The organism is Mesobacillus sp., from assembly GCF_057785455.1.
On the sequence record NZ_JBYNSB010000001.1, the window covers coordinates 57,672 to 115,342 of the forward strand.

At 43.0% G+C, this 57,671-nt stretch carries 54 protein-coding genes and 1 pseudogene (2 of these 55 cut by a window edge); 1 reads left to right on the forward strand and 54 read right to left on the reverse strand.

The features are described 5' to 3' along the window. From AC3EBE_RS00290 to AC3EBE_RS00340, 11 genes and pseudogenes are all read right to left on the reverse strand, one after another. On the reverse strand, positions 1–40 hold the 5' end (the start) of the coding sequence (locus AC3EBE_RS00290; RefSeq protein WP_488593038.1) for a hypothetical protein. The gene continues 548 nt to the left of window position 1, outside the view; only the first 40 of its 588 coding nucleotides appear in the window; the start codon lies at positions 38–40; its stop codon lies off the left edge, out of view. A gap of 17 nt (positions 41–57) precedes the next feature. After that, on the reverse strand, positions 58–600 hold the full coding sequence (locus tag AC3EBE_RS00295) for a DinB family protein (protein ID WP_488593039.1): 543 nt from the start codon (positions 598–600) through the stop codon (positions 58–60). A 111-nt stretch (positions 601–711) separates the two neighbouring features. Then, positions 712–1,158 (reverse strand): hypothetical protein, encoded by a 447-nt coding sequence (locus AC3EBE_RS00300; protein WP_488593040.1) that lies wholly within the window; start codon positions 1,156–1,158, stop codon positions 712–714. A gap of 151 nt (positions 1,159–1,309) precedes the next feature. Continuing rightward, the gene (mutL, locus tag AC3EBE_RS00305) at positions 1,310–3,253 is read right to left on the reverse strand and encodes a DNA mismatch repair endonuclease MutL (protein WP_488593041.1); all 1,944 of its coding nucleotides are present in this window, start codon (positions 3,251–3,253) and stop codon (positions 1,310–1,312) included. 27 nt (positions 3,254–3,280) lie between these two features. After that, positions 3,281–5,950, reverse strand: a complete 2,670-nt coding sequence (gene mutS / locus AC3EBE_RS00310; protein ID WP_488593042.1) for a DNA mismatch repair protein MutS — start codon at positions 5,948–5,950, stop codon at positions 3,281–3,283. A gap of 227 nt (positions 5,951–6,177) precedes the next feature. Next, positions 6,178–6,804 carry a response regulator gene (locus AC3EBE_RS00315; protein WP_488593043.1) on the reverse strand — a complete coding sequence of 209 codons (627 nt, stop codon included), beginning with the start codon at positions 6,802–6,804 and terminating at the stop codon, positions 6,178–6,180. A gap of 463 nt (positions 6,805–7,267) precedes the next feature. Further along, a pseudogene (locus AC3EBE_RS00320) lies at positions 7,268–7,770 on the reverse strand (GNAT family N-acetyltransferase). Positions 7,771–7,862: 92 nt separating this feature from the next. After that, entirely contained in the window at positions 7,863–8,189 is a 327-nt protein-coding gene (locus AC3EBE_RS00325; protein ID WP_488593044.1) for a hypothetical protein, read from the reverse strand. A 28-nt stretch (positions 8,190–8,217) separates the two neighbouring features. Then, positions 8,218–8,361, reverse strand: coding sequence for a hypothetical protein (locus AC3EBE_RS00330; protein WP_488593045.1), 144 nt, complete (start codon positions 8,359–8,361; stop codon positions 8,218–8,220). Positions 8,362–8,547: 186 nt separating this feature from the next. After that, positions 8,548–8,976: an NUDIX hydrolase gene (locus AC3EBE_RS00335; RefSeq protein WP_488593046.1), complete on the reverse strand. Its 429-nt coding sequence runs from the start codon at positions 8,974–8,976 to the stop codon at positions 8,548–8,550. A gap of 18 nt (positions 8,977–8,994) precedes the next feature. Beyond that, entirely contained in the window at positions 8,995–9,171 is a 177-nt protein-coding gene (locus AC3EBE_RS00340; protein ID WP_488593047.1) for an amino acid transporter, read from the reverse strand. A 398-nt stretch (positions 9,172–9,569) separates the two neighbouring features. Here AC3EBE_RS00340 and AC3EBE_RS00345 point away from each other — a divergent pair, with 398 nt between their 5' ends. Next, positions 9,570–9,782 (forward strand): hypothetical protein, encoded by a 213-nt coding sequence (locus AC3EBE_RS00345; RefSeq protein ID WP_488593048.1) that lies wholly within the window; start codon positions 9,570–9,572, stop codon positions 9,780–9,782. Positions 9,783–9,879: 97 nt separating this feature from the next. Here the strand turns inward: AC3EBE_RS00345 and AC3EBE_RS00350 are convergent, their stop codons facing one another. The 43 genes from AC3EBE_RS00350 to infB all read right to left on the reverse strand — a co-directional run. Further along, positions 9,880–10,422, reverse strand: a complete 543-nt coding sequence (locus AC3EBE_RS00350) for an outer spore coat protein CotE (RefSeq protein ID WP_488593049.1) — start codon at positions 10,420–10,422, stop codon at positions 9,880–9,882. A gap of 272 nt (positions 10,423–10,694) precedes the next feature. Next, entirely contained in the window at positions 10,695–11,132 is a 438-nt protein-coding gene (locus AC3EBE_RS00355) for a YlbF/YmcA family competence regulator (RefSeq protein ID WP_488593050.1), read from the reverse strand. A gap of 1 nt (position 11,133) precedes the next feature. After that, a complete protein-coding gene (gene miaB, locus AC3EBE_RS00360) occupies positions 11,134–12,678 on the reverse strand; it encodes a tRNA (N6-isopentenyl adenosine(37)-C2)-methylthiotransferase MiaB (RefSeq protein ID WP_488593051.1) in 1,545 nt (514 codons plus the stop codon). Between the two features lie 261 nt (positions 12,679–12,939). After that, complete coding sequence (locus AC3EBE_RS00365; protein WP_488593052.1) at positions 12,940–13,806, reverse strand: 2-oxoacid:ferredoxin oxidoreductase subunit beta; 867 nt, start codon at positions 13,804–13,806, stop codon at positions 12,940–12,942. Between the two features lies 1 nt (position 13,807). After that, positions 13,808–15,541, reverse strand: coding sequence for a 2-oxoacid:acceptor oxidoreductase subunit alpha (locus AC3EBE_RS00370; RefSeq protein ID WP_488593053.1), 1,734 nt, complete (start codon positions 15,539–15,541; stop codon positions 13,808–13,810). A 306-nt stretch (positions 15,542–15,847) separates the two neighbouring features. Continuing rightward, positions 15,848–16,771 carry a dipeptidase gene (locus AC3EBE_RS00375; RefSeq protein ID WP_488593054.1) on the reverse strand — a complete coding sequence of 308 codons (924 nt, stop codon included), beginning with the start codon at positions 16,769–16,771 and terminating at the stop codon, positions 15,848–15,850. Positions 16,772–16,897: 126 nt separating this feature from the next. Continuing rightward, the gene (spoVS, locus tag AC3EBE_RS00380) at positions 16,898–17,158 is read right to left on the reverse strand and encodes a stage V sporulation protein SpoVS (RefSeq protein ID WP_010193268.1); all 261 of its coding nucleotides are present in this window, start codon (positions 17,156–17,158) and stop codon (positions 16,898–16,900) included. Between the two features lie 168 nt (positions 17,159–17,326). Then, positions 17,327–18,124 (reverse strand): TIGR00282 family metallophosphoesterase, encoded by a 798-nt coding sequence (locus tag AC3EBE_RS00385; protein WP_488593055.1) that lies wholly within the window; start codon positions 18,122–18,124, stop codon positions 17,327–17,329. Between the two features lie 171 nt (positions 18,125–18,295). Then, positions 18,296–19,858, reverse strand: a complete 1,563-nt coding sequence (gene rny, locus AC3EBE_RS00390; RefSeq protein ID WP_488593170.1) for a ribonuclease Y — start codon at positions 19,856–19,858, stop codon at positions 18,296–18,298. Between the two features lie 294 nt (positions 19,859–20,152). Continuing rightward, the gene (gene recA / locus AC3EBE_RS00395) at positions 20,153–21,193 is read right to left on the reverse strand and encodes a recombinase RecA (protein WP_488593056.1); all 1,041 of its coding nucleotides are present in this window, start codon (positions 21,191–21,193) and stop codon (positions 20,153–20,155) included. A 511-nt stretch (positions 21,194–21,704) separates the two neighbouring features. After that, complete coding sequence (locus AC3EBE_RS00400; RefSeq protein WP_488593057.1) at positions 21,705–22,955, reverse strand: competence/damage-inducible protein A; 1,251 nt, start codon at positions 22,953–22,955, stop codon at positions 21,705–21,707. A 24-nt stretch (positions 22,956–22,979) separates the two neighbouring features. Continuing rightward, entirely contained in the window at positions 22,980–23,558 is a 579-nt protein-coding gene (pgsA, locus tag AC3EBE_RS00405; RefSeq protein WP_488593058.1) for a CDP-diacylglycerol--glycerol-3-phosphate 3-phosphatidyltransferase, read from the reverse strand. Positions 23,559–23,804: 246 nt separating this feature from the next. After that, the gene (locus AC3EBE_RS00410) at positions 23,805–24,671 is read right to left on the reverse strand and encodes a RodZ domain-containing protein (protein WP_488593059.1); all 867 of its coding nucleotides are present in this window, start codon (positions 24,669–24,671) and stop codon (positions 23,805–23,807) included. A 20-nt stretch (positions 24,672–24,691) separates the two neighbouring features. Beyond that, positions 24,692–25,483 (reverse strand): DUF3388 domain-containing protein, encoded by a 792-nt coding sequence (locus AC3EBE_RS00415; RefSeq protein ID WP_488593060.1) that lies wholly within the window; start codon positions 25,481–25,483, stop codon positions 24,692–24,694. Positions 25,484–25,718: 235 nt separating this feature from the next. Continuing rightward, complete coding sequence (locus tag AC3EBE_RS00420; protein WP_488593061.1) at positions 25,719–25,979, reverse strand: DUF3243 family protein; 261 nt, start codon at positions 25,977–25,979, stop codon at positions 25,719–25,721. A 101-nt stretch (positions 25,980–26,080) separates the two neighbouring features. Then, positions 26,081–26,803, reverse strand: a complete 723-nt coding sequence (ymfI, locus tag AC3EBE_RS00425; protein ID WP_488593171.1) for an elongation factor P 5-aminopentanone reductase — start codon at positions 26,801–26,803, stop codon at positions 26,081–26,083. A 74-nt stretch (positions 26,804–26,877) separates the two neighbouring features. Further along, the gene (yfmH, locus tag AC3EBE_RS00430) at positions 26,878–28,170 is read right to left on the reverse strand and encodes an EF-P 5-aminopentanol modification-associated protein YfmH (RefSeq protein WP_488593062.1); all 1,293 of its coding nucleotides are present in this window, start codon (positions 28,168–28,170) and stop codon (positions 26,878–26,880) included. Next, entirely contained in the window at positions 28,170–29,447 is a 1,278-nt protein-coding gene (gene yfmF, locus AC3EBE_RS00435; protein WP_488593063.1) for an EF-P 5-aminopentanol modification-associated protein YfmF, read from the reverse strand. Before yfmF ends, yfmH begins: the two co-directional genes overlap by 1 nt. 524 nt (positions 29,448–29,971) lie before the next feature. Continuing rightward, positions 29,972–31,060, reverse strand: a complete 1,089-nt coding sequence (locus AC3EBE_RS00440; protein WP_488593064.1) for a GGDEF domain-containing protein — start codon at positions 31,058–31,060, stop codon at positions 29,972–29,974. A gap of 189 nt (positions 31,061–31,249) precedes the next feature. Beyond that, positions 31,250–32,203 carry an ABC transporter permease gene (locus AC3EBE_RS00445; RefSeq protein ID WP_488593065.1) on the reverse strand — a complete coding sequence of 318 codons (954 nt, stop codon included), beginning with the start codon at positions 32,201–32,203 and terminating at the stop codon, positions 31,250–31,252. 1 nt (position 32,204) lies between these two features. After that, a complete protein-coding gene (locus AC3EBE_RS00450; protein ID WP_488593066.1) occupies positions 32,205–33,284 on the reverse strand; it encodes an ABC transporter permease in 1,080 nt (359 codons plus the stop codon). After that, positions 33,281–34,804 (reverse strand): ABC transporter ATP-binding protein, encoded by a 1,524-nt coding sequence (locus AC3EBE_RS00455; protein WP_488593067.1) that lies wholly within the window; start codon positions 34,802–34,804, stop codon positions 33,281–33,283. Before AC3EBE_RS00455 ends, AC3EBE_RS00450 begins: the two co-directional genes overlap by 4 nt. A 192-nt stretch (positions 34,805–34,996) precedes the next feature. Continuing rightward, positions 34,997–36,091 carry a BMP family lipoprotein gene (locus AC3EBE_RS00460; RefSeq protein ID WP_488593068.1) on the reverse strand — a complete coding sequence of 365 codons (1,095 nt, stop codon included), beginning with the start codon at positions 36,089–36,091 and terminating at the stop codon, positions 34,997–34,999. 87 nt (positions 36,092–36,178) lie between these two features. Continuing rightward, positions 36,179–36,904 carry a GntR family transcriptional regulator gene (locus AC3EBE_RS00465; protein ID WP_488593069.1) on the reverse strand — a complete coding sequence of 242 codons (726 nt, stop codon included), beginning with the start codon at positions 36,902–36,904 and terminating at the stop codon, positions 36,179–36,181. A 310-nt stretch (positions 36,905–37,214) separates the two neighbouring features. Then, entirely contained in the window at positions 37,215–39,548 is a 2,334-nt protein-coding gene (locus AC3EBE_RS00470) for a DNA translocase FtsK (RefSeq protein WP_488593070.1), read from the reverse strand. A gap of 154 nt (positions 39,549–39,702) precedes the next feature. After that, positions 39,703–39,918, reverse strand: coding sequence for a YlzJ-like family protein (locus AC3EBE_RS00475; protein WP_488593071.1), 216 nt, complete (start codon positions 39,916–39,918; stop codon positions 39,703–39,705). Beyond that, positions 39,915–40,667 (reverse strand): ClpP family protease, encoded by a 753-nt coding sequence (locus AC3EBE_RS00480; RefSeq protein WP_488593072.1) that lies wholly within the window; start codon positions 40,665–40,667, stop codon positions 39,915–39,917. The genes AC3EBE_RS00475 and AC3EBE_RS00480 overlap by 4 nt, the downstream gene beginning before the upstream one ends. Before the next feature lie 705 nt (positions 40,668–41,372). Beyond that, positions 41,373–43,055, reverse strand: a complete 1,683-nt coding sequence (locus AC3EBE_RS00485; protein ID WP_488593073.1) for a ribonuclease J — start codon at positions 43,053–43,055, stop codon at positions 41,373–41,375. A 161-nt stretch (positions 43,056–43,216) separates the two neighbouring features. After that, positions 43,217–44,083 (reverse strand): 4-hydroxy-tetrahydrodipicolinate synthase, encoded by an 867-nt coding sequence (gene dapA, locus AC3EBE_RS00490; RefSeq protein WP_488593074.1) that lies wholly within the window; start codon positions 44,081–44,083, stop codon positions 43,217–43,219. Positions 44,084–44,144: 61 nt separating this feature from the next. Further along, a complete protein-coding gene (dapG, locus tag AC3EBE_RS00495; protein WP_488593075.1) occupies positions 44,145–45,389 on the reverse strand; it encodes an aspartate kinase in 1,245 nt (414 codons plus the stop codon). Positions 45,390–45,430: 41 nt separating this feature from the next. Further along, positions 45,431–46,480, reverse strand: coding sequence for an aspartate-semialdehyde dehydrogenase (asd, locus tag AC3EBE_RS00500; RefSeq protein ID WP_488593076.1), 1,050 nt, complete (start codon positions 46,478–46,480; stop codon positions 45,431–45,433). A 186-nt stretch (positions 46,481–46,666) separates the two neighbouring features. Beyond that, complete coding sequence (gene dpaB / locus AC3EBE_RS00505) at positions 46,667–47,263, reverse strand: dipicolinate synthase subunit B (protein WP_488593077.1); 597 nt, start codon at positions 47,261–47,263, stop codon at positions 46,667–46,669. Further along, a complete protein-coding gene (gene dpaA, locus AC3EBE_RS00510) occupies positions 47,260–48,162 on the reverse strand; it encodes a dipicolinic acid synthetase subunit A (RefSeq protein WP_488593078.1) in 903 nt (300 codons plus the stop codon). The genes dpaB and dpaA overlap by 4 nt, the downstream gene beginning before the upstream one ends. Before the next feature lie 247 nt (positions 48,163–48,409). Next, positions 48,410–48,655 (reverse strand): YlmC/YmxH family sporulation protein, encoded by a 246-nt coding sequence (locus AC3EBE_RS00515; protein WP_488593079.1) that lies wholly within the window; start codon positions 48,653–48,655, stop codon positions 48,410–48,412. Positions 48,656–48,807: 152 nt separating this feature from the next. Beyond that, positions 48,808–50,037: a M16 family metallopeptidase gene (locus tag AC3EBE_RS00520; protein WP_488593080.1), complete on the reverse strand. Its 1,230-nt coding sequence runs from the start codon at positions 50,035–50,037 to the stop codon at positions 48,808–48,810. Between the two features lie 85 nt (positions 50,038–50,122). Then, entirely contained in the window at positions 50,123–51,085 is a 963-nt protein-coding gene (locus tag AC3EBE_RS00525; protein ID WP_488593081.1) for a polysaccharide deacetylase family protein, read from the reverse strand. Between the two features lie 504 nt (positions 51,086–51,589). Next, positions 51,590–53,704 (reverse strand): polyribonucleotide nucleotidyltransferase, encoded by a 2,115-nt coding sequence (gene pnp / locus AC3EBE_RS00530; protein ID WP_488593082.1) that lies wholly within the window; start codon positions 53,702–53,704, stop codon positions 51,590–51,592. Positions 53,705–54,028: 324 nt separating this feature from the next. Continuing rightward, positions 54,029–54,298: a 30S ribosomal protein S15 gene (gene rpsO / locus AC3EBE_RS00535; RefSeq protein WP_488593083.1), complete on the reverse strand. Its 270-nt coding sequence runs from the start codon at positions 54,296–54,298 to the stop codon at positions 54,029–54,031. Positions 54,299–54,422: 124 nt separating this feature from the next. Then, a complete protein-coding gene (gene ribF, locus AC3EBE_RS00540) occupies positions 54,423–55,376 on the reverse strand; it encodes a bifunctional riboflavin kinase/FAD synthetase (protein ID WP_488593084.1) in 954 nt (317 codons plus the stop codon). Positions 55,377–55,516: 140 nt separating this feature from the next. Then, the gene (truB, locus tag AC3EBE_RS00545; protein ID WP_488593085.1) at positions 55,517–56,434 is read right to left on the reverse strand and encodes a tRNA pseudouridine(55) synthase TruB; all 918 of its coding nucleotides are present in this window, start codon (positions 56,432–56,434) and stop codon (positions 55,517–55,519) included. 555 nt (positions 56,435–56,989) lie between these two features. Next, positions 56,990–57,367 (reverse strand): 30S ribosome-binding factor RbfA, encoded by a 378-nt coding sequence (gene rbfA, locus AC3EBE_RS00550; RefSeq protein ID WP_488593086.1) that lies wholly within the window; start codon positions 57,365–57,367, stop codon positions 56,990–56,992. An 18-nt stretch (positions 57,368–57,385) separates the two neighbouring features. Then, positions 57,386–57,667: a DUF503 domain-containing protein gene (locus AC3EBE_RS00555; RefSeq protein ID WP_488593087.1), complete on the reverse strand. Its 282-nt coding sequence runs from the start codon at positions 57,665–57,667 to the stop codon at positions 57,386–57,388. Beyond that, positions 57,667–57,671: the end of a translation initiation factor IF-2 gene (gene infB / locus AC3EBE_RS00560; RefSeq protein WP_488593088.1), read on the reverse strand. 2,311 nt of this gene lie beyond the right edge of the window; only the last 5 of its 2,316 coding nucleotides appear in the window; its start codon lies off the right edge, out of view; the stop codon is at positions 57,667–57,669. Before infB ends, AC3EBE_RS00555 begins: the two co-directional genes overlap by 1 nt.

The following is a 57,671-nucleotide window of genomic DNA, read 5'->3' on the forward strand; positions in this document are numbered from 1 at the left end:
AGGAAAGCAGCATAGCCAAGGTAATACCAACAATCCTCATATTTTCATATTCTCCCTTCAGTGCGAATTCTGTCCACGGTCGAATTGAGTCAAATATCTTTCCTTCACTATTTTCAAATGATGAAGTTCATGGCCTGCGATCATATATGGAATTGCCCTGGCGGTTATGTTATAGCCATTTGCAATCCCTTCCCTCTTCCAGGAGGTGAATGGAATCCCATTGATCATAGAGATCGTAGAAGACCTGACTAGCTGGTAATCTTCCAAAAGGCTTGAAATTGTCCTTGACTGGAACCCGGCCTCCCTGACATAATCGTCCTCGCTATATCCAGCCAGTGGCGTACTGTCGCCTCTTGAAATACGCAGCAGCCTGTATGCCATAATCCGCTCCGTATCCGTGATATGGCCAAGCACTTCCTTAGGGCTCCATTTTCCCTGTGCGTAGCGGAAATCGGCCTGCTCATCAGTCATCGCAGAGAATAATTTATGTATCATTTTATCTTGCATACTAAGAATATCTGTAATAATTCCCTCAGGTATCATTTCAATATAGGTTCGGCAGTATTCTGGGTACTCACTAATTGATGGACGAATTAACAATGCGCTTCTCTCCTTTGAATGAACTTATATTAGTTATTCGTTTTTTATGTGAAAATTTCCTGTCTGCATGGGAAAAGCACTGTATCTGCGCATGATACAGTGCTCCACTTTTTACTCAGACTGCTGCTTTCTAAGCTTATTAAAATACAAAAAGACTGGAAGCGGAATGACAATGAAGCCAAGACTTTTGATAATCTGGTTGATCGCACGGTCCTTTTGCCGGTTCTTTTCCTCCTGCAAATAAAGATTATATGCCGAACGGAGCTCTTCCTCGCTCATTTCCTTCTTCTGTCCTTCGACTTTATCGTATAAATTCATTTGTTTATATTCCGTAAAGCTCTGGTAATATCCAGATGGGCTGACGAGGTCAGCTGTTCCCATAAAAATCGAGACACCGCCGCCAATGACCATCATAAGGGTTGCAAATAAAACCAAATAAATATATAAATGCCTCACTACGGTTTCTCCCCCTTTTTCCTTGTTTTTTATTGCATACGCAGCAAAGAATATTAAAATAATGACCGGCAAAACAGTAAATAATAATGAGAATACAACCAATGGAACACCTCCATTCCTTCTACCTTAAATATACTCCGGGAAATGCCAACGTACTATATAAATTTGTGAATGGACCTTAAACTATGATTTTCCTATTTGATATAAAAAATAGTGTTCCCACGGCTGTGGAAACACTATTTTTCTTCTATTATTACATGACTCTTTTGAACATTTTTTCCATTTCATATGTTGAATAGTGTATGATAATCGGGCGGCCGTGCGGGCATGTGAACGGGTCGGATGAGCAACGCAGTTCATCGAGCAATGCCTGGATTTCATCATTGCGCAAGTGGTGGTTTGCCTTTATGGAAGCTTTGCAGCTCATCATGATGGCTGCTTCCTCCCGTAATTTTTTGATATCCACCCTCTTCATAGCCAGCAGCTGCTCAATCATATCCTCAATAAGTTCCTTTTCTTCTCCGCGCGGAAACCATTGCGGGTGTGAACGGACAATGAAACTGTTGTATCCGAACGGTTCAAGGAATACGCCGACATTTTCCAGTTCATGCTGATATTCATTGATCTTGATGCATTCATCGGCTGAATATTCGAGTGTGATTGGTACAAGCATCTCCTGAAGTTCCGTTGCTACCTCTCCAACCTTGTCACGAAAATACTCATACTTTATTCTCTCCTGGGCAGCATGCTGATCAATGATGTAAAGGCCGCGTTCATTTTGGGCCAGTATATAGGTTCCATGCATTTGGCCGATCGGGTAAAGCGGCGGTACCCGGGATGGGATATTTCCCTGATCAAGTCTAGCAGGCTTTTCAATCGCTTCAGCTGCTTCCTGCTGCACCTGGCTGAACGCTTCAGCCTTTGATTCTATCTCAGGCGGAGCAACCTGATTGAAGCGCGGTGTTTCAGCAGCAATGGCCGCATTCCTCCAGTCAGGAGCTTGAGAATAAGGGATATCCATATGTTCAGCTGCAGTATACCGCTGTGTCAGTTCTTCAGCTTTTTCTTCAACAGGAGAAGGAACAGAGAACATTGAGGCAGGCTGAGTTGCGGTTTTCGCTGTCTCAGTTTCCTGCAAATGGTCAAGGTCCATAAAAGTCTGCTCAGATTTTGGCTTTTCCGGCTTTGGTGCCGCTATACCTGAAGGAATCAATTCCTTAGCTTTGAATGCATTTTTAATCACCGAGGATACTAGCTCATTCAATTCCTGCTCCTTGCTTAATCTAACTTCCATTTTAGACGGGTGGACATTCACGTCTATCAAAAGCGGGTCCATCTCAATATTCAAAAGGACCACTGGATATCTTCCAATTGGCAGCAGCGTATGATAGCCTTCCTGTATCGCCTTTACGAGTGCATAGTTCTTAATGAAACGGCCATTGATCATTGTGGATATATAATTCCTGGAAGCCCGCGTGACTTCAGGCATGGAAATATATCCGGTTATTTTGTAATCCAGGGATTGTCCTGAAATAGGCACCATCATTTTTACCATATTAATGCCGTAAATGGCGGCAAGGACTTGCCTGACGTCCCCGTTTCCTGCAGTTTTCAAAAGCTGTCGGCCATTGTGGACAAGGCGGAAGGATACATCAGGATTGGCAAGCGAAAGGCGATTCACAACATCTGTGACATTCCCAAGCTCGGTATGGATCGTTTTCATGTATTTAAGGCGAGCCGGTGTGTTGAAAAATAAGTCTGTTATTATGATGTCTGTGCCTTTGCGGGCATCAGCTTTTTCAAAAGCTTCGACTCTTCCGCCTTCGATGGTAATTTTGTTTCCTTCCGCTCCGGTCGAGGTTTTCAATTCCAATCTGGACACAGACGCAATACTCGGAAGTGCTTCTCCGCGGAAACCAAGTGTCCTGATCCTGAATAGGTCATTTTCATTTTTGATTTTGCTGGTCGCATGGCGCTGGAATGCAGTCAGAACATCGTCCTCCTCGATTCCTTCGCCATTATCGGTAATCCTGATCCTTGCAAGTCCTGCTTCCTCAAGGTCGACTTCAATGACTGTGCTGCCGGCATCGATTGAGTTCTCAAGCAATTCTTTTACAACAGAAGCCGGACGTTCTACAACCTCGCCGGCAGCGATTTTATTCGATAGAGCATCATCAAGCTGTATGATTTTTCCCATGTCCTCACCTCCGGCAATGGCTTCATTCTAGTTTCGCAGCTTCTTTTGCAGCTCGTATAGTGTATTGATCGCCTGGAGAGGCGTCATATCCAATATTTCAATTCCGCTAAGTTTATCCAGTACCTGTTTTTCTTTTTTACTTAGAGCGCTGCCTTTTTTATCAATTGGCTCTTCATCAAAGAAGGAAAGCTGGGCGGCTGCAGCTGTTTCGGCAATTTGCAGTCTCTTTTGCTCCTGCTGTTCTTTATGCTCAGCGACAGGATTCTGATGCTCACTTATACTGGATTTTTGTCCATGGAGTTCATTCGAAACCTGTGCATCTGTCTGCTCAAGGATTTCCAGAATTTCCGCGGCACGTTCAATTAAGTCTGCAGGCAGTTCCGCGAGCTGTGCAACATGGATGCCATAACTCTTATCGGCTGCACCTTCCTTGATTTTATGAAGGAAAACAACCTTTCCGTTTTGTTCAACTGCGCTTACATGGACATTGTTCAGCTTCAACAGCTCGTTTTCTAGAGCCGTAAGTTCATGATAGTGAGTTGAGAACAATGTTTTTGCGCCAATTTTATCATGGATATATTCAATCATCGCCTGCGCAAGAGCCATTCCATCATACGTGGATGTTCCACGGCCGATTTCATCAAATAAAATCAAACTGTCCTGGGTGGCATTTGTAATTGCATTCTTGGCTTCCAGCATCTCGACCATAAACGTACTTTGGCCAGACACTAGGTCGTCAGCGGCGCCGATGCGCGTGAATACCTGGTCAAAAATCGGCAGCTCCGCCTCAGATGCCGGAACGAAACAGCCAATTTGCGCCATGATCGACGTCAATGCAATCTGGCGCATATAGGTACTTTTACCGGACATATTCGGACCAGTAATCAGCAGCATTTCGCGCTTTTCATCCATAATGCAGTCATTCGGCACATATTCCTGGGCATTCATTACCTTTTCGACAACCGGATGCCGGCCATCCTTAAGGATGATTTTCCGTTCTGGAGAGAAAAATGGCCTTACATACCTGCGCTGTTCACTTAATTCAGCAAAACCAAGAAGGACATCGAGCTCGCTAAGCGCCTTTGCAAGTGCCTGCAAACGAGGAATGTATTCTTTGATTGCTTCCCTGATGCCAACGAAAAGCTGATACTCAAGCTCGACGCTTTTTTCCTCAGCTGCAAGGATGAGCTCCTCTTTTTCCTTCAGTTCAGGTGTGATGAATCGCTCGGCGTTTGATAGTGTCTGCTTCCTTTCGTATTGGCCTTCCTTTAATAAATGAAGGTTCGCTCGTGTAACCTCAATATAATAGCCAAAGATTCTGTTGTAGCCAACCTTCAAAGATTTAATACCCGTCTTCTCACGTTCCTCGCGCTCGAGCATCGCAATCCAGGTCTTGCCGTTCCTGCTTGCATCACGATATTGGTCAAGCTGAGCATTATAGCCGTCGCGGATTATATTGCCTTCCTTCACTGACATCGGCGGGTTATCAACAATTGCCTGCTCCAGTAGATCAGCAGCTTCCTCGCAAGAATCAAGGCGCTCGGCCAAGGCGGCAGCTTCTTTATGCGGAAGATTCTTTAAAGTCTGCTTCAACGATGGGACCTGCAAAAGGGATCGTTTAAGCTGCATAAGATCTCTTGGGTTTAAATTTCCAAACGCAACTCTCCCGGCAAGTCTTTCAAGGTCATAAACTTCCTTAAGCTTTTCTCTTAATTCCTGTCTCTCAAAGAATTGTCCGACGAAAAGCTGGACCAGTTCCTGCCTGCTGCTGATTTCTTTTTTATCAATCAGCGGCCTGTTAATCCAGTGCTTCAGCATCCTTCCGCCCATTGCGGTCATTGTTTCATCAAGCAGCCAGAGCAATGTTCCCTTTTTTTCTGTCGAACGGATTGTTTCTGTCAGCTCTAGGTTTCTCTTCGAAAAATAATCGATTTTCATAAATTGCTTGACTTGATACACGGAAACCTTTTGAAGATGGTCCAGGCTGCGTTTTTGAGTCCTGTATAAGTAGTTGAATAATCTTGAAGCTGTTATCTTGAGGTGATCGTTTTCCAGCTCTTTGAACAGGTCCTGGAATTCTACCTTTATTTCAGTATTATCTTCAATTGATAAAGCAAGGATTGAACGTTCCTTCAGCTTCTTTTGAATCTCTTCTGGCAAATTGCTTTCAATGACGACTTCCTTTGCACCGGACATTGAAAGCTCATTTAGTACCTCATCAAGATTTCCGGGTATTATTGTCGCCCTGCTCTCACCGGTCGTCAGGTCGCTGCAGGCAAAGCCATACCTATGGTCAGGAAACACCGAAACAGCAGCGATGAAATTATTTTCTTTATCTGCAAGTCCCCGGCCTTCCATCACCGTTCCTGGTGTGATCAGCTGGACCACTTCACGTTTCACCACACCCTTTGCAGTCTTCGGGTCTTCTGTCTGCTCGCAAATTGCTACCTTATAGCCTTTATTGATCAGCTGTTCAATATAAGCTGGAGCAGAATGATAAGGCACTCCGCACATCGGAATCCGTTCCTCGCCGCCGCCTTCCCTGCTTGTTAATGTTATTTCAAGCTCCTGTGATGCCTTTAGCGCATCCTCAAAGAACATTTCGTAAAAATCCCCCAGGCGGAAAAATAAAAAGGCATCCTGGTAATCTGCCTTCACCTGCAGGTATTGCTTTATCATAGGGGTATATGTAGCCATATTATCCTCCAAAATCCACTGTAATTCGATCTCTCATACTCTAAATACCTATTATAACTCGACAAAAGTTAAAATTCGATAGAATGACCCTAAAAAGAATTACCAATCCACATCACCGCATCACCGTGCCGGGGGTCAGACCCCCGGCACGGTGATGCGGTGAAGCGGTGGGGGCCTGGTTCCTGCCGCTTTAAAGTGAAAAAGCAGGACAGCGGCTGTCCTGCTTTCTAGAGTTGGAACAGGTTGGAATTCCGGGCCTTTTCTACCCATTCGAAGCGTTTGTGGGTTCCTAGTTTTTCACCTATATTCTGGCGATGGTTTTCTACCGTCTTGACGGAGATGGAGAGCCGCTCCGCTATTTCCTTCTGCGAATATCCCATGACTGTCAATATAAAAACTTCTTCTTCTCGCTTAGTGATGGGCAAATTGATTCGGTTGAAATGGTCTCCGCCGGTATCTCGATCCATTATCTTGCCATCAAATACTTTCTGGTTGGCTAGGATGAGATCCAGCGACTCAATCAGGTCGTCGCGCTTCAGATGCTTGACCAAATACCCATCTGCCCCCGATTCATAGGCCTTTTTCTGGCAGGCGATCTCGCCTCGCATAGAGAAGATAACGATTTTCGAATCTGGGAGGAGATTTCTTAGCCTCGTCAGCACTGTAAGGCCGTCAAGACAGCCGGGCATCGATAAGTCGAGGAGGACCAAATCAGCCGGAAACTTTTCTGCTGCCTTTAAGGCTTCATAGCCATCACATGCACATATCTTTCCATCAATGCAATATGATTGCTGAAGCAGCATCATTAAGCCATCACGCACGATTTCATGGTCATCGACTATCATTAAATTCATTTTTTCCTTCTCCTTCAATCCTTATTAAAAACACAAACCCTCCCACCTTCATTAGCCTTCCCTCTTTGCTATTCTTTCTTATATCTCCTTCGAGCATTTTGCACCTCTCATACATATGCTTCAAGCCAAGACCCTTTAAATTGGCATCCATCAGTCCTGAATATAATGATAAAAATCCCCCGCAACAATTAGCCAGCAGACTTAAGCTGATCTTTCCCTTTCATTTTAACGCAGCTTTTCACGAAAATTGAGAATGGTTTATTAACATTAAGTGAATGTTTGTAGCAGCTTCCAATCTATATTCTGCGTTTACTCGAAATCATATATATATCCCCTGCAACATTAGGGGAGGCAGGAATAGCAGGCCGTTTTTTCATCTCATTAAACTTAACCATCCACCTCAGCCCTGTGCTCCCCCCACAACCAAAAAAAGACCTCTTTCAAGGTCCAAATCATCACTTGTTCACTTTATTTTTTTCTGATATTTGCAATGGGAATCAGTTTCCCCTAGATATTCAAAGTCATTGTTCACATAAAACTGATTCAGTTTTTTGTTTTTGGCAACACAGTCAAGTCTCAGAAATTTCTTCTGTGTGTCTGCCTGTCTGGAAATCCATTGGAGAATATCCGCCCCTAAACCATTCCCTATATAATCAGGCAGGATTGCAAGTCTATGGAGGTATAGAAAATCACCAGTTTCTTCAACACCAAAAATATGCTGATCCCATTCACTTTGACTGGAAGATAAAGTGAAGGTTGCAATAATCTCCTGGTCTTTTAATACAATAAAGGTTTTATTGTCACGGATGGCATTTTCAATTTCTTCATCGTCCCCCCCCCCGCCAAGAGATATTGCCATTGATCGATATCATTTTCCTTGAGCCATTGAGCAGTTTGTTTCAACAAAAATATGACTGTATCGGTTTCAGATTTATTTCCTTTTCTAAATTGAAGAGTGTCCTGCATCTTCTCCCCCCTTATGATTTATACTTTTCAACTTTGGCTGTTGAATTTCCTGCAAAAAAAAACAGGACTTTCGTCAGCCTGTTTTTTAAAATTCATTTTAAGGTATTCAGTACTTGATTAATATCTTCCTCAGTCATTTCGATCGCCTGGGACATCGTACGCACTTCTTTAGATGCCCAATAGTCGTAAAGCCTTGCCAGATCATTGCGGTTATATACCTGATTACCAAACGAAAGGTAAAAATATGCCAAAAGGACATTCACAACATTCTGAGGCAGCTTTTTGCGTGTTGAAATCGAGCGAAGTGCGATGTTCTCGAGTCCCCTGATATTGTTTTGTGTTAACTTCTCCACTACCTCAATAGGCAAGGCAGTTTCACAGAATTGAAGAAATTCTGGGTCTTTAAATAAATTTTTCATATAAAGAATCTCCTGCGATATTTACTGTTTATATTGTCTTGATTGCTTCCTCTAATAGTTCGATGTCCTTTGATATCTCCTGCTTGATGCGGACATCCCTACAACGCCGGTATTCATTGTGCAGCCGTCTGAGTTCCTCGTGAAAGATTAGATATTCAAAGTTGTTATCCATAATCGCCCTCATTGTCATTGACTATTTCTAGAAAATATTTTCCCATATTTCCTTAAAGTCAAACAAAATTATCATGAGGGAATTGTTATGCCTACCTTACCATTAAGGAACAGATTAAAGAAAGAGGTAATTTGGTTTATTTAATTTTCCCAACCTCGGATGATGATGCAAGATCTGCCAATTCCCCTATAAAAGCAATCCTACAGCCCATCTTTGGTGGGCATGCCACAATACTTCTGCCGCAGATTGAGGCTCAATCCATTTAAGAATATGATTTTCTTCGCCCGGATTATCTGTATAGCCTACAAGTTCGCAGAGATAAAAATGACCCTCGCCAAGGTAAAAGGTTTTATCATTACTCGAATAAAAATAGCTTTGGGCACTCCCAATATACTTGACGGGTTTAATGCACATCCCCATTTCCTCGATCGCTTCCCGCAGCAGACACTCCTCGTGTGTTTCGCCTGATTCCAGGCCCCCGCCAGGAAGAAAATAATGCTTGTCCTCAGTTTGGATTATCGCTAATTTATTCTTTTCTTTGTTAAAAATAAGCGCATATGCCCCAGGACGGAATACGTAATTTTTATTGGCCTTTTTCTGTCCGAAAGTAATCATTTACTTACCTTTCTTCTATTAATTAAATAGATTCATGATGATGATAAATAGGATCGAGATGGCAAAGAATCCAAACACGAAATAACCAAAATACCTTAATGGCTTTGGGAGCTTCTTCATTTCCACATTAACAGGGTAGCCTTCAATTTTTGTCAGATGGTCCGTGGCATCATTGAAAGGTTTCTTTTCAGACAATCCAATTCCCCCTTTTTTTGAGACTATTATCTTCTATACGTTTCAATTGCCTTTTTGGATTCAAGTATAAGTTAAAACAGGACTTTATTCCCTCTCATTTACTTTTCGTGTTTTTTCGTAGATTTCCTACTGACTTTGCATTTTTATTTTTGGCTCTTTTCTAATACTTTGTTGCTATTCTATAAACTTTTGTGAAAAACACCCATTTTCACAAAGGTAAACATATGTTTTCCAAAAGGGTTTGTAATAAAAGGCTATTGATTTCCGTTTAGCGACGCTTTACCCAGACTTGTCATTTTACGAGGTATCATTGAACATCGAAATATCCATACTTTACAGTGGCTGCTTTACTATTACCGGGTCCATTTTTTCGCTGGAGCATGAGCAGTTGATTATTTATGAGTGAAAATCCTCAGGATGTCGCCTCTGTGAAGATATACGCCAAACAGCAGAAATCTTGGTCACGGATCACCTGCAAAGCGGAAGATACTAAAGTTGTGCCGGTTATTAAAAGATACTGCCCACAATACGGCAGTTCTTTCCATGCATGGGAGGAATCGATTGAATGTCCTGTTTGCAGCAGCATAAAAATACCTGATTTCTTTCAGTAATCTTCAAAAAAAGAGGCAGCCCAAGGAGAAAGGCTGCTTCTACAAATGCCATATCAAGACAAAAAAAACTAGGAAGTGCAAGCTTCCTAGTTCGATGTTATTCCTCTTCTCCCAGAAGGAAATCAGGGTTCAAGTCTTCGAATTCATCATCATCGACTCCATGGCCCCATTCGTCATCGTCACAATCGCAGGCACCAGGATGTGTCACTACGCAAACTTTCGTTTCACCAATGACCTCCACCAGGAATTCCCTCTCTACGTGAACAATGATTTTGTTGCCGTTTGGAGAGATGACCGCCTCGATGCAATTAGGCTGCTGAAGTACTTCAACAAGCACATCGTGGTCATCCATGCAATCCGGGTCGCGGTATTTCAGCTTGATGACATCACAGTATGATACCTTTTCCGTTACAACTTCTGTTCTTGTATTATCATCAAAGGAATGCCAGATATTGATGTCATAATGTCCGCTTACCTCAACCGTTTTCCCGACCTTTTTTGCTTTATACTTATGGTTTATGACCCAAGCGCCTAGAATGCTGCTCGGATGATGCGCTGGGTTGATCGTATGATTGGACTGTGTGAATTTGCGTCCCTTCGCTACGACGGCTTTCGTGATAATCTCTCTGTAGTCTCCCATTGCGAGCGAAACCTCCTCAATCTTTTTCAATTCATCCTATGCGTGATATTAGACTAGTGTGCGATTAATTTTAGAACAGCTAGTAAAAACTTAGGCATAGTTCATTGTATGCCCATTTGCGATGAATGTTCCCGATAGATGAAAAAGTGAAGATGATACCACAAAAAAACATGGCAGCCATATAAGGCACTGCCATGTTTATTCCTCTTATATTCGAGTCCGATTTGCAACAACGGGCTTTGCAGACAAAGCGCTCAATCGCCAATGGGTTTTTAGTGGCTGCAGCTTCCGCAGCTTGCATCATTTTTAATTGCAGCACCTGTTTCACCGCGCAAAACATCCCCGCCAGTAGAAGCAACGACTTCATCAGTAACAGTGTTTGAAATAGTTGCTGCTATCAGCTGCAGCAGGTCATTGACTTCAATTTGAGATTGCTTGAATTCCTGAACGACCGGAATTTCATCAAGCTGCTGCTCCAAGGCATTAATTTTTTCTTCAGTCTTTTTATAAGCTTCTGTCTTGCCATAATGCTGGAAGTTAACTGCCTGTTTTTGCAGACCTTTAATAGAAGAAATGATGGTTTTCACTTTTTCATTTTCATGGATTTGTGCTTCTGCCCGCTTGAAAAAGTCAACCTCTTCAGTTTCTGCAATCATTAACGCGATTTCCTTAGCACGCTGGACAATGTCATCTTTATTGTATTTAGCCAACTTAATTCACCTCAACTGGTTCGTATTCTTCAATCATTTCCCCGTTTAATGACCATGTTTTTGCGTCAGTGATCTTCACTTTCACAATTTTGCCGATTGCCGTTTTAGGACCGACAAAGTTCACAAGCTTCATTTTGCTTGTATAACCAGCAAGGACCTCAGGGTTATTTTTGCTTTCGCCCTCTACGAGCACTTCAACAATTTGATCCTGATATTTTTTCATCGACTGTGCCGATTGCTCATTCACAAGAGCATTCAAACGCTGCAAACGCTCTTTCTTCACTTCCATTGGGACATTATCCTGCATCTTCGCAGCAGGTGTGCCTTCCCTAGGAGAATAGATGAAAGTATATGCAGCTTCAAAACCAACTTCGCGAACAAGAGACATTGTTTCCTCGAATTGCTCGTCAGTTTCATTTGGATAACCTACGATTATATCTGTTGTCAGTGTCGCATTCGGAATCGCTGCCTTGATCTTGCCAACAAGTTCCAAATACTGCTCGCGTGTGTATTTGCGTGCCATGATCTTCAAGATTTCTGTTGATCCTGATTGTACTGGAAGGTGGATATGATCCATGAGGTTGCCGCCTTTGGCGAGAACTTCAATCAAGTGATCATCAAAATCGCGCGGATGGCTTGTCGTGAAGCGGATGCGCGGGATATCAATCTTACGCATTTCATCCATCAATTCTCCAAGTCCGAATTTTATGTCGGTAAAATCCTTTCCGTAGGCGTTTACGTTCTGGCCAAGCAGAGTAATTTCCTGGTAGCCCTGGGCAGCAAGCTGGCGTACCTCCTGTATGATATCTTCAGGACGGCGGCTTCGTTCTTTACCACGTGTATAAGGGACGATGCAGTAGGTGCAGAATTTATCACAGCCATACATAATGTTAACCCATGCCTTGATATTTCCGCGGCGTACCTTAGGAAGGTTTTCAATAACGTCTCCTTCCTTTGACCATACCTCAATCACCATTTCTTTTGACATATATGCTTCATGAAGGATATTTGGCAGGCGGTGAATATTATGGGTACCAAAAATCATATCAACCTGGTTATAGGTTTTAAGGATTTTGTTAACAACCGACTCTTCCTGCGACATACAGCCACAGACACCAATCAGGAGATCAGGGTTCTCTTTTTTCAAATGCTTAAGGTGGCCAAGTTCCCCGAAAACCTTATTTTCAGCATTTTCCCTAATTGCGCAGGTGTTCAAAAGAATGACATTGGCATCTTCAACCGAATCAGTTGGTTCGTATCCAAGGCCAAGGAAAATCCCTGCCATTACTTCAGTATCGTGCTCATTCATCTGGCAGCCATAGGTGCGAATATAGAACCTTCTGCCCTGGCCCATACCCCTGAATTCCTCAGGAATATTGAAATCCTTATGGTATGCTACTTCTTCTTTCCCGCGTTTTTTTGCATCTTTTAAAGAAGGAGCTGTATAAACTGTTTCAAAGTACTTGCTGTAATCCTTGGCGGATTTTTTGTCCGAAGAATTTGCAGACTGCACTTGCTGGCTTTCTAAACGCTGGTTTTCGTTCATATTTAGACCCCTTTCACAGGTAATAGAAAACAGGGCAAGCTATTTGGATACCCCTGAAAATATTAAATATACACATTATAATAGTATAAACTCTTCACCCATTGAACACAATAGGATGCTCTGGAATAAGAGCTTTCAAGTAAAAAAAGCCTGTCTAGTATATCATTTTATCCTAAAAATCTGCTTAGTATAGTGATAGTTATCACTATTGCCATAAAAAACCCCAATCAAAATGATTGGGGTTTTTTTACAAATTATAGATTACATAAACTCAGCAACAAGCTTGTCAAAATGAGCCTGGTCAAGCTTCAAATCAGCATGTGCAAGTGGAGTTTCAGAATACCCGCTAACTAGCTCCTGATATGATTTGCGCTCAGTATCTTGATAAATCAATCCAGTTACTAATCCTTGGTGCTGCATCAGTGTTTGCATTGCAGCTTCACGATTAGAAGGATCATAGCCTTCAATATCGCTAAGCTTGGTCAAGTTCTCTTTGAACCAGTCATATGTGTTTACTTTATTGTAAGTTACACATGGGCTGAATACATTGATTAAAGAGAAGCCTTCATGCTTGATTCCCGCTTCAATCAGGGCGGTCAAATCCTTCAGGTCAGTCGAGAAGCTTTGAGCCACGAATGTAGCGCCAGCTGTCAGTGCCAGTTCCATTGGAGAAATAGCCTGTTCAATAGAACCTGCAGGTGTTGACTTCGTTTTGAAACCAGCAGCTGAACGCGGGGAGGTTTGTCCCTTTGTCAGGCCGTAAATCTGGTTGTCCATAACGATGTAAGTGATGTTGATATTGCGGCGGATTGCATGGACTGTGTGTCCCATACCAATTGCGAATCCATCTCCGTCACCACCAGAAGCGATAACTGTCAAATCACGGTTTGCCATCTTAACACCCTGCGCGATTGGAAGCGCACGGCCATGGATACCGTGGAAACCATAAGAATTGATATAGCCTGAGATACGGCCAGAACAGCCGATACCTGAAATTACAGCCAAGCCTTCAGGCTCAAGACCGACATTCGCAGCTGCACGCTGAATTGCCGCCTGTACAGAGAAGTCGCCGCAGCCTGGGCACCAGTTTGGTTTTACATTATTGCGAAATTCTTTAAACGTCGCCATCCTAGAACAACTCCTTGCATTTTGTGTGGACTTCCTGAGGCAAGAATGGATTTCCGTCGTACTTAAGGATCTTGTGGATCTTTTCATGGCTTCCGACGTTCATCTTCATGATGTTTGCCAGTTGTCCTGTCGCATTGTTTTCAATTACTGCAACTTTCTTTGCAGATCTGACAAGCTCCATCATTTCATCAGCTGGGAATGGATGAATCAGGCGTACATGTGCGTGGTTCACTTTCAAACCATCCTTCTCAAGCCTTCCCATTGCTTCTTCGATTGCACCACGTGTAGAGTTGAAACCTACAATCAATAGGTCTGCTTCCTCATGCGGAGCATTCTTATGGATTGGCGTATCGAACTTCAGATTGCTGATTTTGCGGAAGCGCTTATCCATCTGGGCAATGCGGTTCGCAGCAGATTCTGAAGGTTTTCCAGTCTCGTCATGCTCAACACCAGTAACGTGGTGGATACCATTCTTCATTCCAGGGATGACACGAGGTGAAACGCCATCCTCTGTCACTTCATAACGCTTAAAGTAACCTTTGTCATCAATTTCAGGAAGTGCTTCAGTAGCTAGTTTTCCACGGCGGATTTCAACTTTGCCAAAATCAAGCGGTTCAACAGTCTGCTTTCCTAATGATAACTGAAGGTCAGTTAAGACAATAACCGGACACTGATATTCTTCAGCAAGGTTAAATGCTTCAGCGGCATCGTAGAAAGCTTCCTGTACAGTACTTGGAGCCATGACGATCTTCGGAATCTCACCATGAGTTCCATAAATCATCGCCATTAGATCTGATTGTTCCTGTTTAGTAGGAAGACCTGTTGATGGGCCCCCACGCTGAGTGTCAACAATAACAAGCGGAGTTTCAGTGATACCTGAAAGGCCGATTGCTTCCATCTTCAATGAAAGTCCAGGACCTGCAGAAGCTGTAAGTGCACGGACGCCGCCGTAGTTTGCACCAATTGTCATCGTAACGGCAGCAATCTCATCTTCTGTCTGGATAACTGTTCCGCCAAGAGCAGGAAGTTTTTTGATCAAATATTCCATGATTTCTGATGCAGGTGTGATTGGGTATGCAGCCATGAAACGGCAGCCCGCTGCAACAGCACCAAGTGCGATTGCATCATTCCCAATCATAAATAGGCGTTTTTGACCATCCGCTTTTTCAAGCTGCATAGTCTCGGAATCGCCTAATTGTTGTTTCGTATATTCGTAGCCCGCTTTGATGGCTTCCATATTTTTATCGACAACTTGTTGTCCTTTGCGTCCGAAGATTTCCTGGACGACTTCTTCAAAAACCTGAATATCCAAGTCTAAAATAGCGCTAGTTGCACCGATGGCAACCATGTTTTTCATAAGAGATGTTCCCAGTTCAGTAGCCATTTCTGTAAATGGAACCGCATACATTGCGGCTTGTGTATCCTCTGGCTTCTTAGGGTCAAACTTAGCATCAGCAATAATTACGCCATTCTCATGCAATTCCTTGTAGTTCACATCGATTGTTTCCTGATCGAATGCCACTAGGATATCTAAATCATCAGAAATAGATCGAACCTGTGTAGTGCTTACTCTGATCTTGTTATTCGTATGTCCGCCTTTGATACGTGATGAAAAGTGACGGTAGCCATACAAGTAGTAGCCTAGACGGTTCAATGCAATAGAGAAAATTTCCCCGGTAGATTCGATTCCTTCTCCCTGCTGTCCGCCAACTTTCCATGAAAGTTGATTGATCATCTCTTACACCCCTTTAGATACGTAAAAAAATATGTAAAAACGCTTCACGTTTTTAAGTGTAGCACTTTTCCAAGTAATTCACTAGAAATTAGCGGAATTATCTATTAATATGCTGAATTCTAGTAAATGGATGGTACTAAACGCTTACAATTCTAGACCTATGTGAAAAAAAAAGCAACCCTTTCCAAACAAATATTGGCTAAAATATGAATATTTTTTTATTTATTAAAATATTGTAAGTACATTGTTTTTTCACCGTTTGCACAGGTCCAGCCCATCCCTTGCTGCTATTGGTTTCAGTCCATCTCAGTACGGAAGTCTTTCCGACATGTTCCGGTATAAAAATTTCTGTACTTGTATTTCAGAATAATATTTTTGCAACTTATCAATCAAATTCAGGTATTGTTCATTCGCAGAAAGGCCGCTGACAGTAAAGTCAATCCCATCGAAATCAGAACCAAAGCCTGCATGGTCCTCGCCGCCCAGTTCACAAATATGTTCAAGATGACGAAGCACATCGTCAATCTGTGCATCCTTTCTCCCTGATAGAAACTCAGGAACAAACGTAATACCGATTACTGAGTTCTTATCAATCAACGCCTTGATTTGGTCATCCCTCAGGTTCCTTGGGTGAGAGCAAAGGGAATGGCAGTTGGAATGGGAGGCAAATGCCCTGCTGCTAGTTTCAATGACATCCCAGAAAGCCCTTTCTGATAAATGCGAAACATCACACATCGTTTCTGAATCGTTCAGCAGGGAGACAACCTGTCTGCCAAACCTCGAAAGCCCTGCTCCGCGCTCTTCAAGCGCTCCATCTGCTGCATAGTTTCCATAGTTCCACGTCAACCCCACAGAACGGACCCCCAGCCTGAGAAGTGTCCTTAGCTTTAATAAGTCCTGGCCAATCGCGTCACAGCCTTCTAAAGCCAGCACAGCTCCAATTTGATGGTCCTCCAGCCTGGCAATATCCTGCCTGCTGTTGACAAGCTTCATTTGCGGATTCGGTGAAAGCACTTTTTCATAAAACAGATCCGCCATGCGCAGGGCAGCCTGAAACTTCAAGTCAGGATGCACTGTCTCTGGCACATAAATTGCAAAGAACTGTACCTTTGTTCCGGAATTATTCAGACGTTCAAGGTTCACCTGCAGTTCCCCTGAGTTTCGAAAATTGAGTTCTGGCTTCATGAATAACTTATATAATACATCGCAATGCGTATCGATAATTGCCACAAGATTTCCTCCTTTTTTCCAAAACCGCTTAAATAAAAGAAACCTGCTTGCGTCAGCAAACAGGCAAAATTAAAACCCCTTTAATCCTATTAAGATATATTTATCTTATGCATACTGCTGCCAGATTCACCTGGGCTCTACAATCAACTTGATTGCAGTACGCTCTTCGCCATCAATCAGGATATCAGTAAATGCCGGGATGCAAATGAGATCGACGCCGCTGGGTGCTACGAACCCTCTTGCGATCGCTACTGCCTTAACGGCCTGATTCAATGCACCCGCTCCAATTGCCTGGATTTCCGCGCCGCCTCTTTCTCGCAGAACTCCAGCAAGCGCACCAGCTACAGAATTAGGATTAGATTTTGCTGAAACTTTTAATATTTCCATTCCTGGCTCCTCCTTATATTGTCCCGATCCTGGAAGCCATAGGTGGACATCCAGGTTAGTTTGTTCCACTGCTACTATATTCAGGAGAGAGCCTATATATGACCTGCGCTTAAAAAAACATTAAACCCTACATATGTAATCTGGAGTTTTTTTCACCACAAAATTTTATCAGTCGTAAAACGGATGATCCTCATTGATGAGCACTGTCTGGATTTTCTTTGCAGACCCAGTATTTTTGTCGAGATCAACCAGCACTGCGGAAAGCTGAGTGCGGCCGTCTTTTGCGACTTCGAATCTAGTCGGCAGGCTTGTAAGGAACCTTTTAAGCACAGCTTCCCTTTCAACCCCTAAAATGCCGTCATATGGCCCGGTCATTCCAACATCAGATACATAGGCTGTGCCATTAGGCAAAATCCGCTGGTCCGCCGTCTGAACATGTGTATGAGTGCCTACCACGGCAGATACCCTGCCATCAAGATACCAGCCCATTGCCTGCTTCTCACTCGTTGCCTCAGCATGGAAATCCACAAAGATCAGCGGAGTCCTCTTCCTTGCTTCCTCAATCAATTGATCGGCTTTTTTGAAAGGACAATCAATTGGAGCTAAAAACGTCCTGCCCTGCAAATTAATCACAGCGAGCTCTTCCTGATTAATCCTTAAATAAACGATGCCTTTCCCAGGAACTGCTTCCGGGTAATTCGCTGGCCTTACCAGGTACTTGGCTTCATCTATGAATTCGAATATATCCCTGTTATCCCAAGCATGGTTGCCGAGCGTTACCGCCTGTGCCCCCTGTTCAAGGAACTGCCTGTATATTTTTTCGGTTATCCCTTTGCCACTGGCTGAGTTTTCCCCATTTATGATTGTCACTGTCGGACGAAACTTATCTTTTAATTTTGGCAGATATTCCTTTACCATATCCCTGCCTGGAGAACCTACTACATCTCCCACAAATAAAATCCTCATCAAAATTCCCTTTCCTGTGCTGGATTTTTGTTATACATCATTGTACCACACTTTTTTTGGGATAAAAAAAGTGGCGGGCTTTGAATCCCTATAAATACTCAGATTGGCATTAGAGCCTAATGGTTATTTTAGAGCCAGTACAATAAAAAAAGCGGTGCAAAAAGCACCGCTTTATTTTGCGTATTCAACTGCCCTTGTCTCTCTGATGACTGTAACTTTGATATGTCCTGGATAATCAAGCTCTTCCTCGATTTTCTTACGGATATCACGTGCAAGGCGATGAGCCTGCAAGTCATCGATTTGATCGGGTTTAACCATAATCCGGATTTCTCTTCCCGCCTGGATTGCGAATGATTTTTCGACTCCTTCATAGGATTCAGAAATCTCTTCAAGCCTTTCAAGGCGGCGGATATAGTTTTCAAGCGCTTCGCTGCGGGCACCTGGCCTTGCAGCTGATAATGCGTCGGCAGCTGCAACAAGTACTGCAATGATCGAAGTCGGCTCAGTATCTCCATGGTGGGAAGCAATACTGTTGATGACAACAGGATGTTCCTTGTACTTAGTTGCAAGTTCCACACCAATTTCAACGTGGCTTCCTTCTACTTCATGGTCGATTGCTTTTCCAATATCATGCAGGAGTCCTGCACGGCGAGCCAATGTTTCATCTTCACCTAACTCAGCAGCAAGCAATCCGGACAATTGAGCTACTTCCATTGAATGTTTTAGTACATTCTGTCCGTAACTTGTACGATACTTCAAGCGGCCAAGAATTTTGATAAGGTCAGGGTGCAGCCCGTGAACGCCCACTTCAAAGGTCGTTTGTTCGCCTACCTCACGAATGTGTTCATCTACTTCACGGCGTGCCTTTTCAACCATTTCCTCAATTCGAGCCGGATGAATACGTCCGTCCTGAACTAGCTTGTCTAAAGCCAAACGGGCTGTTTCACGTCTGATTGGGTCAAAACCGGAAAGGATAACTGCTTCCGGAGTGTCATCAATGATGAGATCAATCCCAGTCAACGTTTCCAGGGTACGGATATTCCGTCCCTCACGGCCGATGATGCGTCCCTTCATTTCATCGTTAGGAAGGTTGACAACTGATACTGTCGTTTCAGCGACATGGTCAGCTGCGCATCTTTGGATGGCAAGAGAGAGAACTTCTTTTGCTTTCTTATCGGATTCCTCTTTCGCCCTGTTTTCGTTTTCCTTAATCATTAATGCAATGTCGTGAGCAAGCTCTTGCTCAGTTCGTTCCAAAATGATGGATTTAGCCTCATCACGCGTTAAGCCCGAGATGCGTTCAAGTTCAGCCTGCTGATTTCGTACCATCTCGTCCACTTTGCTTTCCATCTCTTCAATATGCTGTTGTCTTTTGGAAAGAGCATCATCTTTCTTCTCTAAAAGATTTTCACGTTTGTTCAACGATTCATCTTTACGATCAAGATTCTCCTCTTTTTGCAATAAACGATTTTCTTGTTTTTGCAGTTCATTTCTTCGTTCACGAATTTCACGTTCTGCTTCAGTGCGCAGCTTGTGATTCTCATCCTTAGCCTCTAGCAGGGCTTCTTTCTTCATAGCCTCTGCTTCGCGCTTCGCATCTTCAATGATCTGCTCAGCAGCGTTTCTGGCACCTGCAATTTTTGCTTCCGCAACGGATTTACGATAAAAATAGCCAACAACTGCACCGACGAATAGGCCAAGCAAAATGGAGATGATCAAAATAATAGGATCCATCATTTTCACCTCCTCTTGCTATGAACTTGTGTTACGTTTTTTAAAGTGTCGGCATGTACATTGTTTCAAGCATCAACATACAGCTCTAATGCTTTTAAACGTTTTTAATACCATGAAAATGTAAAATATACATGTTTAATTGTAAAGCTGCCAAATTTTATTGTCAAGGGTTTGTCCTGTAAGGGATGGATTCCTTTTTAAAATTATTCTATCAATTCAATTTTTTAGGGAATTATTGCAAATAAGGTCCCCTGGATTCAGGAGACCTTATTTGCATATTTATAGCTAAATCTATTAATCAAGTTCAAATTCTTCCTGGTCTTCGTCTGTTTCTGTGACGGTGAACTCTCCATCGAGACCATAATGGTCACGAATCTTTTTCTGAACTTCAAGACGGATGGATGGGTTTTCCTTCAGGAAGACTTTTGCATTTTCCCTTCCCTGTCCAAGACGTTCACCATTATAGGAGTACCACGAACCGCTTTTATCGACGATATCAAGGTCTGAACCCATGTCGATGATTTCGCCCTCTTTGGAAATCCCCTCACCGTACATGATGTCAACTTCAGCTGTCCGGAACGGCGGAGCCACCTTGTTCTTAACAACCTTAATCTTTGTTTTATTACCGACCATGTCATTGCCCTGCTTCAAAGTCTCTGCACGGCGCACTTCAAGACGCACACTTGAATAGAACTTCAGAGCGCGTCCGCCTGGTGTAGTTTCAGGGTTACCGAACATAACACCAACTTTTTCACGAATCTGGTTGATAAAAATTGCGATTGTCTTAGATTTATTGATGGCACCTGATAGCTTTCGCAATGCCTGGGACATAAGGCGGGCCTGCAGACCAACATGGGAATCACCCATCTCGCCTTCGATTTCAGCTTTTGGTACAAGAGCAGCAACTGAGTCAATAACGATGATATCGATTGCGCCGCTTCGAACAAGGGCTTCAGCAATTTCCAGAGCCTGTTCTCCTGTATCCGGCTGAGAAAGAAGAAGTTCATCGATATTTACGCCCAGCTTCTGTGCGTATACAGGATCGAGAGCATGTTCAGCGTCAATGAATGCAGCCTGTCCGCCATTAGCCTGTACTTCAGCGATTGCATGAAGCGCCACTGTTGTTTTACCTGAACTTTCAGGACCGTAAATTTCAATAACACGTCCGCGGGGATATCCGCCTATTCCTAAAGCGACATCCAATGCCAGGGAACCACTTGGAGAAGTAGAAATCTTCGTGTCTGTCTTTTCTCCCAATTTCATAACTGAGCCTTTACCAAATTGTTTTTCAATTTGTTTTAACGCCATATCTAACGCAGCTTGACGATCACTCACTCAATTTTCCTCCTTTTATATAGAACGGACTGGCGTACTGCCTGCCCGCAAAACTCTTATTTAAAACCTACTATTACTATACCTTTTTCCTGGCGGTTTGTCCATCAAAAAATCGAACATTTATTCGTTTTTTTTCAAGCTGAACTATTTGACAAAATTCAATTTTGGATATGATTTTTACTGTTTTTCCACCGGAGCACACCAGCCAAAACTTATTTCCCCGAAGAAATCTGTCTATTTATTTTTTAAGAAAGGCTCTGTTAAACGAGGCTGTTGATTTTCGTTCCAGGCGCTTCGCTTTCCTCTGAAAAATTGTGAAAAAGCCCAATTGCCGGCTTTTTCAAGAGCAAATTTTTCTTGGGGCGTGCGGTGAGCCTCCTCGTCGCTTTGCTCCTGCGGGGTCTCACCTGCCCGCTTCATCCCGAAGGAGTCTTCGCGCCTTCCACTACAATCAATAGGGTTAAAAATCAACATTCAGCTTTAACACAGCCTTAAGAAAAAAACACGGAGCTTAGGGCTTCCGTGTTCCTTTTAATCTATTAAGCAATAAAAAACAGCCATGCTTTACCGCCCGGGTTCTGACTGCTGCCCTTGACCCGCCAAGCTGAAGCTTTTCGGTGTGTACTTGCTCACCATTGATATGTATTCCGATATAGACTGTTCCAGCCGGGTGCCCTTCCAGTTCATCTGGTCCTGCTACACCCGTAAAGCTTATACCCACATCCGAATTTGTCAGTGCAGCAGCGTTTATAGCAAGCTCCTCAGCGCACTCGCTGCTGACAGCCCCATACTTAGAAATCGTTTCGGTCCTGACATTCAGCAGCTGGATTTTAGCTTCGTTAGAATAGGAGACAAAGCCTCCCTTAAAGACGCTGCTAGCCCCCGGAACTGAAGTGAGCTCCTGCTGAAACATTCCGCCTGTTAAGCTTTCAGCAGCTGATACGGTAAGATTATTTTCCTTTAGCGCGTTGTAGAGCTCTGCTATGAGGGAAGTCTCTCCGTACCCATATAAATATTGCCCAACCCTGGCCTTTATTTCAGCTTCAACTTTGTCGATCAGCGCCTCGGCCGTGCTGGCGGATTCATCCCTTGCAGTAAGCCGCAGGGTCACCTCACTGTCACTTGCCAGGGGAGCTATGGTCGGATTGCTTTGCGCATCGATTAAGTCTTCAATTTTAGCTTCCAGAGCTGCTTCTCCAATCCCAAAGAAGCGAAGTACCCTTGATTCAATTTTTGACTGGCGGCCAAACATGCCTGCTATCGCTTCCTGACCATACTTGAGGAACATGGGCTCCATTTCCGAAGGAGGCCCAGGAAGCAGCATGTATTTACGGTTTTCAACCGATAAAAACATTCCCGGAGCCATCCCATTGTCATTTTTCAGGATGTATGACCCCTCAATGACCATAGCCTGCCTCCGATTGTTTTCAGTCATCACTCTATTCGTTTTTTTGAAATAGTCCTCAATTGATTGCATGGCTTCTTCGTCGAGGACAAGCTTTTTCCCTAGCAGTGCCGCAATACTATCCTTTGTCAGGTCATCCTTAGTTGGCCCTAGCCCGCCTGTAAAGATGATAAATTCCGCACGGTCCTGTGCAATCTTAACTGCCTGCTTGAGCCTGTCAGGATTATCACCAACGACAGTATGGTAAAACACATTGATACCAAGTTCAGCAAGCTGCCTTGAAAGGAATCTAGCATTAGTATTGACGATTTGGCCAAGAAGCAGTTCCGAGCCTACCGCAATGATTTCAGCATTCATGTATACTCCCCCAATTTACTGCCTTTATTTTGAATTACTGAATATGTTTTTGTTTTTAGCGAAGTAGTCCCAGCCAGACCAGATCGTAAAGAACATGGCTACCCAAAGAGCCAAATCTGCAAACGGAATCGAGAATGCTTCAAAAATGATGTTATGCAGCAGCAGCGCTGAAATCGCTACGGTTTGGGCCCACATTTTAATTTTCCCGGGCATCTTGGCCGCAACAACTTCCCCGCCACCGGCAAGCAGCAGGCGAAGTCCAGTGACGGCAAATTCCCTGCTGATGATGATGATGACAATCCAGGCTGGGGCATATCCCAGCTCTACCAGCACAATCAGCGCAGAAGATACCAGCAGTTTGTCAGCAAGCGGATCCAGGAATTTGCCAAGGTTTGTGACAAGATTATGTTTTCGGGCTAAGTATCCATCAACCCAGTCAGTCACTGATGCAAAAATATAGATCAATGCTCCCACCAGATGTGTGACCGGCATTGTTGTACCCAACAGGGCAACTTCTCCCCATGAGAAGGGTACAATCATCACGATGAGAAATAACGGAATCAACAGGATCCTTGAAACCGTAATCTTATTAGGCAAGTTCATATTCTTTTTCCTCCAGGATGTTAAATATCGAAATCCAAGCTTTGGATTTCTTTAAACAATAATTATGTAAAAATCCCACCAGCATCTTAAAAAGATGACTATTATAATTTTAGCCCGTATAAACATAAGTCCATACGGGCGTTTCATAAACTTTCATGTGGCTGCTGTTCAAAAGCTGCTCCAGTTAGCGGAGCAGTCCCTGATATATTAGGCTTATGGTAACTTTAATACAGCCCATGTGTGTCATCACTTAACAAAGTTAATCGTGATTTTTTGGGTCATATCTTTCTTCGGGTCAACAGCATATTCCAGCTTCTGGTCATTGACATAGATTTCTGTATCAGGTGCGTAGCCAATATTGATTACTGCCTGGCTTTCATTTGACATGTCAGTAGTCTGGCTTTCGTTTTTCCCTTTAACAAGTGTTGCCTGGAATACTGATTTTCCAGATCCTGTTGAAACACCCACCCATGTTTGACCCAGTGATACTATCTTCAATACAAACTTCTCTGTATTTTTCACTTCATAAGTGGTATTACTTCCGCTATTCGAAACCATTGACAGCTCCTGAGCAGGTGTTTCTTCAACAGGAGCTTCCTCTTCTGCCGGCTCTTCTTCGGCATCTTCATCACTGTTTGAATCATCGGCAATTTCCTTTGGTTCTTCAACAGTGGTTTTGCCTTTATCCGTAGCAGCAGGTTCTTTTGAGTCATCACCAGCGTTCTGGACAATCAAATACCAGATTAATGCTATTGCTCCAACGATGAAGATACCAATCAGGATTTTCGGAAGTATATCAAAGACTCTGGATGTATCAGGAGACAGGCTTTTCCTTGACTGGACCCGCGATAATTGTTCAGGGAGTTCTTCATTGTATGTAGTAGGTATATCATTTTTATACTGCTCGAAAAGCTGGTCAGGATCAAGGCCAACTGCTTCAGCATACTGTTTAATAAAAGCGCGTACGTAAAACTTGCCGGGCATTGCAGAATAATTTCCTTCCTCAATGCCGAGGAGGTATCGCTTTTGTATTTTTGTAATGGACTGCAGTTCATCCAGGCTGAGGCCCTTTGCTTCACGTGCTTCTTTTAATAAATTTCCTAACTCAGTCACGATAACACCTTCCAATACTGTTAAAAATCAAATCCTCCAAAGTCAGAGTCTGTGAACATGTGGTTTTTCTGGACCATATCATAAACGATTTCTTCATTTGGATCATTTCGGAGTTCAATTATATAATCAAAATCTTCAAGGGTATATTCTGTATTTTGGACAAAAATATCAGGATGTTCTACAACCTTCACTGCGGGAAGGCGCATGATTTCCCTGACAAGTGACCAGTGCCTCTCATTGGCTCTTCTGGTAGAAACAATGCCATCAATGATAAACAGATTATCTGCGTTATACTCGTCTTCAATCAATTGATTGCGTATTGTCTGCTTTAGTAAAGTCGATGAAACGAAAAGCCATCTTTTATTGGCACAGACACTTGATGCTACCACTGATTCCGTTTTGCCTACACGAGGCATTCCCCGTATGCCAATCAGTTTATGCCCTTCCTGCTTAAACAATTCTGCCATAAAATCAACAAGGAGTCCAAGCTCATCCCTTACAAACCTGAATGTTTTTTTATCATCAGCATCACGCTGGATATAGCGGCCGTGACGGACTGCCATACGGTCGCGCAGCTTGGGCTCTCTGATCTTGATTACCCTTATTGTATCCATTGTATTCAAAATTGACTCTAATCGCTCAATTTGATCGTCATCTTTCGCGAGCATCAATAGGCCCCGTCTTCCTTCATCGACCCCATTGATCGTGACAATGTTTATCGACAGCATCCCAAGCAAAGAAGAAATGTCACCAAGCAGTCCTGGACGATTGATCACAATTTCATATTCCAAGTACCATTCTTTTTTCTCCATCTTTGTCCTCCTTTGCCATTCAGCTCTTTTTTGTGCGACACAATTAGACATAAAATATCTAGCTTCTATAATATATGATTTTTGTTTAATATGAAAGGAAAAACAAGCCAGAATCCTCCGACATTAAAGATTGGCATTTGGAATGGCAGGATTTGATTTCTAAACGCCAAATGTCCAGTATTAAGAAGCCAAAAAAAAGAGAGGATCCATTTGTCCCCTCTTCCATCCAAGCATTTTATTGCTTAGTGCCGTTATTTTGTACCAGCTTTACCATCATCGTAGCGATTGCATGCTGCTCGTCAGGACTAGCTACCGACCAAAGATCTGATAGCACTCTTTCCTGCTCGTTCTTTGGATCAACATTCTTCGCAAGATAGTCACCGATTTGATAAGCAAGGTCACCCATGACGTCTTTGTTCATTCCCTGGGCTTGAGCCTGGTTAAGACGGTCTCCCAAGAAATCCTTCCATTGATTCCAATTATCCAGAACGGACATATTGACAACCTCCTTGTCTAAAATAGTACAAGGTTATTTTGCATACACCGGTCGATAATTATTCATCGGGCTTTTCATTTTAAAAAATTGTCACAACTTCTTTATACATGCCAGCCGCCGTTGACAGCCAGCACTTGTCCGGTTATATAAGCTGATTTTTCAGATAAAAGAAATTCTACTGAATCAGCTACCTCCTCCGGCCTTCCCAGCCTCCCAGCCGGAATCTCATCAGAAATCACGGAAATCTCTTCTTCCGTAAATCCCTTCATCATCGGGGTTGCGATTGCCCCGGGAGCTACGGCATTCACTCTGATACCGGAAGGAGCAAGTTCCTTTGCCAATGCCTTGGTAAAGGATATTTGAGCTCCTTTTACCATTGAATAAGCAACTTCACATGCTGCACCTTCTTGACCCCATATTGAGGAAATAACCACTATGCCCCCGCTTTTTTTTGAGAGCAACTTTGGAAGGAGTCTTTTTGTCAGCAGCAGCGGTGACGTTACATGAATTTGCACCAGCTCTTCTGCCGCTGTTTCATCTATGTCTGCGAGCAGTCCATATAGAGAGTTGCCAGCATTATGAATAATAGCGTCCAGTGAAAAAATATTGTTGGCCAGCTGCTTATATCCTTCTTTTGACGATAAATCTGCCTTTACAGGAATGAACTCACCTTCAAAGTGGGCCAATTTTTCAAGAAGTGACCTGATCCCTGCTTCATTCCGGTTGTAGTGCAAATATAATGAGTAACCCTCCGCAGCAAGCTTTAATGAAATAGCCTGTCCGAGTCCGCCGCTGGCTCCCGTAATCAATGCGAATCTTTTTATTTCCATTCCTATCCAGTCCCTTTCATGGAAAATGCGCCGGAAATTCCGGCGCACCAAACAGTTCAAAAATTTCTTTACGCTCCTTTAGGCACTACCTGGCACACTGTCAGTCTTTCTTCAGAAATCAGCCGATCTGCCGAGCTCCTGATATCCTCTAGAGTAAGGCTTTCAAGGACCGGAACTACATCAAACAAATCCATGTCATTGAAAGCGTAGCGGGTAAACTGATTTGCAATGTACTCAGGTGAATTCACAGCCCGGAGAAATGAACCGATTTTTTTCTTTTTTGTCCTTTCAAGTGCTTCTGCAGTGAAACCAGATCCTGTCTTTGCCTGCATCAGCATATCCTCCAGCTTTTCAGCAAGAACATCCGGTTCGTTTGTATCTCCGCCTACCATAGCAAAACCAAAGCCATATTCCTGTGAATAGTCATATGAGAAGGTATCGTCAATCAGGCCGCTTCCATATAATTCTGTGTAATTTTCTGAGCTTTTGCCAAACAGGATATCTAGGAGCACATTTGTTGCAAGCTCGTTTTTAAGCATTTCTTTTCCTGATTGAGTTGGATTAGCCGCTTTCAGGCCAACAAGGCATTTTGAGGTCTGGACATTCATCTTCAAAACCTTTTTCTTTTCTGCTACACCTGCAGGCTCTTCATCGAATCTGCGCTGGATTTCAGGTTTGTTCTTGTACTCCTTTTTAGACTGATTATCCTTGATCTGGCCCATGATGCCCTCCGGACTGACCGGGCCGACCACGAATAGCAGCATGTTGCTTGGATGATAAAATGTTTCATAGCACTCATAAAGCATATCCTTTGTTATATGTGAAATCGATTCGATTGTCCCTGCAATATCAATGCTTACCGGATGGTTTTTATACATATTCTGGATAAGTCCAAAGTAAAGCCTCCAGTCAGGATTATCATCGTACATTGTGATTTCCTGTCCAATGATTCCCTTCTCTTTTTCAACCGTCTTTTCGGTGAAATAAGGTTCCTGCACGAAATCAATCAGCGTCTCCAAATTCTTTTCCACATTAGAGGTACTTGAAAACAGGTATGCAGTCCTTGTGAAGGAAGTGAACGCATTAGCTGATGCCCCCTGCTTGCTGAATTGCTGGAATACATCACCATCTTCTTTTTCGAATAATTTATGCTCAAGGAAGTGAGCGATCCCATCCGGGACCTTTACATACTCGCTTTTATCAGGCGGAAGGAAATGATTATCGATGGAGCCATATTTCGTCGTAAAGGTTGCATATGTTTTATTGAAGCCTTTCTTCGGAAGAATGTACACATCCAAACCATTAGCCAGCTTTTCGTAGTAAAGCTCCTCCTGAAGCTGATCAAACATAATCTTTTCCATTATTTGTCCGCCTCCAATCCAGTTAGGAAGTAAATGGTGTCCATCTTCACTTTATTGGCCACTTCCACAATTTCCTCTTTGGTTGTTTTGCTCATGCCGTCGAGCCACTCATCCAGGCTTACTTTGTTGTCTGATACAACATTATGGTAAAGCACTTCGACCATTCCCCTTGCTGTATCCAATGTTTCAAGAAGCTGGTTTTCAATGACGGCTTTTGTCTGGTCAATCTCCTGGTCAGTGAAATCCCCAGCCTGCATTGCCTGCATCTGCTCACGGATAATTTTAATGGCAAGATCGAAATTATTAAATTCAATTCCGGACATAACCATCATCAAGCCTTTATGGCTTTCAAGCCTGCTCGCTACATAATAGGCAAGGCTCGCCTTTTCGCGAACATTCAGGAACAGCTTTGAATGAGAGAACCCACCGAAAATCCCGTTGAATACCTGCAATGCATAGTAATCCTTATCACCATAAAGAACATTGGTCCGGTAGCCGATGTTCAGCTTGCCTTGTTTAACATCTTCCTTATCCTTTATTGTTTTCTCTTCAATGCTGCCACTCTGGGCCGTTTCCACCTTTTTAGGGTTCCGATCCTGGAATTGGAGCAGCTGATCTGCAATTGTTTGTACTTCATCTTCGTTTACATCGCCGATGATGTATAAATCCAATTCATCCTCTGCAAAAGCCTGCTTGTAATACTCATACAAATTTTGCTCATTAATTTGCGGGATATCGTCGATCTCGCCGTTCACATGCAAAGCATATGGCTCGCCTTTACACATTTCCTGTACAAGCCTAAAATTGGAATAGCGCATTTTGTCATCATAAACCGCCTGAATCCTCTGCTTAAGAGTCCGCTTTTCCTTCTCCACTGTATCTTTATCAAAAGCATCATTAGCTGCAAGCGGGTTCACGAGAATTTCAGCAATCAATTCCATACCCTTTTTCAGCAAAGGCTCTTGGTCGCTCAGGAATTTCTCATTAGCGATTTCGAGTGAGAAACTAATGACCTGGTATTCACCTTTCTTTGACACATCAACATATAGATTTGCACCATAAAGCTCATCTAAATAGGAGCGGAGCTTTGAAGTTGTTTCATATGACTTGGAACTGCTCTGCAAGACATATGGCAGCAATGCCCGTTTTGTTACGTTTTCGGTTGTCAGAGGTGTTTTCATTTTCCAGACGATCGTGTTTGTCTTAAACTTTGCGGTTTTAACGATGTGCAGCTTGTAGCCCTTCATATCCTTGATTGTTTCTGAAATGACAGCCATTTAAATCCTCCTTTATTGGAAACGCGATATGAACCTTTCAATATTCCCTTGTTCACTGTTTGAAAACCTGTAAAACATCGCTTATTTATGTATACGTTGAAATGCCTATATTTAATATTCCTATAAATACACTCTAACTATACCTTTCCTGATTTGTCTAATTCAAGCAATTGCGAAACGATTTATCTAAAATGGGAAAGCATCATCGAATCAGGCAATTCGGATCATAGGAAGAACATTTTGTAAAACTGGTTGAACCAAGGCTGTTGATTTCCGTTCCAGGCGCTTCGCTTTCCTCGAGGCGTGCGGTGAGCCTTCTCCCGAAGGAGTCTTCGCGCCTTCCACTAAAATCAACAGGATTAAATTATCACAATTCAGCTTTCAACTCAGCTTGTGGTAAAAGGTTCTCTAAAGGAAACAAAAAACGCATGGATGCTCCAGGCGTTTTCCTTGAATTGATTTTAATATTGCGAGTGTTTGTCTGCTGAAAGGAAACTTATCCCTAAAATGTCGTGCTTTTGTTTTCATTGGCTAGCTGCTGCAATTTCAGATTTCGCATTGCTATACCGATATGAATAGCCTGTTTGAAATTTCGCCTGATTCTTGCCAGCTGCCTTTGCATCGTATAATAGCTGATCCGCATGGCCCAATAGCTTATCAGGCGACGCTTCTGTTTTAGAAGATGCAATTCCAAAGCTCATCGTAATGGACTTACATTCCTCGGTAAACTCCTCAGCTGACAGGACTGAATACAGATCCTCAAAAAAAGCTATTTGGCCCTTTTCATCAGTTAAAGGAAGCAAAAATGCAAACTCTTCTCCACCATAACGGAACGCCTGGGCATCATGCCGATCGGCCAGCTCCTGAAAAATCGTTCCTATTTTCTTCAATATTTCATCACCAGTCAAGTGTCCAAATTGGTCATTCACCTGCTTGAAATGGTCGATATCACCCATTATCAGCAAAAAATCTTCCTGACTTACTGTGAGCATCCTCAGCTGTTCCTGAAAATGCCTATGGTTGTATAACCCTGTCAGGTAATCAGTGAACATCAGTTCATGAAAAATTTCCTTTTGTTTTAGATGTTTTCTTTCCCTAATGACAATAAGCGATCCAAAAACACCGACGATCCAGATGAAAGCAAGGTTAAGGATAAATACAAAAGAAGTGTAAAATTCAAAATCGCCTTGAACAAGATAAATCGCAGTATATCCAACGGTAAGTGATGCCGAGGACAAGATTGCCCCCTTTGTTCTCCAATAAATCGTAGCATGCATAACAAGCAGGTAGGAAATTGGGAATAATGGCGACATTGAACCTTTGGTTAAAACAAGCAGCCAAATGAGTGCGATATAATCAAAAATAATTCCTGCTTTTGTAAGCAATGAAAAATACTCATTATCAGGACTAAGCTTGATTAAGGCAATCTGTGCAGATGCCATATATACCAATCCTACAGCCAACAGGACCGGGAAGGAGTCTTTTGAGAAATCCAATCTGTCAGCGAGAGGCGGAAAATAGAACAATAGCACGCCAACAAAAAGGAAAATCCAGCGCAAATACGAAAAGATTTTCTCTGTTTCACGGTCATCCAAATATAATGATAGCTTCATCTTATAGACCTCTTACAACCTTATTTTAACCAACATTTTCCTTTATTTTATCATATCAGTTTAATAGATTCTAAACATAATGTGCAAATTCCTGCTGATTTTGAGGAAATGATGATGTAAACAAGTTTTTATATTGAACCGGAAAAAATAAAAGAGGCACCTATTTTAAAGGCACCTCTTCGTAATATCTTATCGCTTTCCACTGTCAAAGGTTTCACCGACGGCTTTTGGCGCCTGTGAAGATTTAGAGAAGATAACTAATGCGATCAGTGTAACGACATAAGGGAAGATCTTTAGCAGGATTGGCGGAATGACAGCCAATTCTGGAATGACTTGGGATACGTTTGCGATAGTACTTGCAAAACCAAAGAAGAAAGTCGCTGCCAGTACACCAAGTGGTTTCCACTGACCAAAAATCAAGGAAGCTAATGCAAGGAATCCTAGTCCAGATACAGTTCCTGTGAACTCACCAGCGTAAGTTACAATGATCAAAGCTCCGCCAAGTCCAGCAAAAGCACCAGAAATAAGCACTCCACTATAGCGGACTCTTCTAACATTAATACCAGCTGCCTCTGCTGCCTGCGGGAATTCACCACAGGATCTCAAGCGCAGTCCGAACCTTGTTTTGTAAAGAATGAACGAACTTATAAAAAGTATTGCCAGCACAAACCAAGTGGTTGGATAAGTTTTTGTAAAGAAAAGATCGCCGATAATCGGAATATCAGATAGGAAAGGGACATTCGATGGTGTAAAACCGCTTGTGATGCGGATATTCCCGCTTCCTGTCATATTTCTCGCAAGGAAAATCGTCAAGGCAGTCGCAATCAAATTGATTGCCGTACCACTGATGATCTGATCCGCGTTCAAGTTAATGCTCGCGAATGCATGCAATATTGAGAATAGGATACCTGCTACTACGGCAGCCAATAATCCCAGCCAAAGAACAAGAGTATTGTTTTCAATTACTCCGCTTAGATAATGGATTGTAAGCGCGCCAGAGAAAGCACCGATGATCATTAATCCTTCCAGGGCAATATTGACAATTCCGCTTCGCTCACTAAAAAGACCGCCCAGGGCTGTAATAAGAAGAGGAATTGTAAAGACAATCGCGTAAGGAAATATTTGTTCTATAATATGCCACATCTTAGGAATCTCCCTTCTCGACTACAGGACCACTTTTGTCTTTTCGATTTGAGCTTCTCTTCCTGAATTTGTTCAGCATACGCTCAATCAGCACACTTGTAGCGGCGAAGTAAATGATGATCGCAATGATCGTATTTGCCAATTCTGGCGGAATTTCCGTCATCGCATTCATAAAGCCTGTACCAGAATACAGGATTCCAAATAATACAGCTGCAAAGAATACCCCAATTGGATTATTCGCTCCAAGCAAGGCTACTGCAATGCCGTCATAGCCCTGAGATGGCAGGATTCCGATCTGGATACTGGAAGCATTGCCTGTGTAAAGGGCCACTCCACCCAATCCGGCAAGAGCACCTGAAATCAGCATGGATAAAATGATATTGCGATTAACCTTCATGCCAGCATATTCTGCAGCAAATCTGTTAAATCCTACAGCCTTCAACTCATAACCTAATGTAGTTTTATCAATTATGAAAGCAATCACGATTACTGCAATGACAGCCAGGAATAAGCCAAGGTTGATGTATGAACCCTGGAACATATCTGTCAGCCAAGGTGTACGCAAGGTAGCAGATTCTGCAAGTTTCTTGGATTCAGTTTCAAGGAATTCTCCCTTGAAATACCCAGGAATAACATAATAGATTGTCCAATAGGCAATCCAGTTCATCATGATTGTCGATACAACCTCATGAACATTGAATTTTGCCTTCAACAATCCAGGAACGAATGCCCAAAGCGCACCGCCAAGCATTCCAACCAGGATCATGACTAGAAGAAGAACTGGCCTTGAAAAATCATATGTTAAACCAACAGCTGACGCTAATAAACCGCCAACTAACATTTGTCCGGAAGCACCGATGTTGAACAAACCAGTACGGAATGCAAAAGCGACGGACAGGCCGGTAAATACAAGCGGAGTTGCTGTTGCTAACGTATTCCCGATTCGCTCAAGGTTTTTCAAAGCACCTTGAAGCAGATAGGAATAGCCTTCAATCGGGTTGCTTCCGATGAACAGCATCAAAATCCCCCCGGCCACCAATCCTAATATAATCGAAATTACAGATACGATGGTATGTCTCATATGCTTCTCTCCTTAGCCACGCCTGCCATCATTAGACCAACTTCATTTTCATTCGTTTCAGAAGCGATAACTGTGCCGACCAGTTCTCCATTGTTTACAATGGCAATTCGGTCAGATAGCTGCAATACTTCATCCAGCTCCAAAGAAACGAGCAATACTGCGTTCCCCTTATCACGGTGTTCTACGATTCTCTTGTGGATGTACTCGATTGAACCTACGTCCAATCCGCGGGTAGGCTGTACCGCAATCAGAAGTTTTGGATCCAGTTCAAGCTCCCTTCCAATGATCGCTTTTTGCTGGTTGCCGCCTGATAGTGTTCTGGCAATAGAAACTGCACCTTCACCGGAACGCACATCAAAGTTTGTCAGTATATTTTGAGCATACGTTTTCATAGCGTTTTTATTCAAGATGCCATTCTTTGAAAAAGGCTTTTTGTTATAGATTTGCAGAACCATATTTTCCTGTAAAGAATAATCCAGGACCAGACCGCGTTTGTGCCTGTCTTCAGGAATATGGCTGATTCCTTTTTCAAGTCTCTCGCGAATCGGAAGACTGCTGATCTCCTTGCCATCAATCTGAATGGAGCCTGATTCTGCTTTCCTTAGTCCAGTAATTGCTTCAATAAGCTCAGTTTGGCCATTGCCTTCGACACCTGCGATCCCTACGATTTCACCAGTTCGAACTTCAAGTGAAAAATCCTTAAGACCCATAACTTTTCTATTGTTTTTCACAGATAGAGAATCTATTTTAAGTACTACCTCTCCAGGAGTACTTTCTTTCTTATCCACTTTGAATGAAACATGACGGCCTACCATCATTTCTGCAAGGCTTGCCTCACTTGCTTCAGCCACATTGACAGTGCCGATGCCTTTACCGCGGCGGATAACTGTACAGCGATCAGCTACTGCTTTAATTTCTTTCAGTTTATGAGTGATAATAATGATAGACTTTCCTTCTTTAATAAGGTTGCGCATAATCTTCATTAATTCATCGATTTCCGATGGTGTAAGAACTGCTGTTGGTTCATCCAATATCAAGACGTCTGCTTCTCGGTAAAGCATCTTTAAAATTTCTACCCTTTGCTGCATACCTACTGAAATATCTTCAATCTTGGCGTGAGGATCTACATTCAATCCGTAATGCTTTGACAATTCTTCAATCTTTTTTGCTGCCTTATCGATATCAAGTACCATGCCTTTGAGCGGCTCGCTGCCCAGTATGATATTTTCTGTAACGGTAAAATTTTCAACCAGTTTAAAGTGCTGGTGCACCATTCCAATTCCCAAGCGGTTAGCTACATTAGGATTGGTGATGCGCACTTCTTTTCCATTAACTTTGACTACACCTTGCTCAGGCTGATACATCCCAAATAAAACACCCATCAAAGTTGATTTACCTGCACCATTTTCCCCTAATAGTGCATGAATCTCCCCTTTTTTTAACGTTAGGGTGATATTATCGTTGGCTACGATACCCGGGAACTCTTTCCGGATATTCAACATTTCTACAACATAACTCATAGTAGCACTCACCTTTGTATTAGACTCTATACCTTTTTAAAATAGGGAGTCCCCTATACTGGAACAGAACTTAAGGTAAAAACATTCAAAGACTTGAGAGATTGATAGTTTCCCTGCCCTTAATTTCAAATATTTACCGTTTAGACTTTGATAGACAAAAGAGACGGAAACGACCGTCTCTTTTGCTCTATTTTACTTAAATAGATCTCCTTGTTCAGCAGAGACTTTAACTTCGTCAGACTTGATCTTTTCGTATACTTCCTTAACCTTGCTCACTGTTTCATCACTTAGGTTAGGGTTCTTCTCAGGAAGACCGATACCATCGTTCTTAGCATCAAAAGTCAGAGTCTTTCCGCCAGGGAATTTGCCATCTAGTTCAGCCTGTACCATGTCATAAGAAACCTGGTCAAGCTTCTTCATTGCAGAAGTCAGGATGACTGACTTGTCGCCTTCGTACTTACCATCTTCGTACTGGTCAACGTCTACACCAACGATCCAAACTTTTTCACCAGCTTTAGCGCGGTCCTTAGCTTCTTTAATAGCTCCTACTCCAACACCGCCTGCAGCTGTGAAGATTACATCAACGCCGCGGTCATAGTATTGAGCAGCAATTTGTCCGCCTGCAGCAGCGTTATCAAATGAACCTTGGTAAATAACGTTTTCTTGTTTGATTACTACGTTTGTTCCTAGGTTTTCGTTTGCGTACTTAAGACCCTGCTGGAAGCCCCAGTTGAACTTTTGTACAGCAGGGATTTCCATACCGCCAATGAAACCAGCTTCGCCTTCTTTTAACTCAAGAGCAGCTGCTACACCAGCAAGGAAGCCTGATTCGTGCTCTGCGAAGAATACAGCAACTGTGTTTTCTTTCACAACTGGGTTGTAGTCTCCATTATGTGGATTTCCGTCAAGGATGACGAACTTAGCATCTTTATATTTATCCTGGGCTTGGAAAACAGCAGTTTCAAACTTAAATCCAGGTGTAACGATAAACTTATATCCAGCGTCGTATAAGTTACCCATTTCTTTTAAGTATTCAGCTTCAGTAGTTCCGGCAGGCTTAAGATACTTTGTGCTGACACCGAATTCATCTTCAGCCTTTAGGATACCTTCCCATGTCCCCTGGTTGAATGATTTGTCATCAATTGTACCAGCATCAGTAACCATACCAACTTTTAAATCTGACTTTTTGCCATTGTCGCTGCCTTTATCATCGCCGCCACAGCCAGCTAACATTGTGCCTGCTGCCAAAAGCAATGACATTACCAAACCAAATTTACGCTTTTTCAAGGTTTGTACCCCCCAGAGAATGTTTGTCGATATAGCAGGAATGTTCTGAAAAGCCTAGCAGTTAGCGTTTTCATTCCCCTAAAAAAATTAAACTCTTTTCCTAAGGACATGAAAACTGAACTTGTCGGCTTTAAAGTAGTTCACCGAATAAAGGATTGGCACGTCGTTTTCGTCGAAATGCATCTGCTTTAAAACAAGCAGTGCAGTTTCCGGATCACATTCCAGAATGGGAGAAATCTTTTCATGATAGCCAATGGGCTCTATCTGGGCAACCGCGTATGTAACTTTACGGTTCGATCTTATCTCTAGGAGATGGAGCAAAGATTCATCTTCATGAGAAAAATCTCCAGGAAGGATTTTTTCGGGTATTTTGTCCAAGCAGTAGACAACAGGTTCCCCATTCGCAGTCCTAACCCTTTCAATCAGAGTGATTTCGTCATCCATTGAACATGAAAAACGGCGGATATCCTCTTCAGTTGGTCCAGTAGTCGTTGAGTTTAAAAAGATTGTTCCAGGCTTCATCCCCGCCTGCTCAATCATCGCCGTGACACTGTTAAGCTGTTCGATCCCCGACGAAAACAGCGGTTTGGCGTTAACAAAGGTCCCTACTCCATGCCTGCGGATGATCACGTTTTCTTCTTCAAGAATACGCAACGCTTCACGAAGTGTTGCCCTGCTGACTCCAAGCTGCTTGGCAAGATCGAATTCAGAAGGCAGTTTTTCTTTTTCTTTATAAACTCCCTTTTGAATATCTTGCTTCAGGTGATCAATTACTTGTAAATACAGGTGCCGGTTATCTGACTTGATCGACATGAGGCTTCCTCCAACCTTTTTTCTCAAAGACATCAGACATCTGATGTATAGCATTCCTACTAATCGAAAATACTATAACACTTTTTTTAAGATAAATAAATAGCGTTTCAACATTTTGTCGAAAAAAGCTAGCTTAACCAGATTTGTCATATTTTCCGGTACAAAAATCCTATATTTTTGGTATAATTATAGATTGAAAGCGTTTTTAATAGTATGACATTATTAGAGCGCGTCTGATCCCTTCGGACTATGCACAACGAAAAAGCCGGATGTTTTTATCCGGCTTTAGTCACTTTTCTATTCGTTTTTTCTATGCTTCCTCAGACTTGGCCACTAATACATTCCTGGGCTTGCTGCCCTCATAAGGACCGACAACCCCTCTAAGTTCCATTTCATCGATCAGCCTTGCAGCACGTGAATATCCTATCCGGAAGCGTCTTTGCAGCATGGAGACTGAAGCAGTTTGCATTTCTACCACTAAATCAACAGCATCACCATATAATTCATCTTCTACTTCTGATGTATTTTCCGGGATATCCTCAGGGATCATTTCCTCCTGGTATTGCGCCTTCTGCTGGCCAATTACATAATTGACCACGTCTTCAACTTCTTCATCAGACAGGAAAGCCCCCTGAACCCTTACCGGTTTTGATGCACCTACTGGCAGGAATAGCATATCTCCCCGTCCAAGGAGCTTCTCAGCTCCTCCCATATCCAAAATAGTACGTGAATCTGTCATTGAAGAAACAGCAAACGCGATTCTTGAAGGTATATTTGCCTTGATGACACCAGTGATAACATCAACCGATGGACGCTGTGTTGCTATGATCAGGTGGATTCCTGCAGCCCTGGCCATTTGGGCAAGTCGAGTGATGGAATCTTCCACATCAGAAGAAGCAACCATCATCAGGTCAGCAAGCTCGTCAACTATTACCACAATAAATGGAAGCAAAGGCTGATTCGCTTCTTCTTCATTATTATATTTCTTGATGTATTCGTTGTACCCTTCTATATTCCTTGTCCCTGTATGGGAAAAGAGCTCATAACGCCTTTCCATTTCATTGACGACTTTTTTGAGTGCCTGCGAAGCCTTCTTCGCATCGGTAACCACCGGAGCTAGCAGATGAGGAACACCATTATAAACATTCAACTCAACCATTTTCGGGTCGATCATCATTAATTTTACTTCATGAGGCTTTGCTCTCATCAGGATACTTGTTATGATGCCATTGATACATACACTTTTCCCGCTGCCTGTGGCTCCGGCAACGAGCAAGTGCGGCATCTTATTCAATTCAGCCAAAACAGCTTCGCCAGTTATATCCCTGCCCAGACCTATCTGGAGTTTCGCCCCCGGCTTATTATGCTGCTTCGATTCTATTACTTCCCGCAAGGATACCATGGCCACCTCGCTGTTGGGAACTTCAATGCCAATGGCCGATTTGCCCGGAATTGGAGCTTCAATCCTGATATCCTTTGCGGCAAGTGCAAGTGCCAGGTCATCATTCAAGCTGACAATCCGGCTGACCTTTACACCAACATCCGGATGGACTTCGTACTTAGTAACTGCCGGCCCCAAATGGACCTGGGTAACCCTTGCTTTTACCCCAAAGCTCTGGAAGGTCCTTTCAAGCTTGGCTGCATTGGCGTGGATCAATTCATATTCCCCGCTTTGGTCCGTCTTGTTAGGAAGCTTCAGCAGATTGATTGGCGGCAGCTCATATGCTGTATTTTCAACCTCCGTGAAGGTTATTGGTTCCTGGAGTTCTTCTGCTGGTTCATCTTCTGTTTTCTTTGGTTTCTCCTGTTTTGCAGGCTGGTGCTGTTCTGCAGGATTTGCATAAGCACGTTCTGCAAAGCTGGAGATTATCGGTTCAGGAGCAGGTTCCTCAGCTAATGATGTACTTCTGATAGCTTGCTCTTCAGGAGAAGCCGACTCCTGGCGATTCTGTGCTTCAGCCTGACGTGCTTCTCGCTGGGCAGTCCTTTTTTGCTGCTGGTCCTCTTTCCAGTTCTTCAAATCTTCTATGAATGAAAGCCACTGATCCCTCACGAACTTGCCGATTGGCACAATGATCCTTCCGGCCGCTTCTCCAAATGTCCTGCCTGTAATCAATATCGTACCGATGATAATCAACACAAATGCGATCAACTGGGATCCTGCCGCATCGAACAAGTAATAAAAAAGGGCGAACATTACGGCCCCAATCATTCCTCCGCCAAGGTCGGTCGTGCTTGTTTCTCCTTTTGCTTCCATTACGAATAATTCAAACGTATTTTTTATGACACTGGGATTCTCGAACTTGCCCCCATTTGATAAAAGCTCGAATAAAGTTACATGGCTTAATAGTAATATAGCGCTGAAGACCAAGTATGTACCAATTAGCTTAGTGTGGAAGATAAATGGCAGTTTGCGTTTCCACATTATATATATTGAGAAAACCGCAAGCCCTATCAGGTTGAGCATATACCATTCTCCCGAGAAAAAGCGGAAAAACATCACGGTTGCCTTCCCGACCGCTCCAAGATCCGCCATGGCAATGATCGATAACGCAAGCAGGGCTAAACCGGCAAGTTCATATTGAACGGTTGTTTTTAGAGTATTATTCTTTTTTCTGGATTGCCGTCTTTTCTTTTTGGCCATTTTATCACCTTATAATTCATAGCTTCACTACCAGCATAATCATTCGCTTCCCTTTTCAAACTTCAATAAGAAGAAAAGCAGCCTAACGCGGCTGCCAATGCTGAGTGTATCCATATTATATCATAATTGCCAGTTTAACTGGGACAATCCTTTATTATTGTTGGGGCGAAATTATCGCTCCAGGCATACATTCGGAATTCAAATAATGGCTCGGATCGGTACTCATTACCCTGACAATTCTGTACTCGTGATTTTCCGTCCACTCTGCCATGATCGGTATACCGTTATAATTCACCATAATTGGCTGATGTGCTGACACTTCAGCCGGCGGGAACACCTGTTCATATGGCATCATTGTGTATAGAATCATTGGACGATCACTTCATTCTTTTGTTTGTTCAAATCAATCAATTCATTGAGTTTCTTCATCGCTTGGCCAACTCCGCCTACCTCTTGGATCAAGCCTGTTTCAACAGCATCTGTTCCAATTACATTGGTACCGATATCCCTTGTAAGATTCCCCTTTGCGAACATAAGTTCCTTGAAGGTTTCCTCTGTAATGTTCGAGTGTTTCGTAACAAAATTGATTACACGCTCCTGCATTTTGTCCAGGTATTCAAAGGTTTGCGGCACCCCGATCACCAGGCCTGTCAAACGGATTGGATGGATTGTCATCGTGGCAGTTTCAGCAATATAGGAATAATCGCATGAAACAGCAATCGGTACTCCAATCGAATGCCCTCCCCCAAGAACCAGTGAAACGGTCGGCTTTGATAGGGAAGCAAGCATCTCGGAAATTGCCAAGCCTGCCTCCACATCCCCTCCTACCGTATTTAAAATCACCAAAAGCCCTTCAATATTAGGATTCTGTTCGATCGCGACAATCTGCGGAATCAAATGTTCATATTTTGTTGTTTTATTATGCGGCGGCAGCTGCATATGCCCTTCAATCTGACCAACAATCGTCAGGCAATGAATTTTTGAATCCTGGGAAAGCTGAGGTACATTTGTCTGGCCAAGCTGCTGTATTTTTTCCAGAAGGCCTGATGGCTTATCTTCTTTTTGTCCTTCCTGGCTATCGGCATTGTCTGAATTAACGTTATTCATTTCATTCGTCATCCATTATTTCTCCCTTCAGGCATGATAATGTTAGTATAAACATCATCACTGTTTTCATTCGGAGCAGTATGGATGATGGCTTGCCAATATGGATAATTCGCTGTTAAAGAGACGGTTTGCAGTTCGCTGGGTAGTTATTTATATACCTTTGCAGAGAGAGTAGAGTTCTCCATAGTGCAGGGGGTTTATGAAGTTCTTTGCTGCGTTTGCTCTCCAACAGTGCACTGCAAAAAGCGTATGGAACTAAAATTCAAGCCTAGTATCCCATTTTCCATAAAAAAACTGTAAACAATCTCAATTTTCATCGAGTGTGTTTACAGTATAAATGAATGCAATATAAATGAGGTCAATATTAGGAACATCCAAGCGCAATGGAAGTATCCGCATGATACTTAAGATCAATTAGAACATCTTTGGCAGAATACAGTATCTTAATGGTCTTAAAAATCATTATTAATGCTATCCTTGCTTCAATTCCGCTTCTCGATGGTCATAATAAGCTGCATTAGAGCCATCTCTTGCCTGAATTCCACATCTAGATGGTCTTAATAAGCTTTATTAGAACCATCCTCGCTGGATTTCCGCAGCTCAATGGTCTTAATAAGCTTCATTAGAGCCATCCAAGGCAGGATTCCGCCTCTCAATGGTCTTAATAATATGCCTCATTAGAGCCATCCAGCACGAAATGGCCATGCCTGAATAGTCTTAATAAGCTTTATTTTTCACCTCCATAATAATTGGCATTAGCATTGGCCGCCGTTTTGTTTTATCAAATAGATACTGGTTCAATGAATCCCTTATTTCCTGCTTCATGCTTGTCCAATCAAATGCTTCCTTTGAAATATTCTTCTCTACAATTTCTCTTACCAGTGCAGAAGAATCGGCCATAAGCTTTTCTGATTCACGGACATATACAAATCCTCTTGAAATGATTTCTGGTCCTGCGGCAATTTTACGTTCAGCTTTATTAAGGGTAACGACGACAATAAGGACTCCATCCTGCGATAACAATCTGCGGTCACGGAGGACAATATTGCCAACATCGCCAACTCCAATACCATCGATTAAAGTGTTGCCTGCGGCTACACGCTCAGCAGTGCGCATTTTCCCGCCGGATATTTCGATAACATCACCCCGGTCAGGGATATAAATGTTGGCTTCTGGTATACCACAGGATAAAGCGACTTTTTTGTGTGCTTTAAGCATTTTATATTCCCCATGTACCGGAATGAAAAACTTGGGATTCATTAAATTGATCATGAATTTTAATTCTTCCTGGCTGCCATGGCTCGAAACCTGAACACTTTTCTTTCCTGTCACGACTGCTGCACCTGCACGATAGAGCATGTCGATTGTTTTATAAATAAAAACCTCGCTCCCCTTAAGCGGCGAAGCTGCAATCAGAACTGTATCCCCCTTCTGGATGTTTACCTGTGGATGGGCTTGCCTTGCCATCTTCTGCAGTGCTTCAATTGGCTCACCCTGGGTGCCTGTAGTCAGTATGACAATTTCGTCATCAGGGTAGTTTTTTATATCAGCAATTGGGATGATCAGATCTTCGGCAACACTTAAGTAACCTAATTCCAAGGTGATATCATAGACTCGTTTGAGGCTCTTTCCTACCACAGCCACCTTACGGCCATTCTCCACAGCACTGTCAAACAGATGCTGGATCCTGTTAATATCAGATGCAAAGCAAGCTGCAATGATCCTGCCGCCCGCATTATAAAAAACAGAAGACAATTCAGCCAAAACGGTGGCTTCAGAAGGTGTATATCCTGGTTTTTCAGCTTCAGTACTATCGGAAAGCAGGCATAATACTCCTTTTTCACCGATAGATGCCATTTTTCCTATTTGCGGCTTGTATAATTCCGGAGCTGCCTGATCGAATTTAAAATCACCAGTATGGACAATCGCACCCTCAGAGGTGTTGATGCTGACGCCCACGGAATCGGGAATACTATGATTGGTCCTGAAAAAAGAAACTGTGACTGTTCCAAAATCAATAATAGATTCAGAATTGATTTCTTTGAAGTCTGCGGGGCCGAAATATTCCTGCTCCCTCATCTTTTCCTTCGCAAGAGCCAGTGTCAGTCTGGTGCCATAAACAGGAGCATCAAGCTTTCGCAATATATATGACAAAGCCCCAATATGATCCTCATGTCCATGAGTAAGGAAAATCGCTTTAACTCTCTCACTGTTGTCTGTCAAATATGTAAAATCGGGAATAACAATATCAATTCCGAGCATTTCATCCTCGGGGAACATCAGCCCCGCATCCACAACAAAAATATCATCATCCACTTCAGTTACGTACATGTTCTTTCCGAGTTCCCCTACGCCACCAAGCGCGATGATTTTTATATTCTCATTCTTTCTCGTTTCCAATTTACGCTCCTCCTAAGTTGATATGGGCCGACCCTGACCAATTAAAGTTATTATACTTGATGGGCGAAATTCTTGACAACTTTATTCTCTGCCGTCAATTGATCAGGATATTACTAGAACAAAAAAATTGGCCAGCCTATTAGGCTGACCAATTTCCGGATTTATTTAAATAAATTCACGACAGCATTTCTTTCCTGTTCTGTTAGAGGCACCATCGGCAGGCGGACAGATCCGACATCAAGGCCTTTCAGCTGTAATGCAGTCTTGACAGGACCCGGACTTGGAGCCATGAAAAGACCCTGCATGATTGGAAGCAGCTGCTGGTGCAGCTTTGCTGCGTCTTCATTTCGGCCGCTGAAGAATGCTTCAACCATTGCCTGCATTTCGTTACCGATGACATGTGAAGCGACGGATACGATACCCGCTCCGCCAATCGCCAAAACAGGGAGGGTCAGGCCATCATCCCCGCTGTATAAAAGGAAATCATCAGGAGTATTCGCAATGATCTTAGTCATTGCATTTAAATCTCCGCTAGCTTCCTTAACCGCTATGATATTCGGGATTTCAGCCAGCCTGATTACCGTTTCAGGAAGGATGTTGACAACAGATCTGCCTGGGATGTTGTACACCATCACTGGGAGTGATGTCGCTTCTGCAGCGGCCTTGAAATGCTGATAAAGACCTTCCTGATTTGGCTTATTGTAATATGGAGCTACGATCATTATTGCATCCACGCCAAGCTGTTCCGCTTTTTTCGTAAGTTCAACCGTAGCGTATGTGTTATTGCTTCCTGTCCCAGCAATGACTGGAATGCGCTTGTCAACAACCTTCACAACATGCTGGAATAAGGCGATTTTCTCTTCCTTTGTCAAAGTAGGGGATTCCCCAGTTGTACCTGCTACAACAAGAGAATCCGTCCCATTATCGATTAAATGGTTTATTAGCTGTGTCGTCTTTGCGAAATCAATGTGGCCCTTATGGTCGAAAGGGGTAACCATTGCTGTAGATATTCTTCCGAATTGAACCATTTTGTTCACTCCTCTTCTTTCTGGCTCCGGCTAAGTCAACAGCTGAAGCAATGCTCTCTATTTATAGGTCCTGCCTTTCGAATTCAGCTTTTTCAACATCAAGCTTGAAGGCATCATGCAAAGCATTCACAGCCTTGCTCAAATCATCCTGTTTTACCAGAACCCAGATCGTTGTATGGCTATCAGCAGATTGCAGAATGCGTATACCTTTTTCAGACAAGGCAGTAACAATCTTGGAGGTGACTCCCGGAACTCCTGCCATGCCGGCTCCTACTACCGATACCTTGGCACAGTTCCTTTCGATCTGGGGTATATGGCCCAATTCCTCGAGCACCTTAACGGCTCTGTTTGTCGTATCATCTGAAACTGTATAGACAACGCCATTGGGTGAAATATTGATAAAATCCACACTGATGTTTTCGTTTGCCATTGCTTTGAAAACCTCGGACTGCAGATTGTATTGATCCTTTTTGGCAAATACCTTAATCTGGCTGACATTGGAGACATGAGCGATACCAGTCACAGGCCGTTCCTTGATATCTGTCCCTCTGTTTTCCCTGTTCAGCGAAGTTACCAGTGTCCCCGGGCTTTCTGAATAAGTTGACCGGATTCTGATCGGCACCTTTGCCTGCATGGCGATTTCCACAGCCCGCGGATGGATGACCTTGGCACCCTGGTAAGCCATGTTGCATACCTCAGTATAGGTGACGACTGACAGCGGCCTGGCATTTTCGGCAATCCGCGGGTCTGCTGTCATGATCCCTTCAACATCAGTAAAAATATCGATCCATTCCGCATTCAGGGCTGCCCCCAGTGCTGCAGCAGATGTATCACTGCCGCCTCTTCCAATCGTGGTGATATCCCCATTTTTCGCAGCACCCTGGAAACCTGCAACCACAACTGCATCTACCTGCTCCAGCTCACGGAGCAATCGATCGCATTTCATATCGAGGATTCTCGCATTAGTATGCTCGCTGTTAGTGCGGAACCCTGCCTGTGCACCTGTAAGCGCAGTAGCATTGATGCCATTATCAAGCAGCATGCTCGCAAAAACGACACTTGAAATTGTTTCCCCGCAGGAAAGCAGGAGGTCATGTTCCCGCTTGCTGATCAGGCTGTTGCTGGCGCCGATTAGGCCTAACAGCGTATCTGTTGCATAAGGGTCGCCTTTCCTTCCCATAGCCGATACGACAACAACCGCCTTGTATCCTTCTGAAATCGCCTTTTTAATATGGCTCAGCGCGTGACTCCGGCTTTCTTCATCACGCACGGAAGTGCCGCCAAATTTTTGAACGATTATTTTCATCGTAACACCTCAGAGTCTGTCTTTTATTCAGTTTAGACTTATTATTTTACCAAACCAAGCTTAACCAGGCTTTCAGCTATCTGGACCGAGTTCCAGGCAGCACCTTTTAATAGGTTATCGGAAACTATCCACATGTGGAAGCCCTTTTCATTATCAAGGTCTTTTCTAACTCTGCCGACAAAAACATCATTTTTGCCTACACAGAATGCCGGCATTGGATATAATTGCTGCTCAGGATCATCCTGTAGCACAACTCCAGGAGCCTCTGATAACAATGCTTTCACCTCAGCTGCACTGATACCGCTTTGCCCCAACTCGAAATAGACGGATTCCGAGTGCCCTGTACCAACTGGAAGGCGGACACATGTTGCCGCTACTTGCAGCCCAGGCATATGCATGATTTTCTTCGTTTCATTGATCATTTTCATTTCTTCATATGTGAAGCCATTATCAACAAAATTATCTATTTGAGGAATGGCATTGAAGGCAATTTGATAATGCTTTTCTCCTGATTTTACAGGGAGGATTTTCGCTTCATATTCTTCACCATTCAGGATTGCCTGTGTTTGCTCTTCAAGCTCCTGGACAGCGGCCGCTCCTGCACCCGATACTGCCTGGTAAGTAGAAACGATGACCTTTTCCAGACCAAACTTTTGGCGTAACGGCTCCAGTGCAACAACCATTTGGATTGTTGAGCAATTTGGATTAGCAATGATTCCATTATGTGAATGTAAATCTGCTTCATTCACTTCTGGGACGACTAACGGAATATTTTCTTCCATCCTGAAGGCACTTGTATTGTCTACTACAATTGCACCTCGCTTGACTGCTTCGGGAGCAAGTTGCTTGGATACACTTCCGCCGGCACTGAAAAGAGCAATATCGACTCCTTCGAAGCTTTCGGGCTTAGCTTCCTGGACTACTATATCATTTCCCTTATATTGAACTTTTGTACCAGCCGATCTGGCTGATGAAAGCAAAAGCAATTCAGATACAGGAAAATCGCGATTTTCCAACGTTTTGATCATCTGCTGTCCTACTGCTCCTGTTGCTCCTACTACTGCTACACGGTAACCTTTTCTCTCTGACATTGCTGTTTCCCCTTCCGATACGATAATCTTTTCATTCCGGCATTTTTATGCGGCTGTTATTAATATAAGTATAAAACGGCGGTTCATATGAAATAACCGCCTTGTATATTATCCTATATTTTATCACATTCAATCATTAAAGAAAGAAACATTTTGCTTCACTGCCGGAGAAAAGCGTTTCCAGCACTAGCTATCCTTATAGCGTTCAACCAGGACAGGCTGGATTTGCTTACCGTCCATTGCTGCGATGATGGTGTCTGACAGCATTCCCATTCTCGCCACCATGGAGTTTGGTTTTTTCACAGGGTCATCCTGGCCGAATGGAATGAAAAATATGTTTTTTGTAGACATGAGCCTCATTAGATTAACTCCATTAAGCCCCAATGCATCATTGGTGGAAATCCCGAGGACGACTGGCTGCTGGTTGCGAAGGGTCGCCTTTGCGGCCATAAGCACCGGTGAATCTGTCATAGCATTGGCGAACTTGCTCATTGAATTGCCTGTTAAAGGCGCGATTACCATGCAATCTAGCGGAATTTTTGGTCCTAGCGGTTCTGCTTTTACAATGGAATCAATTACTTTATTGCCAGTCAATTCTTCAATCCGCTGTACCCAATCTTCCCCTTTTCCAAAACGGGTTTCTGTGTTTTGCACTGTGAATGTAACAACAGGCAATACTTCTGCCCCTGCATTCACGAGCTTTTCGATTTCCGGAAAAACGGCATCGTACGTACAATGGGAACCAGTTAAACCAAACCCGATCTTTTTACCTTTTAAACTCATGCTTCCTTCTCCTTTCGATTGGTGAAGTCTTCCATTAGCAGCTGAGAAAGAACGTTTGCTAAAATTTGGCCTGCAGTCTTCGGAGCAACGATGCCTGGTAAACCAGGAGCCAGCAAGGCTTTTATCCCTCGCTTTTCTGCATAGCGAAAATCCGTTCCACCAGGTTTTGATGCAAGGTCAATAATCAATGTGTGAGCAGGCATCCTCGAAATCACAGATGCATTCACGATTAAATGTGGAATAGTATTTATGCAAATATCTGTATCTCTTACTGCATTGCCCAGCTCGGAAAGATGGAAAGCTTCAAGGCCCATTTCGACAATCCGGGCGATATGCTCGCTTTTCCTCGCCCCAACCTTCACCTTCGCACCAAGAGAATGGAAAGTCCTTGCAACACTCATTCCTACTCTGCCAAGTCCGAGTACAGCGACCTTTGAGCCATGGATAGTAAAATCCGTATGCTGGATGGCCATCATGATCGTGCCTTCAACAGTAGGTATTGAGTTGTAGATTGCCACATCATCCCGTTCAAACAACTGTACAAGCTTGCGGTTTGACTGGGTTGTGATACCTGTCAAATATGAATTGCTAATGCCTGAGTAAATCGTACAATGAGCCGGTGTCCGTTCAAGCATTTCCTTTATTAGCACTACTTTTTCGTTCGAAAATATCGTTTCGACCTGGCCTTCAAGACTGGTTCCCGGTACAGGCAGAACCAAAGCATCCTGAACTGAAAAATCAACTTCATCTATCTTTTCTTTTGAGGCACCTGTAAAAGCATGATCCAACTGCTCGAAGCCTATTAAAGAAAGCTTTGCATCAAGCTCTGTCAGCTTGCGAATAATCTCCAGCTGTCTCGCATCACCGCCGATAACCGCGATTTGCATTCCTGTCAGCATGAGAACAATCACCTTCTTTTCCATTAATCCTGGAATATAAAATCAATCAATTACACTACTTCAACATCATATGTATCCACCTAGAAATAGGTGAGTTTTCCATAAAAAGAAAAGGGCTACACTCAATAGATAAATTTTTTGCCCCCTGGACGTTTAAACTGGCTGACCAATAGCCCGATACAAATTTCTCTAAATTACAAAAGAATTTCAGGCGCAAAAAAATAAGCCGGCTAAAAACAGCCCGCTTTCATTCTTCTTCATCTGGGATATCGATAATGATCATGTCTGCCCCAATTTTTTTAATATGGCGCCAGGGTACCCTGACTTCCCCTCCATGCTTGCGAAGACCGAACCATTTTACCGATGGTATGATCAAGGCTTCAATCTGCCCAGTCCGTTCATTGATTTCCAAATCAGTCTGCCCCAGGATTCCAAGTCTTTCCGCCCGTTTGACATCAACGATTTCCTTCCCGCCTAGTTCACTTAGCTTCATTGCACCCTCCCTCAACTTTGTCCTTACTATATATGTATAGGTATCAACCGGATTTTAGAATACATGAACAAATAAAATCCATTCCCTGATTCTTGCAGCATGGACCAAAAACAGCAGCTCAATAAATGAGCTGCTGCTTGAGGATGTTTATATTATTTAGGCAATTCGCCATCAGGACTGATCAGTGCTACTGAATAATTGTCGGTAAAGATGGTATTCGCCATCCGATCCACACTATCCTTAGTAACCTCATCAATTTGTTCGACGATTTCGTCAAGGGACCGATGTCTGCCGAGAAGGAGTTCATTCTTACCGTTCCTGCTCATTAGGCTATTAGTGCTTTCAAGGCTGAGCATCAAACTGCCCTTTAACTGTTCCTTGCTATTGTTAAGCTCTTTATCAGTAATGCCATCGGCCCGCAGTGTTGAAAGTGTTTCCTGTATTGTATCATAAAGTACGTCCAGCTGCTTGGCTCCCGTTCCACCATAAATCGTGACAATCCCGCTGTCCAGGTATGCAGAATGGTAAGAAAAAACGGAATAAGCAAGGCCGCGCTGTTCACGTACATCCTGGAACAGGCGTGAGCTCATGCTTCCCCCAAGAATATTATTCAGCACAATAAGACTGTAAACATCCTTATGCCCAATCTGAAGCCCTTCGTAACCGAGGCATAAATGTGCCTGTTCTGTCTCTTTTTTGCGCGAGACCCGGTTTGCGTGGAACTGCGGCTTCACATGCTGGATCTTATCCTTGCTTGCCTCATAGGAGCCAAAGAACTCTTCTGCATTTTTTATAAATGTTTCTGGAACATTCCCTGCAATCGAAATGACAACATTTTCAGGAGTGTAGGTTTCATGCATATACTGATTCAATTTATCGCCGGTGAAAGTCTGTAGCGTTTCTTCTGTTCCTAGAATCGGATAGCCCAGTGCATGGTCATTGTAAATCGCCTTGCTAAGCAAATCATGAACGATATCGTCAGGCGTATCTTCGTACATCTTGATTTCTTCATTGACCACATTCTTTTCTTTATTTAACTCATCGGAATCAAAAGTAGAATTAAAGAACATGTCTGATAATACTTCCAAAGCAAATTGCGCATGGTTATCAAGAACCTTTGCATAATAGCAAGTATATTCTTTTGATGTGAACGCATTAACCTGACCGCCGATGCTGTCAAAGGATTCCGCGATCTCCCTTGCAGACCTGGTTTTGGTTCCTTTAAAAAACATATGTTCAAGGAAATGAGATATACCGTTATTATCAGGATTTTCATTGCGAGATCCTGTACCAATCCAGACACCAATAGCAACTGAACGGACTGTCGGAATTTGCTCTAGTACGATTCTTACACCATTTTGGCATGTATATTTCTTTATCAATTATATTCCTCCTCTGGAACCTGCTGCTAAAAATACTGCATTTTATAAGTATAGTCCATTTAACTTACTTTTTCCAAATACAATGCTATTCTTTCATATTTTTTGATATTACCCTATTTTCATTCAATAAATCTGACACTGTCCCAATTTGGAGGTCTTTTCCCTTGATTTGAAGTATCAATTGTTCAAGTGATTGTGCAGTGGATTCTGTAGGGTGCATCAAAATCAATGCTCCATTATGGACTTTCCCCATCACCCTGTTGATTAGTGTCTCAGGTGTTGGCTTTTGCCAATCGATTGTATCCACACTCCACATTACGGTACCAAGCTGCTGGGCTGCGGCAATCTGGACAACTTCATCTTTGTATGAACCGCTTGGCGGCGCAAACCATTTTGCCTGCACTCCAGTAACAGCCTCTATGACCTCGTTTGTTTTTCTTATTTCTTCATTTATTTTCGGTCCAGACAGCTGCTTCATATCTGGATGCGTAAATGAATGGTTCCCGATTTCATGTCCTGCTTCTGCAATCATTTTAGCCAGCCCCGGATTATTCTTTACCCAGCGCCCTTCCAAAAAGAAACTTGCCGAGATATTATGTTTTTTCAATGTGGCCAGCATTCCTGAGAGATATTCATTCCCCCAGGCTACATTGATGATAAAGCTTACCATCGGTTTATCGGGATTTCCTTTGTATATAGCTGTTGGCGGCAGGTCACTTAGGTGGACTTTGGGTGGCGTCTGTGTGAAAACAAGTTTATCCGCATCAAACTTGCCTTCCTTTTTCATTTTCATATAGGATCGCTTTGCGTCCACCTTCAGGCCATTATAACCAGGAATCGCTTTCCACACCGGATCTATTTTTGCATCAGCTGGCGGAACCTCATATTCCTTAGACTTTTCCTCTATTTCTTTGATCAGTGTGTTTTCATGTCCTGAAACTGGGACGGCCTCCGTTTTCAGACTGGTCACATATATACTGGAATATGGATTATCGACTGCTATCCATGCACCAATGATCAATAAAGAAATAAACGCAAGCTTTTTCATATTCATGCCCCCTCTTTATAAAGCGATTCCGTTTAGATAAACCTCCAACCTGTCATTTAGTCTAGGCTTTATGAAACCAAGTCTGTTGATTTTCGTTCCAGGCGCTTCGCTTTCCTCTGAAAAATTATGAAAAAGCCCAAATGCCGGCTTTTTCAAGAGCAAATGTTTCTTAGGGCGTGCGGTGAGCCTCCTCGTCGCTTCGCTTCTGCGGGGTAAAATGGCCCCTTCTTTTCGGGCCATTTCTACCGTGGTCTCACCTGCCCGCTAAATCCCGAAGGAGTCTACGCGGCGCCTTCCACTACAATCAACAGCGTTGAAAACCAACATTCAGCTTTAACAGAGCCTCACTTTAAAATGTTTTCAGTCTGCGGAATGCAAAGTAAAATTAATCATGGGAATATGCTCTATCTTAAAGATATGAAAAGAAAGGACAAGGTAGAACGCAAGTGCAATTCTAGATATAGAAAAAGGCCAGGGTTTCCCCCGGCCATTCATCGATGTTGGTTATTCTTTTTCTGCCTTTTCACGCTGTTCCTTTAATACAGCCTTGCGTGAAAGATTCACTCTGCCCTGCTTATCGATTTCAGTTACCTTAACAAGGAGTTCATCTCCCAGTTTCAGGACATCCTCTACTTTTCCTACTCGCTCTTCAGCAAGTTCAGAAATGTGAACAAGTCCATCTTTTCCTGGGAAGATTTCAACGAAAGCACCGAACTTTTCAATGCGGCGAACCTTACCAAGATACATTTCTCCGACTTCTACTTCGCGGACGATATCTTCAATAATTTTCTTAGCCTTTTGAATCATTTCTTCATCTACAGACCCGATAAATACCGTACCATCTTGTTCGATGTCAATTTTTACGCCAGTTTCTTCAATGATCTTATTGATCTGTTTTCCGCTTGGTCCAATAACATCACGGATTTTATCAGGCTTAATCCACATTGAAATGATTTTAGGCGCATATTTTGAAAGCTGTTCGCGTGGTTCTTTGATAGTTGCAAGCATAGACTCAAGGATTTGCATCCGGCCAATTTTTGCCTGCTGCAGTGCTTCTTCAAGAATCTGGCGGGATAAGCCTTCAATCTTAATATCCATCTGCAGGGCCGTAACACCATTTGAAGTACCTGCTACTTTGAAGTCCATATCACCCAAATGGTCTTCCATTCCTTGGATATCAGTCAAGATTGAATAATGGTCTCCTGATTTAATAAGACCCATTGCAATACCTGCAACTGGTGCCTTAATTGGCACACCAGCATCCATCAATGCTAATGTACTTGCACAAATACTTGCCTGTGAAGTAGAACCGTTTGATTCCAATACTTCTGAAACCAGGCGGACAGTATAAGGGAAATCTTTTTCATTTGGAATAACAGGCTCAAGAGCCCTTTCACCTAAAGCTCCGTGGCCGATTTCACGGCGGCCTGGTCCACGAATTGGCCCAGTTTCACCAACAGAGAATAGCGGAAAGTTATAATGGTGCATAAAACGTTTTTCTTCTTCGATTCCAAGACCATCAAGGATTTGCACATCCCCCATGGCTCCAAGCGTACAAATGCTCAAAGCTTGAGTCTGTCCTCTTGTAAACAATCCTGAACCGTGAGTTCTAGGAAGTAATCCCACTTCGGATGAAAGCGGGCGGATTTCCTCTAATTTACGTCCGTCTGGACGGACTTTATCTTCAGTGATCAAACGGCGGACTTCGCCTTTGACGATTTTATCAAGGATTTGTTTAACCATTTTCAGCTGGTCTGCGTCGACTTCCTGCTCTTCATAACGAGCGACAACCGCATTTTTCACTTCTTTGATTGCGTCTTCACGTGCATGCTTCTCTTGTACCTGGATGGCAGACAGCATATCTTGTTCACAAATTCCGCGAACTTCAGCTTCAAGTTCTTTATCGATTTCATAAAGAGTGATTTCTCTCTTCTCTTGACCAACCTGAGCTACAATTTCCTGCTGGAATGCAATTAAACGCTTAATTTCATCATGACCAAACATGATTGCTTCAAGTATGACTTCTTCTGGGACTTCGTTAGCATCAGCTTCAACCATATTGATGGCATCCATTGTACCAGCGACAACTAAGTGCATATCGCTTTTTTCTGTTTCTTCAACAGTAGGATTAATGATAAAATTCCCATCAACTCTGCCAACTGTAACACCTGCAATTGGCCCTTCAAAAGGAATGTCAGAAACACATAAAGCCAAAGATGAACCGAACATTGCCGCCATTTCTGAAGAGCAATCCTGATCAACGCTCATGACAATGCTTATTACTTGTACATCATTACGGAAACCATCCGCAAATAAAGGACGGATTGGGCGGTCGATCAAACGGCTGGCCAAAATCGCCTTTTCACTTGGACGGCCCTCGCGCTTAATAAATCCTCCCGGAATTTTACCTACAGCATACAGTCTTTCTTCATAGTTAACTGTAAGCGGGAAAAAATCCAGGTTTTTCGGTTCCTTAGACGCTGTTGCTGTGCTTAAAACTGCTGTATCTCCATAACGGACCAGCACTGCACCATTTGCTTGCTTTGCCAGCTGTCCGATTTCGACTGTAAGCTTGCGCCCAGCCCAATCAAAGGAAAAGCTTTGTTTTTCTTGTTCCATGCTTTTTATGCCCCTCTCTACCATTGAATCCATCCAGGCTTAAACCTGGGAAATATTTAAAACAGCACCATGCTTGTCTAATACCTTATACCTTTAAAGTGAAGAATAAAAACACTGAACAATACCGTATTTACCCAGGCATTGTGCTTATCCAGCAAATTCATAAGAATCTCTATTATGTTATAAATGCATCATAAGCGGTGAAGAGTTTTTTGCTTTTCTTTATAGTATGTTCAAAAATGATCCGCTTAATATCATGTGTCCAATATGTATCTTCATTTTTTTTGCCTAACAAAAAAGCGGGAAGAATCCCGCTTTGACAGACTATCTACGTAGACCAAGCTTGTTGATTAAATCGCGGTAACGAGAAACGTCCTTGTTACGAAGGTAAGTCAAAAGGTTACGACGCTTACCTACCATTTTCAAAAGACCGCGACGTGAGTGGTGGTCCTTCTTGTGAACGCGTAAGTGATCGTTCAATGTGTTGATTTCTGCAGTAAGGACAGCGATTTGAACTTCTGGAGATCCAGTATCACTCTCGTGAGTCTTGAATTCGTTGATAAGTTCATTTTTACGTGCTTTTGTGATTGCCATCCGTGTTCACCTCCATTTTTATAATCCCCTGTTACCGAGCAAGCGTCGGTGACTCGACTTGCCAAGCAAAGGTTCTTTTTTGATACGTTAATAAGAATACATCTTTTTACGACAAAAAGCAAGTCTAACCCTGTTTTTTTTCAAAGTGTTCAAGTGCAGCCAGCTTATCTTTTTCAATTTGTGAAACTAGGTGTTCAATGCCTTCAAATTTCCGTTCGCTCCGCAAACGGACATGCCATTCCACCTGTGCCGATTCCCCATAAATTTCCTGGTTGAAATCGAAAATATGGACTTCTACAGATGGCTTATCCTTTTTATCCTTATTGAAGGTTGGTTTATAGCCGACATTGCAAACCCCTTCATGCCATACTTCGCCAATCTGGATCCTCACAGCATAAACACCCGTAGGCGGAAGGATGTATTGGTCGTCCATCTGGACATTGGCAGTTGGAAAGCCTATTGTACGTCCCCGTTTGTCGCCATGTACAACCACGCCTTTTGTTGAATAAAAACGTCCCAGAAGCTCGGGCATAGATTCAACCCTGCCATCCCTAAGCAGGGTACGTATCAATGTTGAGCTGATTTTTTCCTCATTGGGTGTAGCCAGCTTTGAAACGACAGTGAATTCAAACTGGTTTCTCGAGTGGAACTGAATCGTTTCCATCGTTCCTTTGCCCATTTTCCCGTAGCTATAATCGAATCCAGCGACTACATGGCGCACATTAAGCCCAATAATATATTGATCGATAAACTCCTGCGGCAGCAGGCTTGAGAACTCGAGCGAAAAGTGTACAACAAATAAATAATCGACTCCAAGGCTTTCAATTACTTCAGTCTTTTTATCCAGGGGAGTTATGTACTCTATATGCTGCACGCTTTTCCCCAAAACAACAGACGGATGGGGATCGAAGGTCATAACGGCACTTTTATGCCCCATTATGTCAGCAACCCTCTTCGCTTCCTTTATCACTTGCTGATGGCCCAGATGGACTCCGTCAAAATATCCTAATGCCATTACCATGGCAGGAAAATCATGCTTATCAAATTCATGAGGATGGTTTAGCTTAATCAATTCCACGATTTTACTCACCTTTTCTGACCCAGCTGCTCTTTGACAATGGCTGTTTCGTGAATACTGCATTATTTATTACAGTTGGCTAGGGCTAAACCCAAAATATAACCAACCGGATATAGGATCAGCATGTATACGAAAAAACCTTATTGCTCATTTCTTAAAACTTTATCAGGCTTCATCAACCCAAATTTCGTGGGATGCTTCCTGTAAATTGCGAGCGCCATTCCGTCTTCAGTTTCTACTATGATTGGCCCTTCGATTTCCTTTAATTCTTGAGGAATTTCGAGCAGAGCCCCGTTTTTCACTTTCTCTGCTACTGTATCATTTATGCGATATTTCGGCAAATAAGAAATACCAGCTTCCAAAGGGTGCAAAGCAGTATGGATTGTGCCCTCACCGGCCATATGTTCTAGCTGTTCAAAGGTAAAGCAATCATCTAAGGTAAATGCAGCCGACTGGATCCGGACAAGCGATGACATATGTGCCGGATATCCCAGTTTTGCCCCTATATCAACGGCCAAAGTCCTTATGTAAGTTCCCTTGCTGCAGGATACCCGGAATTTAAAGCTAACGGTCTCCCCCGCAAACACCTCCCGGTCATCAAGAAGCTCGATCGAGTAGATGTTCACCTTTCTTGTTGGCCGTTCTACTTCGATACCTTGTCTCGCATATTCATATAATTTTTTCCCATTCACCTTGACTGCGGAATACATCGGGGGTGTCTGCTCAATCTCTCCTGTAAGTGATTGCAGGACCTGTTCTATTTCAAGTCTTGTGATTGTCCGGTCAACTGTTTTTTCTTCAATCTTTTCGCCTGAGGCATCCTCTGTTGTAGTTGTATACCCGAGTGTAACTTCTCCTTCATATGCCTTTCCTGCATCAGTTATATACTCGGCAATTTTAGTCGCCTTTCCAACACAGATTGGCAGGACACCAGTCACATCAGGATCCAATGTACCCGTGTGTCCGACCTTTTTGGTTTTTAAAAGCTTTCGAAGCTTGAAAACACAATCGTGCGAAGTCATACCCGCCGGTTTAAATAGAGGCAGAATACCTTCCATGGTCCATCCTCCTTTTTATAAAAACATCATCATATACTTTTCTATCCGTTTTTTACTTTTTCCTTGTCCGGGTTCGCTTTTTGAGGGACCCAGGCGATCAATAATATAAAAAGGCTCTTTTCTAATACTTTGTTGCTTTTCTATATGCTTTTGAAATCTCCTTCTAAATGGTTTTTTAAAGAAGGCTTTGCAATAAAAAGCTGTTGATTTCCATTCCAGGCGCTTCGCTATCCTCTGAAAAATTATGAAAAAGCCCAATTGCCGGCTTTTTCAAGGGCAAATTTTTCTTGGGTTGTGCGGTGAGCATCCTCTTCGCTTTGCTCCTGCGGGGTAAAATGGCCCCTTCATTCCGGGCCATTTCTACCTAGGTCTCACCTGCACCGCTTCATCCCGAAGGAGTCTGCGCGCCTGGAACGAAGAGCAACAGGATCTTCATTCAACATTGTTGTAAGCAACAATCTTTGCGAAACAGCCTATAAAAAAATGTTCAGGAGCCTATGTATTCAAAAAAAAGGATAGACAAGGTGTCTATCCATCTCTTCAAATCATTGATTATTATTCCTTGCCTTCCTTTTCTTCATCATCAACCGGCTCTTCACGCTGCAGTTCATGAATCAAGGAGTTGATTCGATTTCCATATGCCATTGTTTCGTCAAACTCGAAAAATAGCTCAGGTGTTTTTCTCAGGCGAATTCTCTGTCCGATTTCTGTTCTGATGAATCCTTTTGCCTTCGCCAGACCCTTTAAGGTATTCTCTCTTTGTTCTTCATCGCCAAGAACGGAGATATACACCTTTGCCTGCTGAAGGTCCCCTGTCACCTGTACATCTGTGACTGTCACGAAGCCAATGCGCGGATCCTTTATTTTTCGGCTGATAATATCGCCTAATTCTTTCTTCATTTGTTCCCCAACACGATTTACTCTATGACCCATTTCGATCACCTCATTCTATTAAAGCCATTCTATCTCGGTGATGGTACGTTCGATCTCCGGAAAAGAGTCAATAAGCTTTATTGCGTTCTGCAGCTCCCTTTCTGTTGAAACCTTCGAGGAAGAGACAGCGGCAATCGCTATCGTTGTCCGCTGCCATACATCCTGATGGTCCACTTCCGAAACTGAGACATTGAACTTCTGCTTCAGCCTGACAGTAATACGCTGCAGGACCGCTCTCTTTTCTTTTAGAGAATGAGCATCATAAATGATGCATTCACAGGCTGCTAAGCCTACTACCATTAAC

Bases quoted from the DNA above. Each gene is read 5' to 3' on its own strand.
- mutL (WP_488593041.1), bottom strand. From the start codon at position 3,253: ATGGGAAAAATCATACAGCTTGATGATGCTCTATCGAATAAAATCGCT.
- mutS (WP_488593042.1), bottom strand. From the start codon at position 5,950: ATGGCTACATATACCCCTATGATAAAGCAATACCTGCAGGTGAAGGCA.
- AC3EBE_RS00315 (WP_488593043.1), bottom strand. From the start codon at position 6,804: ATGAATTTAATGATAGTCGATGACCATGAAATCGTGCGTGATGGCTTA.
- AC3EBE_RS00325 (WP_488593044.1), bottom strand. From the start codon at position 8,189: ATGAAAAATTTATTTAAAGACCCAGAATTTCTTCAATTCTGTGAAACT.
- AC3EBE_RS00330 (WP_488593045.1), bottom strand. From the start codon at position 8,361: ATGGATAACAACTTTGAATATCTAATCTTTCACGAGGAACTCAGACGG.
- AC3EBE_RS00335 (WP_488593046.1), bottom strand. From the start codon at position 8,976: ATGATTACTTTCGGACAGAAAAAGGCCAATAAAAATTACGTATTCCGT.
- AC3EBE_RS00345 (WP_488593048.1), top strand. From the start codon at position 9,570: ATGAGTGAAAATCCTCAGGATGTCGCCTCTGTGAAGATATACGCCAAA.
- AC3EBE_RS00350 (WP_488593049.1), bottom strand. From the start codon at position 10,422: ATGGGAGACTACAGAGAGATTATCACGAAAGCCGTCGTAGCGAAGGGA.
- miaB (WP_488593051.1), bottom strand. From the start codon at position 12,678: ATGAACGAAAACCAGCGTTTAGAAAGCCAGCAAGTGCAGTCTGCAAAT.
- AC3EBE_RS00365 (WP_488593052.1), bottom strand. From the start codon at position 13,806: ATGGCGACGTTTAAAGAATTTCGCAATAATGTAAAACCAAACTGGTGC.
- AC3EBE_RS00370 (WP_488593053.1), bottom strand. From the start codon at position 15,541: ATGATCAATCAACTTTCATGGAAAGTTGGCGGACAGCAGGGAGAAGGA.
- spoVS (WP_010193268.1), bottom strand. From the start codon at position 17,158: ATGGAAATATTAAAAGTTTCAGCAAAATCTAATCCTAATTCTGTAGCT.
- AC3EBE_RS00385 (WP_488593055.1), bottom strand. From the start codon at position 18,124: ATGAGGATTTTATTTGTGGGAGATGTAGTAGGTTCTCCAGGCAGGGAT.
- rny (WP_488593170.1), bottom strand. From the start codon at position 19,858: ATGGATCCTATTATTTTGATCATCTCCATTTTGCTTGGCCTATTCGTC.
- AC3EBE_RS00400 (WP_488593057.1), bottom strand. From the start codon at position 22,955: ATGAATGCTGAAATCATTGCGGTAGGCTCGGAACTGCTTCTTGGCCAA.
- pgsA (WP_488593058.1), bottom strand. From the start codon at position 23,558: ATGAACTTGCCTAATAAGATTACGGTTTCAAGGATCCTGTTGATTCCG.
- AC3EBE_RS00415 (WP_488593060.1), bottom strand. From the start codon at position 25,483: ATGGAGAAAAAAGAATGGTACTTGGAATATGAAATTGTGATCAATCGT.
- AC3EBE_RS00420 (WP_488593061.1), bottom strand. From the start codon at position 25,979: ATGTCCGTTCTGGATAATTGGAATCAATGGAAGGATTTCTTGGGAGAC.
- yfmH (WP_488593062.1), bottom strand. From the start codon at position 28,170: ATGGAAAAGATTATGTTTGATCAGCTTCAGGAGGAGCTTTACTACGAA.
- yfmF (WP_488593063.1), bottom strand. From the start codon at position 29,447: ATGGCTGTCATTTCAGAAACAATCAAGGATATGAAGGGCTACAAGCTG.
- AC3EBE_RS00440 (WP_488593064.1), bottom strand. From the start codon at position 31,060: ATGAAGCTATCATTATATTTGGATGACCGTGAAACAGAGAAAATCTTT.
- AC3EBE_RS00445 (WP_488593065.1), bottom strand. From the start codon at position 32,203: ATGTGGCATATTATAGAACAAATATTTCCTTACGCGATTGTCTTTACA.
- AC3EBE_RS00450 (WP_488593066.1), bottom strand. From the start codon at position 33,284: ATGAGACATACCATCGTATCTGTAATTTCGATTATATTAGGATTGGTG.
- AC3EBE_RS00455 (WP_488593067.1), bottom strand. From the start codon at position 34,804: ATGAGTTATGTTGTAGAAATGTTGAATATCCGGAAAGAGTTCCCGGGT.
- AC3EBE_RS00465 (WP_488593069.1), bottom strand. From the start codon at position 36,904: ATGTCGATCAAGTCAGATAACCGGCACCTGTATTTACAAGTAATTGAT.
- AC3EBE_RS00470 (WP_488593070.1), bottom strand. From the start codon at position 39,548: ATGGCCAAAAAGAAAAGACGGCAATCCAGAAAAAAGAATAATACTCTA.
- AC3EBE_RS00475 (WP_488593071.1), bottom strand. From the start codon at position 39,918: ATGATTCTATACACAATGATGCCATATGAACAGGTGTTCCCGCCGGCT.
- AC3EBE_RS00480 (WP_488593072.1), bottom strand. From the start codon at position 40,667: ATGACGAATGAAATGAATAACGTTAATTCAGACAATGCCGATAGCCAG.
- dapA (WP_488593074.1), bottom strand. From the start codon at position 44,083: ATGGTTCAATTCGGAAGAATATCTACAGCAATGGTTACCCCTTTCGAC.
- dapG (WP_488593075.1), bottom strand. From the start codon at position 45,389: ATGAAAATAATCGTTCAAAAATTTGGCGGCACTTCCGTGCGTGATGAA.
- asd (WP_488593076.1), bottom strand. From the start codon at position 46,480: ATGTCAGAGAGAAAAGGTTACCGTGTAGCAGTAGTAGGAGCAACAGGA.
- dpaB (WP_488593077.1), bottom strand. From the start codon at position 47,263: ATGAGTTTAAAAGGTAAAAAGATCGGGTTTGGTTTAACTGGTTCCCAT.
- dpaA (WP_488593078.1), bottom strand. From the start codon at position 48,162: ATGCTGACAGGAATGCAAATCGCGGTTATCGGCGGTGATGCGAGACAG.
- AC3EBE_RS00515 (WP_488593079.1), bottom strand. From the start codon at position 48,655: ATGAAGCTAAGTGAACTAGGCGGGAAGGAAATCGTTGATGTCAAACGG.
- AC3EBE_RS00525 (WP_488593081.1), bottom strand. From the start codon at position 51,085: ATGAAAAAGCTTGCGTTTATTTCTTTATTGATCATTGGTGCATGGATA.
- pnp (WP_488593082.1), bottom strand. From the start codon at position 53,704: ATGGAACAAGAAAAACAAAGCTTTTCCTTTGATTGGGCTGGGCGCAAG.
- rpsO (WP_488593083.1), bottom strand. From the start codon at position 54,298: ATGGCAATCACAAAAGCACGTAAAAATGAACTTATCAACGAATTCAAG.
- truB (WP_488593085.1), bottom strand. From the start codon at position 56,434: ATGGAAGGTATTCTGCCTCTATTTAAACCGGCGGGTATGACTTCGCAC.
- rbfA (WP_488593086.1), bottom strand. From the start codon at position 57,367: ATGGGTCATAGAGTAAATCGTGTTGGGGAACAAATGAAGAAAGAATTA.
- AC3EBE_RS00555 (WP_488593087.1), bottom strand. From the start codon at position 57,667: ATGGTAGTAGGCTTAGCAGCCTGTGAATGCATCATTTATGATGCTCAT.